The organism is Avibacterium volantium (assembly GCF_049366555.1).
Classification (GTDB): Bacteria; Pseudomonadota; Gammaproteobacteria; order Enterobacterales; family Pasteurellaceae; genus Avibacterium; species Avibacterium volantium_A.
The window spans coordinates 1-55,006 of record NZ_JBMMGT010000015.1; the positions used below are offsets into that span (position 1 = coordinate 1).

A 55,006-nucleotide genomic window follows, 5' to 3' on the forward strand; every position below is an offset into this window, starting at 1 on the left:
GGCCAATGCTCAAATTCAAGCGGGCCAAATTTGTCACGCTGATCCTGAAGTAACAGCGTATAACTATGCAGGCGTATGGGAAAAATTTGAAGATGGCTGGATTTGTAATTATTGGCAGTTTTTGCCAGAAGATGAATGGGAAGAGGTGATTATAGAAGAAGATGGCATTGAAACTGAAAAAGAGAAATAAAAATAAACCCCAATTGATTAAATTGGGGTCATCGCTTTTGCAAAGGGGGGTCCAGCTAATCAATGATTGCTATCTTCACAGTCCCTAAGTCTTCCTATATGCTATACTTCAATCACAGTGTTGTCAATGTATTAATTAATATGGTTTAACGTTATGGTGTCTAAAATTAGTGAGCTGTACTCTCTCTTATCCCAATCAAGAATAGAAACATATTTATCTTATTTTAAAGATGAGAATGACTCAGCAGTAAAAGAGAGATTGGCATACGAACTTTATATTTGGAACATACAAATAAGTGCCGCACTTTTGGAAGTGATTAGTCTATATGAAGTGGCATTACGAAATGCCATCATTAACGCGTTAGAACCTAGTTATAGAATACATAGCATTTTAAATGACAATTTTATTCGTGCATTAAAACCTGCAGCAAGAGAAGAATTGCTCCGTATTGTAAATAAGTTGTCTTCACACAAAACCTACGAATTTCATTTTATCAATGGACGCTTACAGCCGTTAAGGATAGATACAACTGAGATTTCGCCAGGAAAAGTTGTAGCAGAGCTTAACTTTATATTTTGGGAAAATATGTTATCAAGAACGCATCGGGTAAGATGGATAAATCATTTTAATAAAGCGTTTCCTAATACTTGTATCTCTACATCTAATGAGAGAGATTCAATTATCAATGATATACATAGTATAACGGGCAGAGTACGTTATTTAAGGAATAGAATTTGTCATCATGAGCCAATTTTTGATGAAAATAAAATTGATCTTATCAGCGTATTTAATGAGATAAAGCAGGTACTATGTTATATCTCGCCTAAAACAATAGAAATATTGGGACAACTTGAACGAATAAGCCAGACAATATTGCGAAAACCCCAAAAGGGAAAAGGCATAAGGGAAATCCCCTAAGGGATTTAAGGGTAACCTTTCCAAGGGGAAAGGTCTTACCCGAAAAGGCCAAAGGGCTAAATGGCCTTTTCTCGCGTTATTTATATTTTTTATGGGATATCTGAATGTTCAAATCACTGACACAACTTTTCAAATCAAAGCCAAATACGTCTAAAATTAAGAAAGAAAATGCAGTACAGAGGCAGGAAAAGCAAGATATAGAGGGTTGGATTACGCCTTATTCGGCAAAAACTTTGCTTAATACGGAATTACGGCAGCGTTATCTTGGTTTACTCTGGCAACAAGTTTCAATGACAAGGGAAATGTTTGAACATTTGTATCAAAAGCCCATTGAACGTTATGCCGAAATGGTCCAGCTATTACCTGCCTCAGAATCACATCACCACGCCCATTTAGGCGGTATGCTAGATCACGGTTTAGAAGTGATTTCGTTTGCGGCTAAGTTACGTCAAAACTATGTTTTACCTTTAAATGCTGCACCAGAAGAACAAGCAAAACAAAAAGATGCTTGGACTGCGGCAGTGATTTATTTAGCCTTAGTCCACGATGTTGGCAAATCTATTGTAGATATTGAAATACAGCTACAAGATGGGAAACGTTGGCTCGCTTGGGATGGCATACCAACATTGCCTTACAAATTTAGGTACATTAAGCAGAGAGATTATGAACTCCACCCTGTATTAGGAGGATTTATTGCAAATCAATTAATTGCAAAAGAAACTTTCGATTGGTTGGCAACCTACCCAGAGGTATTTTCTGCGTTAATGTACGCAATGGCAGGACATTACGATAAAGCCAGCGTATTAGCTGAAATTGTGCAAAAAGCCGATCAAAATAGTGTTGCATTGGCTTTAGGTGGCGATATTACTAAATTGGTTCAGAAACCTGTCATTTCTTTTGCGAAACAACTTGTTTTAGCGTTACGTTATTTAGTTTCACAAAAATTCAAAATTAGTGACAAAGGTCCGGGAGATGGCTGGCTTACGGAAGAGGGATTATGGCTAATGAGTAAAACCACCGCGGATCAAATCCGCGCTTACTTGATGGGGCAGGGGATTAGTGTGCCAAGTGATAATCGTAAGTTGTTCGACGAAATGCAGGCTCATCAGCTTATTGAAAGTACATCAGAGGGGACGGCGATCTGGTATTGTCAGCTAAGAGCAGATGTTGGTTGGAAACCCAAAGATAAGTTTAGTTTATTACGCATTAAACCTGAGGTAATTTGGGATAACATTGACGATCGCCCAGAATTATTTGCTGGAACAATCCGTGTTGTAGAAAAGGAAAATGAGGAAGAAGAAAATACATCGAATACAATAAATGCTGTTGCAGATACTGCACCTATAAATAAAAAAGGAAATACAGAGACTACCTCAAACTTACAAGAGAAAGATGCCGAACTTCAATCACATAATATTGATGCAACATTAGAAAATAATGATGAGAATAGTGTTGATTTTTTACTAAATATGTTCGCACCTAATAGCAATAATAAGCAAAAAGTTGAGAATATATCTTCTGAGAATTCTGAAACTGAGGCAACAATGACATTAAAATCTGAGTCAGAGGATTTAGATACTTGTATCACTGTTGAAACGGAGGCTGTTGTTGTATCTTCAACAGATAAAAATAAGCATTTAAAATCCGAAGGTCAGAAATTTGTGGATTGGCTAAAAGATAAACTGCTAAATAATAAACTCACTTTTAATGATCGTACGGCAAAAGTTCATATTGTTAATGATTGTTTATTTATTGTTAGCCCAAGTTCTTTTGAACTATATTTACAAGAAAAAGGGAAGCCTTATAATGAAGAATGTGTAAATAATTTACAATATGAATTTCAAGCATTAGGCTTACATAGAAAACGAATGAACAAGGATGATACGACTAATTTTTGGCGTTGTAAGGTGATTGGACCTAAAAAATCGTCATTCTTAACAGGTTATCTTGTCCCGAATACCAAATTATTTTTTGGTGATAAAATCTTAATAAATAATAGATACCTATTATTAGATGACTAGATACTTCTAGGTTTATCTAAAAAATATAATTTAATATGTATCTAAATCATTTAATATTTTGGTTGTCTTGACGTATTCTATAATAATATACTAATAAACCTATTAACTTTTCTTCAAGTGATGTTTGTAGCATATAATCTTGAGGCGTAAGACTGTACTGGTAAAGTTGTTGCTCAATCGGTGGATTTATATTTATAGTGCGCTCCATATCATAAAGTGCTGTTTTTAATTGAGAAATTGTTATTCCTTTTTTTTCTTGTTCTGCTGTAATTAGCTCTTTTTGTAATTGTGTTATTTTCTGTTTCAGTTGATTTTTTGCCAACTCTTTTTGAATGTATTCTACATATTTAACAATGTTTTCTTGTTGGTTTAATTGATACTGTAATTCAATATTCATTGAGTCAATTGTTAAGATACCTGGTGAACTATGTGGTATAGGTTGAAAGTTCTCACTTTTTTGTTGTAGATAAAAATAACTAACTAGAAAGGATAGTATAACACCTATGCAAAAACTACTTAGAAGGCTAATGTAGCGTCTATTATTTTTAGGTGGAGAAAAACTATGAGTTGCTTCTATCACTGGGGCATTGGGATGTTCATAGTTTATTATCTTTTGTGCTCTAGAGGGAGTTTTTTGAATTTCTTTTTTAACGTTTATGTTCTTCTTCTCTTCTATATGAAAATTATTATCCCGCTCTCTTTCTATTTTCAGTTTCTCTTGTAATAAGTTTAATGTATTAGTCAGATTACAAGATGTATTTGTATGTAGACTAATTTGATTTAGTATTTCTGTAAGGTGATTTTTTAGCCTGTAGAGCTCTTTTGAGGTTTTATCATCAATGTTTATACTTAAGATTAAAGGACTAATATGTTTATTTAACCAATTTAAGATATTTATCCTAGCCTGAATTCCATCAGGCCAGAATGTAGACCAGTGATTACTCATTAAAGTAGCCATAATGCTTAGATTTTGATTTATTTGTGTAATAGTGGGATCTAAATAAGATTTGGCAACGGTATAATAGCAAAGCGTTTGTAGATCCATACCATTTTGGTTAAATATACCATAGGATAAATTAGCAACTTTCCTCCAGTCAATACGTTTTTCTGGACGACTGAGAAAGTTGATTTGCTCCCTAATTTTTAAATAAGCATCTGTATTAGAAGGGTTTTTGCCTACTTGGATTTCCGTAATGTTTTTATCCATATTTTTCATATCTATTCTTTAAAATAAAGCATTTAAAAAGCATACTAATATAATGTTTCAGGTAATTTGAATAGTTTAAATAGTTCCTTAGAAAATGGGTTGTCTGAGGCATCAATATGTACTCTATAAGTAGCATATCCTCCATCAACATCATAGCGAATATCAAATGATCCTTCTTTTTCATTACTTATTTTTCCAGTAGTAAGTAATTTCATTTGTGCCCAAGGTCCTTTGAAGATTAAACTACGTGGAGCATTACTTGATGTTGGAACGAGTGTCAGCTTACTTTCTACATTCGCATTCATTGAATTTGGCCAGACAATATTTGTTTGTTTTTTTAAGCCATGTGAATAATCAATAATTTGACCATCAAGATTTAATACACTACGTCTTTTATTTGCTGAAATATTGATTGGCTCAATGGTAAATTGAATACCAATTCCATTTCCTGTATTAAAGAACGTATCTCTAATTTCTTGAGCCAGCATTAATTGCTCAACGACATCATTCCTAATTAATGGTGAGTGATCCTCTGATAATTCAGTTAGGTCGCTTTCGATAAATGGTTTTAAATTATGTTGATAAAATTCATCCAAAATCCCATTAGGGGCAAAAAAACGGGTGAATTCACTTAGTGGAACCTCTTGTGCGCTATCAGAAAAAGGATAACGCCCATCTATATAGGTTTTATATAGTTTTACCACTTTATTGTTCCATTCAACTTCTAATGAAACAATAGCTGATTTTAATACTGCACGCCAAGAATATTCCGCAAGTTGTCCTAACCAACGAGAAACTGGTTGAGGCTGTGTTTTTGCTAATTGCTGCAGTTCTAGAATAGGATCAGATGAGCGCTGATCTATTCTTAATTTTACTGCTTGTAATGCAGCTTTTCCAGAATCTGGTGCATTATGGATGGATAGAAGATAGCGATGTAGATCAGATAGCTTCTGATAAATATCTTGCAATGCACTATTTTTGTTTTCTGCATCGTTTAAGACTGATTTTTCTTCAGCAAAACTATGATCTATCTGCGACATTAATCGATACTCTAGCGTATTTATTGCTTCTTGCAATTCCTTTCCTTCTTTATCTGGTAATATAGGCGGTAGCGTATTTTCGCTTAAAATAACCAAGGCTCGCTTAATTGTTTGTTCTCCGCCTGTTATTTTTTCAATTGCACTTATTGCTTCTTCCAGGTTAGCAAAATCCCTAATATCTAAATTATTTAGCGCAGATCGCCAAGTGGAAATATAATCATTCACATATTGTTCTGAAATACGCTCGCTAATACGTTGTCGATCTGCGTCGCTGTATTCCATATTTTCTTTAAGATTTAATACCCAACTATCCATTGCTATTAAATCAATTAAATGCTCATTTTGTTTAACAAAATAATTTTTTAGTCCATGTTCTGTAAAGAATCTAGGGATCTTCAATAATTGCTCATTATTTGCCATATACACTGTATCAAAACCTGAGCCTATTTCATCCCTATAATTCAAAGGAGCCGCAAGCACAGTGTTTGCTTTTATTTTTAAGTTTTGGTAAACCCGATCGTAAATTGAGAGACGAGCTAATTCGATTTGAGCATCCTTTATGGATAAATCATAGGGTTTATAAGCCTCAATGAGAATCTCATCTCCGTTTAATCGACCGTTAAACCAGTTAGTATGTTGCAATGCATAATCTAGATGTAACATTAGATTATCTTGTAATCCTTTTTGTCCTGGAAATTCATTACTCCAGTAATTACGCATAAACTCTTTGACAAAACGGTTATCTCTACCTGTTTTATCATCAAGCATACGCATTACCCTTAGAATTTCTAATTTTTCTTCACTTTCTGCTGGCGCATTATTGAGTTCGATTAGTAAACCACTCATAATGGCTGGAATAAACCTTAATTGAAGAAGCCTTAAATAAGTGCTTTCTACATAGGGGCCAATATCGTTACCTTGATATAGTCCCATATCCTTAAAAATATAAGATTTATCGTGATAATTGCCGTAAGATAATGTGGCTTCTCGGATCGGGTTAAGTAGTGGTAATTGTTTATCGCCAAAATGATCTTGCTCAGAGGAAATAGGGATCGCTTTAAACTCTTTTACTTGTTCAAGTACATTGATACCAGCCTGATAGTTTTTATAATAGAAGTAATGCCAGCTTCCTAATAAAGCTAATGCAAGAATACCACTTGAGATACAAAATGTTTTTATGTAAGAGCGATATTGCTTTATCCAGCCTTGGCTTTCTTGTGCGAGATTTGGATAGCTAAAAATAACTTGCTCAAAGAGTTCATTACAAAAATAAGGTTGAGTATTTTTTACTCCCCATATTGGGTAGGTTTGTCTACCAAGGTGATATTGTTCCGATGCAGACTGTACAAAAATGTCATCTATTTTCCCTTTTTGAGTTGCAGATGTCAGATAAACCCCTTTTAGAAAATGAAATGAACGACTTTTATTCGTCATTAAACTTTCCAGAAAGGGAATGCATATATCCATTGCTGTTGCTAATTGTCTTACATAGCTAAAAAGTTGGCTACGTTTTTCAGAAGTCGTTTGATAGAGTAAGGAAGGGAGTAGAGCATTCATTTGAGAAATCCAGTGATTCCAAAAATGCTCTAACTCTATTTTCCAATTTTCACCGTGTTGACTAAAGCTAATACCTAATGCAGCATCTTTTTGTTCTTTATTTAATGTATGGTAAATACTATCAAAGCCGTGCAATATATCTAGTTTTGTCATAATCAGGTAGATGGGCAATGCTCCCTGAGTCATCTCAAAAATATCTTGCAAACGCTGAGATAATAGCTTTACATACATTTCTTTCTGAGCTTTGTCTGACACTAATAATCTATGTATATCGATAGTAAGAATGATGCCATTTAATGGTTGTCTTGCTCTTTGTTCGGCAATTTGGTGTAATAAATTACCCCACAATTTTTTATATAATTTGGGTTTTTCTTCAATATTATCGAGCTGTTCTATGAGATTGTGATTAGGGTTTATTACTACGGCTTGTTTATTAGTAAATATCGAGAAATTTACTCGCTGCTCACCCTCTTCATCATTATATAATTTAGTAAAATTTCCACCTTCTTGCAGTAATGTAGTTTTTCCGCTATCTTCAATTCCTAATATAAGATACCATGGCAGGAAATAGGCATAGTCTTGTTGGTTTATATGTCTTTTGAATTGATTAACCCAATGGTCAAAATATCGACGTTGTGCATCTATTTCAGGTTTTATAGATTGATACTTTTGTTGTTTATCTTCTTGTTGACGTGCTTCAAGTGTTCTTAATCTTTGGATTACTTTCCAAGTAATAAAACTTATTGCAATAATAATTAATATAGCTGTTGTTAGCCATCTAGAAGTTAAACTTGATAGTGGTTTATATTCACCTAAAGCAAAGTGTTCTCCTTTTAGCCAGATGAAGATTAATAATGCAAACCACCCTATAATACATAGCACAATTCCTGAACTTCTAATTTTCGTTAAAAGTGGTTTAAATGTTGTTAATGCTAATGGTAATTTCATTTTTATAAACCTTATATTTTTAATTTCTATCTAATTTTTGTTTAAGTGTACTATATAAACTATCTTCCCATTCTTTTACAGAAAGATTTTCTATGGATTTATAAATAGAAAAATAATGCTGTTTGGCTAGCTCATTGAAGCCTTTCTCTTCTAGTAGTTGAGCTAAGAAAATTTGATCATAAAACTTGTCTTTTAAATCTGTATGTTTCTTTCTATTCAAGGATCCAAGTGCAATTTCAATATCTTCATTAGATAAATCATCAGTAGATGTTCCATTAACCTGAAGTGCAGATGTATTATCATTTATATACAAATTATCCTCAGATAGCCATTGTAGCAAACGTTCAGAGCAGAAAGCTGTTCCATCGCTAAAATACAATTCTTTTAATTGAGGTAAACGTTCTAAAAATTCATTTACGGAATCTCTAATAGCATTTGCTACTTCATCATAGCCCAATGAAATAGCTATCATCGCAGATAAATAATGTCCTTCAAACCAGTAAGGCGAAACAGTGAGACTATGTTCGATATCTTTCCATAATGCAAGATCTGCATTTGCTATTGATGACTCATAATAGGCGATTCGATCTGCTGAAGGTGGAGATAAAGGCGTTTTATTTTCTTCAGCTAAAGGAATTGTAGTAATGTTATTCCAAATTGCATAGCGTCTGAGTAAATAACCTAAAGGTTGGGATATTTCACGATCTAATAAATATTCTACCACCTTAAACAAGGTATTTTTCCAAGCTCTCTCATTGCTTGCATCCACTTCTATAGGGTCAATAATAGAATGATTTGATGGCGTAGAGGAACTAAACGTTTGTTTTTGTGATTTCGGTGGTTGTTTCTGTTCGGGATCTTTAGGAGTAATGGTAATTTCTCGATCTACAGCGTAACGAGAAAGTAAATCCATCAATGTCGTAGCCAGTTTGTTATCTTGCCAATATTGATGAAGTTTATTTAATAGTTGAAGTGCAACTTCTTGTTCTATTCGGGAGGCAGATTGCTTGAAGTTGTTAGCAGCATTTTCAAAACGTTTACAGATTTGTACTGTTAAACGATATTTCTTTAGTTCAGAAGATGGCGGTGCGTTTTCCCAATATAGCTCGACATAATCACTCAATAATTGCAGAGCAAGTAATACTTCTAAAACACCACCAGAATGCTGTAGCGTTCGTAATAAATGGGCTAAGATTCTTAAATCTTTACTTTCGTTAGAGAGTAGAGAAAGGGCCGTTTTTTGAACGTTATCAATATCCAATAGTTCATGTTCTAGAGAGCCTAGCTTAACCATTTCGCCATCTAAATATTCCCAGTCTAGATTTTGTTCTGAGATTTCTTGCTCAATCGGCGAACTAATAGGAGAAGCTATTAACTGACGCCAAGGATGTTGTTCTAAGTAATCCATAGTGTTGCTCAACGTTATAAAATTTATTTACCAGTGACAAGCTGTTCGTAGTGGCTTAATTTCATTAGCCAATTCTTTGATATTGAAGATCAAATCAGAAAATTCTTTATGTTTAGCTTGTATTTTTAATGTATCTGCATTAAATAATTTTTGTATTTCTTTGATCCCATCTAAACCACGGCTAGACTCGAGTAAAAAATAGTCTTCACGAACAAACCATTGTGTTGAGAATGTCGAATTTTCTGTTGTCAATATCACTGAAATACTATTTCTTTTATTGATAGGAGCCGGTAGAGCTACTTGTAATCGCGTGATATTATCAATACAACTAAACATAAGAATTGGCCTATTTGAACGATGCCCTAAAGCGGGTGTTGTTAATAGTATTGTTGGATTAGTATCTCCGTGTTCAGTTAAGATAAAATGGGTAGTATTCGTTTCGCGTTTTGCTTCCTGCTGATTTGCTCGAGTCCACGCCTCTCCTTTGGGGGAGTTTGAGTTTTGCTCCCCAGTTTCTTGACCAATAGAGATAGAATCATAGCATTCTATTCGTTCTAACACAGATTGAACCGTACGGCATTTTTTTATGTCTTTTAATAGGGAAAGATCTAAATTTTCTCCCTTTTCACTGGCGTGTATAGAAAGAGGGAGAAACAGAATTCCGATCACGTATAAAATTAGCTTAAATTGCATTCTTTGTCTCCAATTTTTGCAATAAACGTATGGTTATCAACGATAAAGTGGATATGATCTATGTTTTCCTTATTTGCTAATGCCTGTAAAAGTAATAATGAAATTGGAGGTAATAGTTGGCCATCTATAATTGATTCAAGGACTCTAGCCCCATTTTCAGATCTACTTGCACGAGATAAAATTTCCTCTTTCACTTCTTCTGAGATAGTCACTTTTGCATTAAAACGTTCAGTGAGTAGGTTAACGAGCTTATTGAGTTTTCCATTTACAATGGTCAATAGCGTTTCTTTATTCAATGGTAAATAAGGAACGATTTCCATTCTTGCCAAAAGAGCTGGTTTGAAGAAATTTGCTAGTTCAGGATAAAGCTTATCCGCTATCACTTCAGGCGTTTCGGCATTCTCTACAATAGTTTGGTAGCCTAAATTTGATGTTAGAAAGAATACAATATTTTTACAATCAATTAATCTACCTTCTCCATCGGCAAGCTCCCCCTTATCAAAAGCTTGATAAAAAAGGTTTAGTACGTCTGGGTGCGCTTTCTCGACTTCATCTAGTAAGACAACGGAATAAGGTTTACGTCTAATTGCTTCGGTAAGTATTCCTCCCTCGCCATAACCAACATAGCCAGGAGGCGAGCCAATCAAGCGAGAAACAGTATGCTTTTCTTGAAATTCAGACATATTGATTGTCGTTAGATACTGTTTCCCTCCAAATAATAAATCTGCAATTTGTATTACTGTTTCTGTTTTACCTACACCACTTGGACCTACTAATAAGAATGAGCCTAGCGGGCGTCCTAATCTACGCAAATCAGCTCTTGCAGTAAGTAAATGTTTATATAGGTGGTGAATTGCAAGATCCTGACCTTTTATTTCTTGGGTTAAAAATTGAGGTAGATGGGTAATTGTATTCAATTCATCTTGTGATAATTTGTCTAATGGGACTCCGGTCCATTCTGCAATAACACTTTCAATCTGCTGTTTCGTCACTTGAGGTGCAACAAGAATTTGTGTTTCTTGTAATTTTGATAAACGAGAGGATAAATGTTTTAACTTATTGATATTTGATCTTTTATTCGCAACATCATTATTTAAAAGAGCCTCTCTTAATTTTATAATCTGGTTTACGCAATCTTTTTGCTTTTCCCATTGTTTAGATAAGGTATCCTTTTGCTTCTGTATATGATTGTATTGTTTATTTAATTGCGTTAAACGAACATTATTTTGGCTAAATCCTATTGAAATTTCACGCTCTAATAGCTCAATTTCTAATTTTATCTGTGATAATTGATTCTGAAATAAGGCTAGTTGTTTTGGCGGAGAAGTGAAATTAATAGCCACCCTAGCACAAGCTGTATCTAGTACATCAATGGCTTTGTCTGGTAATTGTCTGCCTGTTAGGTAACGTTCACTCAATTGAGCTGCGGCAATAAGCGCTTCCTCTTCAATCAATACATTATGGGCGGTTTCATAAATATTTTGTAACCCCCTTAAGATCACTATAGATTCTTCAACATTTGGCTCATCAACCTTGACTAATTGGAATCTACGAGAAAGTGCGGCATCTTTTTCAAAATATTTTTTGTATTCACTCCAGGTAGTTGCAGCAATAGTTTTTAATTCTCCTCGAGCAAGTGCGGGCTTCAATAAATTGGATACATCTAACCCACCTTGTTGATTACCTGCACCAATTAATGTATGAGCTTCATCTATAAAAAGAATTATTGGTTTTGGTGAATGACTAACTTCATACATAATACCTTTAAAACGTTTTTCGAACTCACCTTTTACAGATGCACCAGCTTGCATAGCTCCGAGATCTAATGTCATCAACTCGGTATCTTTCATATTTTCAGGGACATTTCCTTCCACAATACGTAAGGCAAGCCCCTCAACTAATGCGCTTTTACCAACGCCAGCTTCTCCAACGATGATCGGATTATTTTTTCTACGACGACAAAGTATATCAATCATTAAGTTAATTTCGTCATCTCGGCATAAGACAGGATCTAATTTATTTTCTCTTGCTAATGCGGTCACATTCTGTGCATATTTATTAAGAAGCTGATGTTCAGTTTCATAGTTATTTCTATTTTGCTCTCTTTCGAAAGTATCGCTTTCACTAGAGCCAAATGTAATTTGCTCAAATTGTTGCTTTAATAAATCACGATTGATATTAACTAAGATATTCGATACTTTGGGTAATAAGTAACGTTGTGGTGTTGCAAGTAAAGTTAATAAAATAGCGCCACTTCTAAGGACTTTTTGATTAAGTTCAGTGGTTGTTAGCAACCAGGCATCTTGTAATAAATCTACTAATAATGGTGAGAAACTAGGGTAGTTCCCCTCAACTAAAGATGGAGTTTGAGGTAATGTTTCTTGGAGCTGTTCTGACAGTGTATCTATGTCGATGTCAAAATGAGAAAGTATTTTTCTTATATCACAAAGTGGGGTTTTTATTGCTTGTAATAACAGATTAGGTACCAAAATTTCTGTTTGGTTTTCTGACATACATTGTGCAGCAGTACTTTCCATAATGGATTTAGTAACTGGAGAGAGTTTGGCAATAAGGCTGGATAATTCTACTTTCATACATTTTCCTAATTAAGTAAATTATTTAATTGCTCTAAAATTACATCACTTTGATGGTCTAGCATAAAGAAATAGACCGCATAAATACAAGTTAATACGATAATGAGATAGATAAGAATTCTTTTAATTGTGAGCTTTTTGGTTAATGAATAAGGTTGTTGTATTTGCTCATCATTATTTTGATATAAAACAAGATGTTCTGGTTTATTCTCTCTTAATGTGAGGAGCAAATCATATAAACGTTTAAAAATATCTTCAAACTCAGCATTATGATTGTTTATTTTGTAACGTCCTTTAAACCCCAAGGAGAAGCATAGATACATAAATTCAAGGAGATCTCTATAACGTTTAGGTTCAGACATTAGCTTATCGAGTAAGATATAAACTTTCTCACCACCCCAAGTCTCATTATGGAAATGAGTCAATAAGGATTTATTTAACCAGCTATTGCTGCTTCCCCATCCATGCGATAGCACAACCTCATCAATAAATGTGCATAAAATATATCGGAAAGAGACAATCATACCAGCTTCATAATGATTTTCTCTTAGTAACTGCTCCATAGACTGTATATCCGTCACCACTTGCGAATACAGTTTCTCTGGCATCATATCTGCATTTACTTCTTTTAGGCGTAAAATCATTCCGAGTAATGGCGTTGCAGCGTCAATCATCTTATTAATGTTATTTCCGCGCAAGGGAAGATGATAATATTCTTGTAATGATAAATCAGACTGATCGAACATAAATTAATTCCTTATCGCCCATAAATGCATATCTAAATCTGGAAATTCGCCTGATATATGGAAAGCAATAGTTCGATTACGTTTAATTTCTTGCCATTCATCTGAATTTGTATCTAGCTGAAAATAAACATAACCTGCATGGTAAGGTAGCTCTCTTGGGGCTGCACCTAATGATATAAGAGAAACACCGGGTACTTGTACACTTACCAGTTGCTGTAGGCGACCTTGAGAGGTAACTTTGGTTTGATGCATAAATTGATGAGTTAAATTTTCAACAGGTATTCTTGCAGACACAGCTAAAATAAATGTTGCAGTGTTGAGTAATTGTTCATCATTAATTGCTGCAGAACGAATGCCATGTTCGTTAATAGTAAGTTGGATTGATACTGCTCTAGGTGTTAGAACTGTACTTAATGCCATTCTAATTTCAGAACATAGTTGCTGAAAACTTTTTGTCAAATTAAGGTGATCATAAGGAGGGAATGGGCTTACTGTTCTCGAAGCATCAGTAAAAACCATCAATTCTCCACAAAATGAAGCAAGTTCTCGATAAAAATATTCAGGATGTAAATTAGGATGAATATTTAAATGACGATAAAATGGCAACTTACGGTTAAGTAATTGTAGCATTAAAAATTCAGAAACCTCAGCAACGCCTCGCTGTCCTGGAGAACCAATGCGGGATGCCAATGTTAATGTTCGTTGATCCAGTGTATTTTCCATTTCAACGACAAAATCTTTCAATACTGCAGAGGCAGATATCGTCATACAGGTTGGAATAAACTTTTCATCTAAAATAATTTGTCCGTTTTCCAACCGCTCTTTTATTTTAGCAATAGGGATATAGGTATAAGCACTCTTATCTTCCATTTCAAACATTAAGCGTGGTGATAATTGAGCTAAAAATATGGTTGAAGTATCTCCATGAGGTGTATGCAAATCTCTTATTTCTTCATGAACTTCTTTATAACGTACGATATGATTATTTTTTTGATTTTCTGATTGAATTTCATTAATAGTATTCGTTAAAGTAGGTAATGCTAAATAAATGCATTGTCCAACGACATTATCACCTTGTTTAACTTCAAGAATATTTGGGCTGGCATCTTGAGATGGTATATCAAAATAAGTACCATCAGAAAAATAACCTTTTGCAGCGATGAGAGAAATTCTACCTAAGTTCAAAAGCTCCGAATCAATTTCTACGTATTGTAATCCATAATTATACCCTGTCAGAGAAAGGAGCTGGTTCGACAGTAGATAATCTAAATGCCGTTGTTGTTGCTGGAAGTGCTGAGGTCTAACAAAAGTCCCTTCTCCCCAAATAACGCGATTTCTTGTTGCCATATTTATTCTTTATACTCCTTAATATCAAATGTCCATTTTTTTAAATAAACTAAAATATTATAATGGTATCCCTTACCTTTGATTGGAATGACTTTACGCCATTGTGCTTTTTCTGGATCTGAGTAATAGGCAATAACCCCTAAATAACGTGTATCTTTATCTAATGTAATATCAGAAATAACCTTGTACTGATCTGGTTGAACTGCATAATCTTGATGAGAAATATAGTTTTTTCCTAGTATATCTTTTAAGCTATCTCCTTCAAATTGTTCATAGTAAGAGGCGAGTAATTTTGAGTCTTCAGAAAGATAAATAACTTGTAATTCTAAAGGGGAAGGCTCACCATCATCATTAGGATTAACATTATTATCAGTTAATAAAGTTAATGCCATTGTAGATGGCCGATCTTCAATTGGTCCTACTGGGGTGCTAGGGTCACTAATTATCTGCCCAATTTTTGTCGCTGTTTCTAAAGTGCTACTGCACCCAATTAAGACTATGCTAATTGGTAAATAAATGGCAATTTTCAGGAAAAAACTAAATTTGCTAATCATACTGAATCCTATTACTTACCCTGTTCCCGTAATGCTTTATCGTAGGCTTGTTCGTATACTTCCCAAAACAGTTTCTCAAAGCCTTGCTGACGTGTTGAAGTCAATTCTCGATAGTAATTTTCATACATTCGCCAAGCCCAGGATGGATCCATGTCTTGCCGTTCATTACTGCGGCGATAATTTTCAAAACGAGCCAATAACATTTCGGGTGAGAATGCCTGTAAGATTGCAGATAACGCACTAATGATAGCCATTTTGTTTGCTTCATTATGAATGAGTAAATTATTTAAACATTCAGATACAGCAGCAGGCGCAGCTAAATGAACAGGGCTTTTTTGATTCCCAAATAAAATGTCCATTGTGGCTGGATAATCTAAGTTTAAACGTAAGGGATTATCCTCAATAGGGCGTAGGTGTTTATCTGATAAACTACTTTGAGCTTGCTGTAAACGTAATAGACCATCAACTGTTGCTTTTAATGTGCTTCCTATCTCACTTAGAATATCATTGATGTCTTGGCTATTGTTTAACGGTATTTTCGTATCCATTTCTCGTAGCAAAGGAGAAATAGTTACATATGCATTTTCAATATATTCGGATTTTTGATGTTGTTCAGGTTGTGGTAAATCAATAAAGTTTGATGAAGACATGGTAGCGCGTCCTATATTTGAAGAGGTAGCCGAAGAGTGAGTAAATGGACTTTCATTATTTAATAATCCTGTGGAGGAAACTGTTGGATCATCATTAGATAAGGCTGATAAAGGATCTAGACTTTTATCCTCTTTGAGGAAATTATTTGTTTTATTCTGAGGGGAGGAGAATTGTTTTTTATCTCCGATTAGGTGTTTTAAATGATCTTGCGTACCGATAATTTCTACTGGTTCTAGAGCGAGAGATTTAAGATCCACATCTTTTTCATTTTCAATATAAACTTTAATCTCTATATTACCAATGGTGATGATGTCACTTTTATTTAATCTAATAAAACCAGAACGAGAATTTATCATACTTCCATTGATCGAAACCTCATTCTTACCGGTGACTTGGAAGCAATAATGGTTATCTCGCCATTCAACTCTAGCCTGGTCGGGCTGAATGTTATTCTTGGTATCTTGAATAACCCACAGATTATTCTTACTGCTACCTAGCGTTCCTCCATTGTAATCAAAAATAAAATAAGCCTGACAGCCACTCTCTATATTTGCAGAGTTTGTTACTTTCAGGATTAGAGTCTTATTGTCTCCGCTTATCATTTTATTGCTCCATACCAATTTGTGTTAGTTTTTTTACTGATAATAATAAAAAAACTAAAAATAGATTTAACAACTAAAGAAGAGGCTGCCTATAGGAAAAGCAAAATACAGACACCCTGCTTAAACCTCGGACGTAAAACATTATATAACTAAATATGTTTTTGTGGAATCTTTCATCTTAATGAATAAATACAAAGTCGAGCATCGTTTAGCTTGCATTGCATATATAAACTATGCTGAAATAATGTTCAATCTATATAAGCATAAGGAACGCCATTATGCAACACTCAAATTTAATTTCTTCTCCAAAACGTTGGTCTATTACGCCGAAAGGCAAAAATCCTGCTCATATTGGTGCCTCTGTGCTACACCCTGATGGTTCAGTTGGCCAGGTTGTGGGAGGGCAATCTACTGTTACCTTTGGTGGCAAAGCGGCGGCTTGTATTGGTGATAAGGTAGAATGCCCAGGACATAGTGGTGTAATTATCGCTGGAGCAAAAACCGTCTCAATTGGTGGTAAGGCCTTAGCCCGAGAAGGGGATAAAACCAGTTGTGGCGGGGTGATTATCAATGCCTTTCCAACCATAACCGTTTATGATACAAGCAAAATTGTTCATGGGAAAACTACAGAAGAGGGAAATGTTGAGCTAAAAATCTCGCTATACCAATCTTCACATGCCGAGCAAGCCGCTTATGCAGGAGTACCTTACCTTGCAAAAGTGGACAATGTTGAAATTGGCCGTGGCATTATTGATGACAAAGGAGATATTTATCTCGAGATAAAGAAACAAGCACAAGTGATTGAAATACAGCTATCAAATGGTCTTGCCTTTCTATTAAATCGAGAAGATAACCCACATAATGGCAAACCGCTTGCTCACCCTACCAGCCACTTTCCCCATTCAACGGAGTTTCACGATGATTATCGACATTCTTATCAGACATTGATTGAGGAGGATTGAAATGAGCGAATTATCACCTTGTCGCATTACGCTATCAATTGATGCACGACAGGTTAATGCCGCTGACAATTGGTTTTTGAAAGAGCCTCAAGATGCTCAAGCCATACCTGTGGATGCTACCATTCAGCCTTTAATTAATGGACAAGAAGCATTTGAATGTTTATTTCAACGGATTAATGCAGCAAAACACTCTGTTGAGATTGCGATTTGGGGCTTTCAACCTTCAATGTTTTTTCAACGTGATGGCACATCCCCTTGCATTGGCGATTTACTCATTCAGAAAGCTTTGGATAACGTGAAAGTCAAGGTGTTGGTTTGGAGTATGAAGAAATATTTTCAAACCTTTAGCGATGCAAATTTAGGCAATCTGCCTTATTTAGCGCCGATACAAAAGAAAGGGGAGCCAGAAGTTACAGAGGCACAAAAGTATTATGATTTTTACTGGTATATGGCGGTGCAAGGGAATGGTATTCAGCGACCAGCGACTATTCCTGATTATTTCCGCCAAGCCTATGATAATTTAGAGCAGTTTTGTCGAGAGAAAAAATATGCCTATTTACAATATAAAAACCGCCTTGTTCGACAAGCCTCTTCCATTAAGTATTTAGATGAAGCACTTTCACCACCGACTAAAATAGCACTTTCTTTTTTTCCGAGTCATCATCAAAAACAAGTATTAATTGATTATGAACACCCTACGCAGGCGGTTGGGTTTGTGCTAGAGCATAATATGGTGGATAACTATTGGGATACTCACACACACCAATTTATGCGAGCAACGGCAACGCCTGACCCAGCCTATGAGTATCCGCCTTTAGACGCGCCCAACTTAGGCAAAAATGTTCAAACGCCGTTACAGGATGTTTCCGCCCTTGTCACAGGGCAAGTGTTGTGGAATCTCAATGAAAATTTTCTGCAATCGTGGAATCGCAATCAAGATAATTTTACGCTGAATTACTATAACAACGCACGGTCTGAACAAAGCCAACAGGTTGATGAAGCGACATTGGCCACATTTACGCGAGAGAAGACACTTGTAGCGAAAGATTTCCCCTGCCGTAGTGAATTAGGGGCAAAAGTAAAAGCACAAATTTTACGCACTTACGACACGCCCAAAGTGGAAGATATTAAGCAAATGTATTTGCAGAATATCAAAAAGGCGACCAGTTACATTTACACAGAAAATCAATATTTTCGTTTTCCGCCGTTGGTCGATAGTTTTATAGAAATGTGGCGAAAGCAGAAACAAGATGGGCGAACGCCTCAACATCCTATTCATTGGTTTGTGGTGACTAATTCAACAAAAGCAGGCTTAGGGAGTGGCATGGAAAGCACCCAGCGAATGTTCCAGTATTTAGGACGCGGTGAGCAACTGCCTAAAATGATGAAAGTGTTTGGTGAGGTGAGTGAAAAAGACATCAAGCAAGCTTATCAAAAAGAGCTGGCACGCCAGCGACGCTTAGATACTACCAAACAGTGCCTACTGGAGAAGAATTATACCAATTCGCAGCAGTATAAAGCGGATGAAATCCGTTTTTTCCGCTTACATCAGCAACAACAAGCGCAACAAGCACAGGATGATGCAATGACTGCAGAGCAAGCTTATGAACAATTCGCTGCAGAAGTTGGGATTAAAACCCATATTTGCACCCTAGTGGCGATGAATTCCAACCCTAAACAATGGCAGGAGGTTTATGTTCACTCAAAAGTCACCTTGATTAATGATGTCTTTTTATGCATTAGTTCTGCGAATCTGAATACCCGCAGCATGCAGGTGGATACGGAATTAGGCATTATCACCGAATGTCGTGCGGTGGCTACCCAATTACGCACGGCATTATGGGCAATGCACACGGGGGGCGAGCCAGAGGCGAATCCAGCGGATTTAGTGCATTATCGTGATGCGGCGAAAGCATATAAAAAGTGGGGTAGTATGCTAGATACAAATCAAAAGTTAGAACAGGAAGAACAACTGCCAGAGTATCCTTTACGTCGCTTTTTAAACACACAATTTAGCTTATGGAGTTTTGATTAATGAACCGAAATATTACACGCGGGCTTATCCCGATTATCTGTTTTTTACTCAGTGCCTGTGCCAAAGGAGGAAGTATGTTTTCACAAGCTGAACTACAACAACGTCTTGATGTGGACTGCATTCATGAAGTTTTACCGCCCATTCCATCTGACACCGAAAGCCTGTATCAATACGCGCGTTATCATGATTTACACCGCTTATGGAAAGGAAAAATCGGTGGTTGGAATGATTTAGCAAAATACTACCGCATTGCTGCTGCAAACGGGAACTACAAGGCCAATAAACGTTTGCAATACTTGCTCTATTCTAATCGGATTATCACAGAAAATAATAAAAAAGAGGTTATCAACCTCAATGAACAGTTAGAAAAACTGGCACCCGCTTCCGCCTATTATGGCTACTTTGTGTATTTAAGCAAAGGCTATGGTGTGAAAGTATTCTCATCTGGAGAGTATAGCTATTTACGCAAAGCGGTAGATTTAGGCAACAAAGAGGCGCAATATGCGATGGCTGAAATTTTAGGTCAAATCAAAGATGATAAAAGCTTTCAGTTGCGCAGCCAGCTTTGGAGAAAACTTTATCAATGCGCTTCTGATCAAAGAATGGGGAAAGCATCTCTGTCACTTGGTATTATTTCTCAGATTTACGGAATGTATGATAAAGCGCTCAATGTTTATCAGCAAGGAGTAAGAAGTGGCAGCGCACAATCTGCTTTGAGACTCTATTATGGATTTAGGGATGCAGTTCCTCCTGAGAAAAAATATGATTATTTACCTATTTCTCGAGATCCGGAGCGAGCGAAACGCTATGAAATGATTGAGAATTATCTTGATGTTTATAGTTACTTGCAACCCACCGTCCCTGACCTTGATGAGATCGTTCCCTTACCCCCAGCCAAACTTCCACCTTGGGACGGTAAAATCGCTTTCCAACGTTGGTTTGAAGGCCCATCACCACAAAAACCAAGCGATGAGTTAATGCAAAAACTCGCTGAAAAAGCAGGGCTTGATTGGCAAACTGGATTGCCGTTGAAAAAATAAGGGAAAAACCACCGCACTTTTAACTTAGGGCAGAAAAAAGTGCGGTGGAAAATTAAGGCGGATTTATGGTTTTTGTTTAAGCATCACTGTTCTATTTTTATCCTAATGTAGCGAGGTATGACTAATGAAGCACGCTTGTTTAAAAATATTTTGGTTTATTGCCATTGCTGTTCCCGTAAGTTTTGTCTTATTGATTAAGTATTTAGAATGTAACCCTATTTTTATGGGCGGAGGGCCGAGTTATCGGCCAGAACGTTGTACCGCCAAAGAAAAAGCACAACAAAAGGAAAATGCTATGCAGAAAATGGAACAACTTGCCGCTTTAGAGTTTAGCTGTGTTCACGAAGAGAGACCACCAATCCCCGAAGAAATCCAACAGCTTTACAACTATGCCCTTTATCAAGATTTACACAAAATGTGGACAGGGAAAGCAGGGGATTGGAATGAACTTTTGCCTTATTACCGAATTGCTGCTGCCAATGGGGATTATAAGGCTAATGTAAGGTTGCAATATTTATTAGAAACCAACCGAGCCTTAACCTCAAAGAGCTATGATGAGGTACATAGTTTGAATAAGTTATTAGCGAAATCACTTCCGGCGACAGCATATTATAAGCTTTATGGACATCTAGATATTGGTTTTGGTGTCACCACCAAAGAAAAAGACGGTAAATATGCCTATTTAAGAAAAGCAGCGGATTTAGGTAGTCGAGAAGCGCAATATGTGGTAGCAGAAATGCTTGAAAATATTGAAGATGAGAATGAGTCTAAAGAGGTATTCCAATACAGGTTAAAACTGGCAGAACAATTATTGCAATGCGCCTCAGAACAAGGCCTAGGTGCTGCCTCTAAATCATTAGCTCTTGGTTTTAAAATTGATAAAAGATATTCTGAAGCGGTGAGAGCATTCCATCAAGGGGTAAAAAATGGTTCTTCATCCTCAGCTCATCGATTAGCTTATGGATTTGATGGTAAGCGAAAGAATGATGGTGAAGATATTGATTTTCTAAATCTGCCAGAGGATATAGAGCGTTCAGTAAGATATAAAATGATACAGAATTATTTGTCAACGAAAGACTATCTCCAACCTAAAGTCCCCGATCTTGATGAAATCGTCCCCTTGCCTCCAGCTAAACTCCCACCTTGGGACGGTAAAATCGCTTTCCAACGTTGGTTTGAAGGCCCTTCCCCAGAAAAACCAAGCGATGAATTAATGCAAAAACTCGCTGAAAAAGCAGGGCTTGATTGGCAAACTGGATTGTCGTTGAAAAAATAAGGGAAAACCACCGCACTTTAAATTATCATCGTTAATTATAAGGAAACCCATTATGCAACACTCAAAATCAACTTCCTCTCCACAACGTTGGTCTATTATGCCGAAAGGAAAAAAAACTGCTCATATTGGTGCCTCTGTGCTACACCCTGATGGTTCAGTTGGCCAGGTTGTGGGAGGGCAATCTACTGTCACCTTTGGCGGCAAAGCGGCGGCTTGTATTGGTGATAAGGTAGAATGCCCAGGACATAGTGGCGTGATTATCGCTGGTGCGAAAAGCGTTTCCATTGGCGGTAAGGCCTTAGCCCGAGAAGGGGATAAAACCAGCTGTGGTGGGGTGATTATCAATGCCTTTCCAACGATTACTGTGTATGACAGCACAAAAACCGTGCATGGCAAAAGTGTCGCTGGTGTTAAAGAGATTCGATTAAATTTAATGGAATCGGCACATTCTAAGCAGAGTGCTTATGCTGGAATGCCTTATAAAGTGATGATTGAACAGCAAGAGATTGGGCAAGGTGTTATTGATGAAACCGGCTCGCTTTATTTTGAAGTGAAAGACACAGACAAAGAAGGCGAAATTGAGCTAGGCAATGGGCAACGGTTTCATTTGCAATTAATTGAGGAAATAGACCTTGCTAGTACATTAGATAAACAAGGGTATCCGACAGAGCAAGCTCAAGATAACGAGCTTGCTGATTATCACCAAGTATTAAAGGATAACTAAGATGTCAAAAAACCGCTATCCAACCATTGTTATTTCAAAGGCCACAGGCCAAGGGTCGTTAAACCAAAGTTGGTTTTTACGGCAAGATGTCTGTAACGAGATGGGGGCGGAAAGGCCGGTGATTGTTCAGCCACCACCTGCAACACCGGCGACGTTTCAGCCATTGATTAATGGTCAAACAACTTTTGAAACTCTGTATGATTTTATCGCTAAGGCAAAACATTCTATCGACATTGCAATTTGGGGTTTTCAACCTTCTATGCTTTTTAAGCGAGATGGGGAATCTCCTTGCATTGGCCGATTATTGATACAAAAAGCCGTAGAAGGCAGAGAGGTTAAGGTTTTAGTATGGAGTATGTGGATAGACTTCCAAACCGTAAAAGGATTGGGAGAGGCCAATTTAGGAAATGCACCGGGGTTAATGCCTTTCCAGCAAAAAGGCAAAGCATATCAGAGCGAGGCTCAGCGCGCTTATGATTATTGGTGGTATCGTGCAGTGGCGGGCAAGATAGGAGAAAAGGATTTAGCCGAGTTAAACCGATTAAATGAAGTTTATTCGGAAACGGTGTTTAGAGGGGCTTTTACAGAACTTTATGGCTTTAGTTTCAGTGAGTATCGTGTGAAATTGCAAGTGAAAAAACGCAGTGTGAAAAGCCATTTTAATCATTATCCTGAGGCCAGTGCGTTGCCTGTTATGAACCGGTTCGTATTATATGTTTCCCCCTCTCATCATCAAAAGACCGTGCTGATTGATTATATTGACCCACCTAATGCAGTGGGATTCGTATTAGAGCATAATATGCTTGATGAGTATTGGGATGAAAGTACTCATTACAGCCGCCCCTCTGCACCACATACACAACGTAATGCTCCGATACCGTTACAGGATGTCTCTTCTTTAGTAACCGGAAAGGTATTGTGGGATATCAACCATAATTTTTGCCAATCTTGGGATAGAAGTGATAGCCGTAATTTGGTGGGATGGGTTGACCGAGAGGCAAGGGAAGCCTACAACACCTCTTTGGCCTCAGATAGACGAAGAAGTGTGCTAACGCGAGATTCGTTTGCCCCACGTCCTGAGCTGGGTGAATTAATTATGGCGCAAATCTTACGCACTTATGATAATCCGAAAGAAGAACATATCCGAGCGATGTATTTGGAGAATATCAAAAAGGCGAGCCATTTTATTTATACGGAAAACCAATATTTTCGCTGGACAGAATTGGTGCGTGCGTATCAATCCCATTGGCAGCGATTGAAAGACAATGGGCGAGAGGTCAACCAACCGTTATATTGGTTTGTGGTGACCAATTCCAGTGATGCGGGAATTGGTAGTGGAACCTATAACACCTATCAAATGCTCAAGCTATTGGGGCGAGAGGATGTGTTACCGGGGGTAAGCACCCAATTGGATAGTGACAACTTAAATGATGGCGATTATACCAAATATGATGATTATCGAAAGAAAAGGCAAGAGCTAGAAGAGCAGCTTGAAACCTTAACTGCACAAGAGGAACGTGGGCAAGGCGGAGAGGCGGTTGCCCAGAAAAAAGCAGCAGTTTTAGAGGAATTATCGGCATTAACTGAACAGGAACAACAGGCGATTCAGGCACAATATGAAGAGATGAAACAACTCAAACGCGAAGTCAGTGATGAAGTGGGGATTCGGACGCATATTTGCACGCTAACCTCAATGGATGCGTGGCAAGAGGTGTATATTCATTCGAAAGTTACGATTATTGATGATGTGTTTACCTTTATTGGCTCAGCCAATCTGAATACCCGCAGTATGCAGGTGGATACGGAGTTGGGGATTATTTCGGAGTGTCAGGCTGTAGCAAGGGCATTGCGTTATGATTTATGGAATTTACATACTAATCATAATCCTAAAGCAAATCCACATGAAATGAATCGCTTTAATACTACAGAGGCAGTCTTTCAGATTTGGGAGGATTTAATGAGGAAGAATTTTAATGCTAAAGTGAGAGATGAACTACCTCACCAACCCTTATGTGAATTTTTACGTTTAACCACAGAAATTTCGAGGTCAGACTAATGAAACCAATCAAAAAACTTGTATTACTCAGTCTTATTGCCAGCTTGTGTGCGTGCCACACAGTGGCCTCAACCAGTAAGGATAAGCCGATGCAAAAAACCAACAGTATTTTAGATAATCTCACCTTTGAGTGTAAACATGAAGTGCGTCCATCTATTGATAAAGAAGTACATAGCCTCTATGACTATGCCCTTTATCATGATTTACACAATATGTGGCGGGGCAAGAAAGGTGATGAGGTCTGGCAAAATATGGCGGTGTATTACCGTATTGCTGCTTACAATGGTGATTATCAGGCGAACTTACGCTTGCAATGGTTATTGGAAACCAAACGTGTGGTGGTGAAAAAACCACAAACAGAAGTGTATCACTTAAATAAAGAACTGGAAAAAACCTTACCTGCCACAGCAATGTATAAACTTTACTACCATCTTGATAGCAACTATGGGGTAAAAACTACCCCAGGGGGGAAGTTTGCGTATTTACGAAGAGCTGCTGATATGGGGAGTCGAGATGCACAATATGATATAGGACAGCTTTTAGCGTTGCTTAATGATAAAAATACCTTGCGATTTAGGTTAGAACTGCGGGAACAATTACTAAAATGTGCAGCGACGCAAGGGCAGGCAGAAGCAGCTGGATGGCTAGGAATATACTATGAATCAGATAAAAAGTATCAAGAGGCTATTAAGATATATCATCAAGGCGTCAAAGTGGGTAGTTATCAATCAGCTCTTAGCTTAGCAGAAGGATTTAAAGTAGGTGCTCCGGGAGAATATATGTATCTGGGGGGAAATGTAGATCTTGAGCGTTCAACACGTTATCAAATGATCAACAGTTATTTATTTAGATACTACTTCTTAAAACCCACTGTCCCTGACCTTGATGAAATCGTTCCCTTACCCCCAGCCAAACTTCCGCCTTGGGACGGTAAAATCGCTTTTCAACGTTGGTTTGAAGGCCCTTCACCGCAAAAACCAAGTGATGAGTTAATGCAGAAACTGGCTGAAAAAGCAGGGCTTGATTGGCAGACAGGTCTTCCGTTGAAAAAATAAGGGAAAAACCACCGCACTTTTAACTTATGGCAGAAAAAAGTGCGGTGGAAAATTAAGGCGGATTTATGGTTTTTGTTTAAACATCACTGTTCTATTTTTATCCTCATGTAGCGAGGTCAGACTAATGAAATCAATCAAAAAACTTGTATTATTCAGTCTTATTGCCAGCTTGTGTGCGTGTCACACAGTGGCCTCAACCAGTAAGGATAAGCCGATGCAAAAAAACAACAGCATTTTAGATAATCTCACTTTTGAATGTAAACATGAAGTGCGTCCACCTATTAATAAAGAAGTACATAGCCTCTATGACTATGCCCTTTATCATGATTTACACAATATGTGGCGGGGCAAAAAAGGTGATGAGGTCTGGCAAAATATGGCGGCGTATTACCGCATTGCTGCCTACAATGGTGATTATCAGGCGAACTTACGCTTGCAATGGTTATTGGAAACCAAACGTGTGGTGGTGAAAAAACCACAAACAGAAGTGTATCACTTAAATAAAGAACTGGAAAAAACTTTACCTGCCACGGCGATGTATAAACTTTACTATCATCTTGATAGCAATTATGGGGTAAAAACTACCCCTGGGGGGAAGTTTGCGTATTTACGAAGAGCAGCTGATATGGGGAGCCGAGATGCACAATACGAGATTGGGCAAATATTATTTAGGCTTCAAGATCCAGGCACTTTACGATTTCGATTAGATTTGAGGGAGCAGTTATTAGAATGTGCGTCTAATCAAGGTCAAGGAGATGCGGCAGAATGGTTAGGTATTTATTATAATTCTGATAAAAAATATAACAAGGCTATAGGATCTTATCATACAGGAGTCAAAGCGGGCAATCAACCATCTACATTCCGTCTATCTCTTGGATTTAGAGAAACTAATCCTAAAGATTCGTATTATCTAGGCGGTAAAATAGATCTAGAACGCGCCACACGCTATAAGATGATCGATGATTATTTATTTAAATACTACTTTTTAAAACCCACCGTCCCCGATCTTGATGAGATCGTTCCCTTACCCCCAGCCAAACTTCCATCTTGGGACGGAAAAATTGCGTTTCAGCGTTGGTTTGAAGGCCCTTCGCCGCAAAAACCAAGTGATGAGTTAATGCAAAAACTGGCTGAAAAAGCAGGGCTTGATTGGCAGACTGGATTGCCGTTGAAAAAATAAGGGAAAAACCACCGCACTTTTAACTTAGGGCAGAAATAAAGTGCGGTGGAAAATTAAGGCGGATTTATGGTTTTTGTTTAAGCATCATTGTTCTATTTTTATCCTAATGTAGCGAGGTCAGACTAATGAAACCAATCAAAAAACTTGTATTATTCAGTCTTATTGCCAGCTTGTGTGCGTGTCACACAGTGGCCTCAACCAATAAGGATAAGCCGATGCAAAAAACCAACAGTATTTTAGATAATCTCACCTTTGAGTGTAAACATGAAGTGCGTCCATCTATTGATAAAGAAGTACATAGCCTCTATGACTATGCCCTTTATCATGATTTACACAATATGTGGCGGGGCAAGAAAGGTGATGAGGTCTGGCAAAATATGGCGGTGTATTACCGTATTGCTGCTTACAATGGTGATTACCAAGCGAATTTACGCCTACAGTGGCTGTTGGAAACCAAACGTGTGGTGGTGAAAAAACCACAAACAGAAGTGTATCACTTAAATAAAGAGTTAGAAAAAACTTTACCTGCCACAGCAATGTATAAACTTTATTACCACCTTGATAGCAACTATGGGGTAAAAACTACCCCAGGGGGGAAGTTTGCGTATTTACGAAAAGCAGCGGATATGGGAAGTCGAGATGCACAATATGATATAGGACAGCTTTTAGCGTTGCTTAATGATAAAAATACCTTGCGATTTAGGTTAGATCTGCGGGAACAATTACTAAAATGTGCCGCAACGCAGGGACAAGGAGATGCCGCAAAGTGGTTAGGGATTTATTATGAATCAGATAAAAAATATCACAAAGCAATTAAAGCCTATCATCAAGGTGTAAAAGCGGGTAATCAGCAATCCGCATTTAAGCTATATCAAGGATTTGATAAAAGCGAGAAGCATCCATTAAATGAGGGGGGGGCTCAAGATCTTGAGCGTTCTGTAAGATATAAAATGGTTAAAAGTTATCTTTCTAAATATTATTTCCTCAAACCCACCGTCCCCGATCTTGATGAAATCGTTCCCTTACCGCCAGCCAAGCTTCCCCCTTGGGATGGTAAAATCGCTTTTCAACGTTGGTTTGAAGGCCCTTCACCGCAAAAGCCAAGCGATGAGTTAATGCAAAAACTGGCTGAAAAAGCAGGGTTAGATTGGCAAACTGGATTGCCGTTGAAAAAATAAGGGAAAAACCACCGCACTTTTAATTTAGAGCAGAAAAAAGTGCGGTGGAAAATTAAGGCGGATTTATGGTTTTTGTTTAAGCATCACTGTTCTATTTTTATCCTAATGTAGCGAGGTCAGACTAATGAAATCAACCAAAAAACTTGTATTACTCAGTCTTATTGCCAGCTTGTGTGCGTGTCACACAGTGGCCTCAACCAATAAGGATAAGCCGATGCAAAAAACCAACAGTATTTTAGATAATCTCACCTTTGAGTGTATTGGAAACCAAACGTGTGGTGGTGAAAAAACCACAAACAGAAGTGTATCACTTAAATAAAGAGTTAGAAAAAACTTTACCTGCCACAGCAATGTATAAACTTTATTACCACCTTGATAGCAACTATGGGGTAAAAACTACCCCAGGGGGGAAGTTTGTCTATTTGCGTAAAGCAGCGGATATGGGGAGTAGGGAGGCGCAACTTAATCTAGGACAGACATTAGCATTAATTAAAGATGATGCCACACTAAAATTTCGTCTAGATTTAAGAGAGCAATTACTGAAATGTGCAACAACGCAGGGGCAAGGTGAGGCCGCAAAGTGGTTAGGAATTTATTATGAATCTGATAAAAAATATCAAGAAGCAATTCAAGCCTATCATCAAGGTGTAAAATCGGGCAATCAGCAATCTGCATTTAAACTATACCAAGGATTTGATAAAAGCAAGAAGCATCGCCTAAATGCGGGAATTATCCAAGATCTTGAACGATCAAAACGCTATGAAATGATTGGCGATTATTTATTTGATTATGATTTTCTAAAACCCACCGTTCCCGATCTTGATGAAATTGTGCCTTTACCCCCTGCCAAACTTCCCCCTTGGGACGGCAAAATTGCCTTTCAACGTTGGTTTGAAGGCCCATCACCACAAAAACCCAGTGATGAGCTAATGCAAAAACTGGCTGAAAAAGCAGGGCTTGATTGGCAAACTGGATTGCCGTTGAAAAAATAAGGAAACCATTATTTTATCTGCACCCCAAAAGTTGAACTAAGAGGCAACTTATTAAGGTGCAGATTTTTGTTAAAAGATTGTGCTAGTTTTTATTCATTCTTAATTGAATTAGATTTTCTCTAACTTGATTAATATTATCTGGGGTAAAAAATCCTTCGATGTTTTTCCAAATTGAGTGGAAGCCATACGGCCCTTCGATCATTTCTCGTTTTGCTTCGTTAGGCTCCCAATTTTGATATATGATTCGATACATAGCAGAAATTAGACCTGTACGATCTGCGCCATGATAACAATGCACTAATACCGCACCTTGATTTTGTGCTTGTTCAATTTCCCATAGTACATTAGCGACTTCTTTAGGCGTTATTGCCCAAGAAAGTAATGGTGTATTGATAAGTTTTAAATTGGTATGCTGAAAAGCGTTCCTGTCTTCATTACGATCAAAAAAACGTAAATTGACAATGGTTTTTATATTGTGTTTTTGAATTAAATCATAGTTTTCTGAGGTGAGTTGCTCACTACGAAATAATTTATTATCTATGTTATAAAGGTTTGTTTCTTGGTTCTGCAATACGGCCCAATGCTGTGTATTCTGCGGTGTTTCCGTGGGCGTTGTTGTACAGGAAGAAATAAGTAACATTGGAATAATTATATAAATTTTTTTCATAGATATACTTTAGCGCCTAATTTAGTTAGTTTGTTTTTTACCTTAGTTAAAGGTAGCTTATATAGAAGTTTTAACTTCTACAATATTGTTTAATACTCAACAAATCATATTGATAATTCTTATTTCCCCCAATTCGGCAGCGTTGTTGATTTATATGGTACAACTTTGTAACGTGATTTGTCTGGAGCTGGATCATCTACCCGTATTATGGCTAGATTTCCCCACTTATTAGGATAAGGTGCGTGTTCATCGTAATTCTCACGATTTACACAAAAATAAAAGTGGTATTCCTCCTTTCCAATAACACGTTCAAAACGATAAATCGCGTAGCATTTATCTTTACCAATATATTCTTCAGTATTTCCTGCATATTTAACTTGATCTCTTGACGATAAATCGAGAAAGAAGAATTTTTCTTTAAACGTTAAATTAAATTCTTTAAAATCACGGTCTAAAAATTGGGTTGCTTGTCCATAGTCATCTACGCCAAGACGTATTAGAGCAAAATCCCAATATTTTTCATTGAAGCGTTTTCTAATTTGACTACTGTATATGCCTTCAACAAAAATTTCTTTATTACCTTCACGTCTTTTTTCAAAAGTATGATAGTTAAAGATTCCTCCATCTCGAATGGGTGAAAAGAATTTTTTAGGCAGAATTTCCCCACCTTCAAAAGGTTTACCTAGCTTAGAAATCTCTTCTGCTATGCTAGATTTTTGACCGAGAACATTTAAGCTACTCCAAATTAATTTTTTAACAATAGCAATATCTTGTGGTGTAAATTGGTAGGCATGTTTGGCGGTAAGCTCATTGATATCAATATATTGTTTTTCGATAGTCTCCTGATTAGTTGTTTCTGCAAAACAGGTAATATAAGCAAAACAGAAGCATAGACTGGTTAGTATTTTGTATAATCGGTTCTTCGTTGTCATTGGGTTGTCTCCGGTTATAAAAAAACATCGCGTGGTTGTTTTTTATCTCGAATTGCCTTAATAAACTTATTCCAGAAAAGTTCTGTATCATCTTTGCTTCCTTTATCGATTACTTTTCGTCCAATAAGTTCATTCTGTGCTTCATATTCCTGCATTTGGTCATAAAACGCATAAGGATTAATTGCTTGGATATGCCCTGTCATCACAGCACTTCTTCCCCAAGGTAAATCAGGCAAAATATTTCCAATAGCATCATACCTTACCACTTTTGCACAGGTATAATTGTTTGCAATATTATAATATTGCTCTCGTTGTTCTATTACGTTTCTGATTCGCACCACATTTTTATAAATGGCTTCATACTGCGCTTCGGTAATTTTTAATTGAAACAAGGTGACTTTTTCGGATATTCGGTAGTCAGCAGTCGCTATTCCATAAGCACGATTGAAGTCCTTTCCGAGCTCATAGCCGACCTGATCGGCAGGATATGGGTCTAACATCTGATTAATTTGATAATATTCAAAGGCTCTAATAAGAAATTTATCATTTTAAAATCTTGTAAAATAAGATCATTAGCAAGCTCAGATAAATATATCCCATAACTATATAGCATAGGATAAAATGTATTAAAAAAAATATAAAGCCAGAATTAAAATAATAAAAAGACATAATAAAGCAGGATAGAAATAGACAAATTATTGGGCAAACTATGAAAAATAAATATTTCTTAGTGTGGAAAAATGTTCTTATCAAAAACCATAAGGTAAAAGAAAGAATGTAATATAAATATATTCCTTGATAGTCTACAACCTTAGAATATCTAAATCTTCCTGTGCATATATATAACAAAAAGAAAGTAATTATAGCAAACCATTCAGCATTTTTTTTAATAAAGATATTTTTCATTTATCTCTCCCCACTATAGTTTTATAGTTATATCTGATAATTTTCTTAATTGGTTTCCTAGTTGATTGGGACGGCTAGTTATTTCTAAGTTCTTAAATTTACCAGTTCCACCTTTAAGTACTTCACTTGAACATTCAGTGCATCCCATAGGACCACAACGTCTATCTGCTTCTATATTATTTTTGATTCTTTCTCCTTCTTCATCAGAAAGATAAAATATATGTGCATAAACATCTTCACCATCTTCTTTTTGATAATTAATGTAGCCTTCAAATGAAAAATCATCTCCTGATAATGTATAGCCACTACCTGGGTAGATAATTTCGCCACTTTCTCTTTTGAAAAAATAACTTCCACTTGGGTCATATAATAAAGATTCACTCTTGTTTTGAGTATTTTCAAGAATCATTCCTGTATGTGTACCAATACCCCAAACATTATAGAGATGAAATGAATCTTCCCATGTATTCTCATTTGTTATTACATAGAGAATATATTTGGGTCTTGATATTTTAATTGTTTCCATATAGTCATTTATTTTGAAATTTGCTTTTGATGTTTTATTATCTACCATGTCCAACTTCTCTCATCTAATTTATTAATATGTAACCGAATTTCAGCTTCAGCAGATTGTTCACTAAAATAGACAGGTGTCAATCCATTTTCATCTGTTATACCTTTCTGTTCACCTTCTGGTAATTTAATTGAAAAAGGGGTATTTTGGTAAGGTCTTCCTTCATCATCTAATAGATGGAACTGAAGCCTATAGAGCGGTTTTAATTCCCCTGTATTATCCGGCACTTGCAACTCCTTCTCCTGCATTCCAATATGCACGCCATCCAACCAAATGCCTTCTTCATTCATCAAAATCGTGTTTTTACCAAAGCGAAGGAGAATCTTTTCATTGTCCATCGTCAGGCTGGTTTGTTTGCCCACTTCAAGTTCAATGCGGTCGTGTGTCGCGTTGAAAATCTCTTATTGATAATGGTTTTTATATTGTGTTTTGAATTAAATCATAGTTTTCCGAGGTGAGTTGCTCACAATGAAATAATTTATTATCTATGTTATAAAAGTTTGTTTTTTTACCTTAGTTAAAGGTAGCTTATATAGAAGTTTTAACTTCTACAATATTTATTTAATTTTTGGATTTTTATTATCGCTATTACATATTTTTATTAATCTTTTTGTTTCTATTTTGATTATGAGTAATACATAACACATATCTGAATACAATATTGCACAATTTCCTATAATTGCAGTTTGGAGAACATAGTAAAGTCCATTTTCTGCGTGCCGACTCCGAGTAGATTGGAACATACTGATTATAAAAATGGTTAAGATAATATAAAGGGCATACTTTAAAATTTTACTCTTTGCCAAGTTATCTAAACTTACGATCTCTTTAGAAGATTTTTTACCAGAAAAAATAGAAAGGCTATCTGTAATTAACTTTTCTTCATTGATTCTAATGACGTGAATTATTGCTACAAACAGAAGGAAAGAGAGTATAAGAATAAGATTTAAGTATAATTCAGGGTATAGAAAATAACTTAAAACATAAGCTGGAAAAAAGAGCAATACAATACTCATGCATCCCATACCAAAGATGGTAGAATGAAGATACATTAATGCAATAATATTATTCTTTTTTGAAAGGAATTGTGTTATGAGATAGAATAAAAATAGATAGGTAAGCTCTCCTATCAAAAACAACACTATTAACTTATTTTTCTTTTCTATTGGGATATTAAGGTCTGTAAAGAAGAGGATTGCATATTGTATGATTAAAAAAATAAAAAAGACTGTTAATATAAATTTATAAGATCCTACACCTGTTTTATATTTATTAAAAATAAATCTACTATTTTCGTTTAAATATTTTAGTTCCATGTTTCATCCTTTATGTAATCAATGGCTTGGTTAATAGCATAACCTATACTGACAATAACAATGCCACTAAGTAAGAAGATTAATATTACAGGGAAAGCGGGCATAAATCCGGAAATAGATAATATTAAAGAAGTCAATATAGAACTTATCGCCACAGTAGCTATTCCGCCCAAGAAAGATAATCCAATTCTTCCTAATAACTCTACAATATCTCGACTTCCTGCTTCATCCAACATCACTGTATCATAATCCAAAATGACATCAATCACGAATCCTGTTGCGGCTAATGGGCCGGAGAAATTTGCTTTAGCTAATGATTTGATGGATAGTACTTCTTTTGCGGATAGCCAAATCCGTTTAATATTTTTACTAATATGAATTCCTCCGGTTACACCTTTTAATTTTTCATGCGCTAATCCAGCATATCTAAATCCAAAAGCAGGAGTTTTTCCTTTAAATACAATGGCTAAATATCCGTTTATCCATTTTACTTCGACTTTATGACTCATTGCTTTTATCCAATGTTTATTTTCTAATGTGTAATCAATTGTATCTTTAACTAAAGCCATGTCATCGTTAGAGTAATATTGGAGAATCTCTATAAGCTCCTTATATTCTTTATCTTCAAGGATATGTTCTAATTCCCTTACTTCAACTGTTTGTGCTGTTTTATAGCGTTCGACTGGTGTTCCAAAAGGATAGTATTGTAAGGGAATTTTTGAGAGATTAGATTCTTTTTTGACTTTAAATAACGCAACCACACCAACTTCCTCAGGCTCATTTTTGATGCAAGCATAACCATTATCTTTCCATAATTCATCAAAAGCCTGAAGAATGCGTTCAGGTTGATAGAGGGGTTTAAATACTTCTTGATGATTAAATTGATCAAGCGTTTTTACCCATTTATAAGCACTTTGTTGATGCTCCTTATGAATGCCATGTAGTTGATTAATATCTGGCACATCTGAAAATCCAATATACATAGGCTCTAGCCATAAATCTGGTTTTTCTATTTCTTCGGTCTGAATGCCTATTCTTGTGGTTTTGTATCGTCCCAGTTCTTTATCTTTTGAGCGAACAATAAATGTGCCATCAAAAAATCGGCTCACTTGGACACGGTAGGGAATGCCTTGATTTGAAATAGAGAAGTTACCATGTATTAATTTTTTGGTTTGTTTATCATAAACGGCATTGAGTCTAAAATTGTTGCTATCTTTTTCACTTGGGAGAATTTCAACGGTTAAATCCGTAAATAGTTTCGTTTGGAAGTTGAACACAACTTCTTGTACAGTGCCTAATAAAATAGTGTAATCACAAGAACGAGCGAGCTTTTCAACAGGTTCTCCAGGTAAGAAAATATAGCGAACTTCTTTTCTTCTTATTGAAGTTTCATTGTGATGCGCTGCTGATGACATCTACTTTTTCTCCCTTGTTGACTGAGTTGCAGTAAAAAAGTTGAGACTCGTGTCTTCTATCTCTATTTTTCCTTGGCTATCTGCAGTAAGTTGAAGCGACTGACCCGATTTAGAGGGTGTGAGAGTGATTTCTTCTCCTTGTGGGGATTTTCCATAGATATCAGCATATTGTAAAGTCATTTTTTTATCTTCATATTGCGATTGGTTTGAGGCTAATTCGACTTCTGTCTCCTGCATTCCAATATGCACGCCATCCAACCAAATCCCTTCTTCATTCATCAAAATCGTGTTTTTACCAAAGCGAAGGAGAATCTTTTCATTGTCCATCGTCAGGCTAGTTTGTTTACCCACTTCAATCTCAATACGGTCGTGCGCCGCGTTGAAAATCTCTTTCGCTTGGACAACTTTAAGGTGGTTGTACAATTACTATCTAGCTTTATTATTGCTGAATGAGTTATATTGGTATATGAAACTTCCATATGAATCTTTTTTAATTATATTCCTTTATTAATTTACACCAAGTTCTATAATTAAATTTATCAAAGTTTTGACATTTATTATTTTTAGGCGTGAAAAAATATGACTTGTTTTCATTCCAGTTAAAATAATAATAGTTGGTGAAATCTTCGCCATACAACCAAAATCTATCAGAACCGCTATCAATAGATGTTGGATGAAATGTAAATATATTACTCTTTCTGGGGATAAAATTTTCAGAATCTATTAATAGAGAGTATAGATTTAAAGAAAAATTATAAAATAACAGAAATAAAATGAATAAATAGTATGAATGTTATAGCTTTATTTTTCATAGAAATAAAATTAGCCCTTATTTAACAATGCATTTTTTAGATTTCTAATGGCCTGATCTGCAAAAAGTAAAAAGAAAGTGAGTTGACAGAATATGATTGCAAGAATAAAAAAATATCCCCTTGTAAAGGGTGTGATCCATAGTTTCATCAACGAATATGCTATATTTTATATTTAGGTTGATGTCGATTTTTATTAATACAAAAATAGCAAGAATTATAAATAGTATGCGCCTCATATTTATAAATTTACTTTAAAAATTTATAGGGTAATATCATCAATAGACTAAGATAAAAATAACCCATTAATAAATATAATAGAAGGGTTTTAATAAAAAACTACTCTAAATCATATCCATAATAATAAAATGATGTTATAAAATGGGAGCAAAGTAAGCTTAATGCAGGTAAAAGTATAAAAAATAAACCCTTTCTTTTTTGTTTATTATTTTATTTCTTATGAAAAGAAAAATAAAAAATGAAAATATATAATGGATATAGAATTCTGTGTCATCTACAACTTTAGAGTATCTAAAATTTCCTGTACAGACATATAACAGAAATAAAGTAATTATAGCGAACCATTCAGCATTTTGTTTAAGAAAGATATTGTTCATTTTTCTTTTATTCTTTTGGAAGCCCATCTAAAAACCTATGTACGTCTAATTTTCCTCTATTGATATAGTCTAGCATATTTTCTCTTATAGTTTTTTCATCCTCATATTCAGAAGAATCAGGATCTTCATCTATATAGTTAATCTTTTTAGAGATAAAGTTTAAGTATTGTTTTTTTATGTTAGATGATGAATATAATTTTAAACAGAAATTAAGGTCATTGTGGAAATATTTATCCAGCATAACTCCTTTTTTTGTAAAGATAACATCTTTTTCAATAATAATATATTTTTCCAGTAATTTATTACTTTTAAATAATCTAGGGAGGGGATAAAGGTTATTATAAAGATGTATATATTCATTAGTAAATAATGAGTTCTTTCCCATTCCTATTCTTACATCAAGACAATGTAATGCTCCTAAATATTGGAATTGCTCCAAAGCTAACTTATCATTAGAAAGTTTCTCTTTTACTTTTGTAAGCAAGTTGGATGCATTGCTATTATTAATTATAAAAAATAAAAGTATTAATAAAAACTTTTTATTTGGCATATCATTTTAACTCTAAAAATAAAATGTATTCTTTAATGTTTTACTAATGGATATACGATATAAATCATTATTTTTCTAATTTTTCAATAAAATCAGAAAGTTCTTTTGATTTATAAAAATTAATGCATTGCAAAAATATATCATTAGCTATAACATCTTTTCTTTCCTCCATGTGTATTATATATTTTTTTATGAAATTCATTTGTTTTTTGAGTTACAAAATTCATTAAATCATATATTTCCTCTACAGAGTGATTTTCAGATAATTTAGAGGCGTCATTTAATTCAATGCCAAGCTCTTTGTAGTTTATAGTTAAACATAGTTTTAAAGCATAATCTCTAAAGTCTAAAAACACCTCTTTTTTTCTTTAGCAAAGCAGGGTACGCTTAAAAACAAAAATAATAGAATAAGTCTCATTTTAACTCCTTTCTATAATATTACTCCTTTAGGAATCTGAGAATAGACTTTATGCATATATGTTGTTTATATAGTTTCAATTTTTTATTTTAATATAAGTCTTCGATATAAATAACAAAACAGAGATAAAAAATAATAAAAAATATTCAAGGTATATCGAAATAACCTCTTTTCCTATGTTCGATTTAAATGAGTTAGTGGCATTTATAAAAGCCCATCCGCCAATTAATAGAGAGAGCGTGATTAAAGATAAGAAAATAAAATATTTTCTTCTTTTTGAAAAAAAACTAAAAAGAAAGTGAATTGACAGAATATGATTGCAAGAATAAAAAAAAGAAAATATCCTCTTGTAAAGGGTGTGATCCATAGTTTCATCAACGAATATACTATATTTTATATTTAGGTTGATATCGATTATTATTAATGCAAAAAAAATGGCAAGGATTGTAAATAGTATGTATTTCATATTTCATCTCTTTTTAGTTGAAGTAGGACTTTATTTGTGATGTGAAGTCACTAATGTTAGTTGAGGATGTTTTTCTAGTCTCCATAAAGTTTCCTAATTCTAATGGTGCAATGATTCCTTCTATTTTGTATCTATATTCTATATTATCGGAAGAGTCTTTTAATTCAATGTTAAATATGTTTGTGCCAGCATACTTTAATGAGTCAATAGTAACTGTTGTGCAGTTTCTATAAAATAAATTATATTTACTAATAACCTTTCCATATTTTTTCCATATCTCTTTTTTGTTAGAGTTATTAGGTGTTTCATTACTATTATTCCACAAGTCCTCAAAGAAAGTTATGTTTTTATCTAATGAGACATCATTGATTTTATATATTTTATAATTTTTTGCGTCTAACTCAGATCTTATGAAGCTTATAGCGCTATCATTTTTAAAATTCCCCAGAACTCCTTCTCCACTAATAGGGATTTTATCAACATCATCATATCTGCCGTAAGAATATACATAAATATTTTTTGCTTTATGTATACTAATAAATGTATGCCCAAATCCATCTGTTTCAATCCAAACATAAACCCCATCAGGAATTCTTCTCGTGATTTGAACTTTAACAATACTCTTAGTCGGGTCTTGTGTAAATGTTCCGACGGTTGTCTTTTTCTCTTTTTCCATTATTTCCAACTCCAATGATGATTTTCTGCTTCATCAATATGTAACCGAATTTCAGCTTCAGCAAATTGTTCACTAAAATAGACAGGTGTCAATCCATTTTCATCCGTTATTCCTTTTTGTTCGCCTTCTGGTAATTTAATTGAAAAAGGGGTATTTTGGTAAGGTCTTCCTTCATCATCTAATAGATGGAACTGGAGCCTATAGAGCGGTTTTAATTCCCCTGTATTATCCGGCACTTGCAACTCCTTCTCCTGCATTCCAATATGCACGCCATCCAACCAAATCCCTTCTTCATTCATCAAAATCGTGTTTTTACCAAAGCGAAGGAGAATCTTTTCATTGTCCATCGTCAGGCTGGTTTGTTTGCCCACTTCAAGCTCAATGCGGTCGTGTGCCGCGTTGAAAATCTCTTTCGCTTGGATAGCTTTAAGTAAGCTGATGGTTTCAAGATTATTTCCCGTTAAGACGGTTTTGATGTCATTACCGGTGGTGATTTGGGTGGTTCTGCCTTGGTCAATTTGAGTACGTTGGCTACCGTTAACTGTTAAAGTGCGGTGGTTTTTGATGTGATTTTTTTGGTCATGCTCAACCAAGGTGGTCATATCCCGCTGGGCATGCATTTCAAATAATTCTCGGTTCGCGGCATCCTCAAAGAGAATGCTGTTGTAACCCTCTCCTTTGTAGGTTTTCGATTTAATGTGCATTTGAGTATAGGTGGCAGGCAGATTACCCGGAGGGATTTGTAGCTCATTATACACGCGTCCAATAATCAGCGGTTGGTCAGGGTCGCCTTCTAAAAAACTCACCACCACTTCTTGCCCAACACGCGGAATGGCGAGCATTCCCCAGTTTTGCCCCGCCCAAGGTTGGGCAATACGTACCCAGCAAGAACTTCTGGAATCGTTGAATTCCCCTTTATCCCAATGAAATTTCACTTTCACTCGGCCTTGGTAATCCGTGAAGATTTCTTCCCCTTTGGGGCCCGTGACTACCGCAGTTTGTGTGCCACAGATTTGTGGTTTTTGAGGGAAATTACTACGGAAAGTTTTCTCCGGAGAAAGACATTCAAAACGATTAGTGATAAAGGTGGTGTTTTCACGTTGGCTAAAATGGCTTTCCTCTTCTAAGGCTTGCGGTTGTTCGCCATGATGTTGAATGTAAGTTAATTGCCAAGGCTGATTAAATTCCGAACGAGGATGGCGATGAATGTGTAAGAGTTGACCTATCCTTAAGGCAAAGTGATTGCTTTCTCCCTCGCCCGTATGGGCATCACGGCGTAAACTGTCGAGACGATATTGGGCAAAGCGTTCGCCACTGTCATTTTTATAGCGGCCAGGGTAGTCGTAGTAAGGGTAGTCTCCTTGGAATTGAATCTCTTCTTGTGTGGCTTGTAAGCCATATTCCGCATTCCAGTTCGGTTTTTTGAAGGTGTAATCTTTTAACAACACTTCAGAAGGACGAATTTGTTCGGTCCATTGGAAGGTACGGAGATGAGGGGCTTGGCGTAATACGGTAGGATTGGCATTATAGTCAAGGGAGAGGGTATCTTCCTTGGATAAACGATGGGCATCATCGTAAATAAAGAGCCGGTCAATTTGATTATGTTCATCTTCCGTACAAAAGAAAAACAAGCCTTCTTCACCGATAATCCGTTGGAAAAATTCATAATCGGTTTCGCGGTATTGCACACAATATTCCCGTCTTGTGCGGTAGGCGATATCAATGGTGTGAAAAAGCACATCGGAATCGCTTAGCAGGGTTTTTAAGATAGCTTCAATACTGGTATGCTGGAAAATGCGAGAGCGTCTTTTTTGGGTTAATCGCCAGAGATGCGGGGAGAGGGTAAAGTGATAAAAGGTATAGCGTTCACCGGTTTTACCGAGTTTGATTTGTGTGACGATACCGGAGATATTACGTTGTCGCTCACCATCTTGCCAGATGGAAAGGGTTGCGGCGCAGTCGAGTAGTGAACCAAATGGAAGCTGGTTATGTTGTGTTGCCGCGACAATGGAGAGTTTAAAGAGGGAATTATAGCCTTCTTCGAAATCGAATTTGACAACACGGAAGGTGTCAGGCGGCAGTTGTGCCACTTCGAGGGTTAAGTGGAGGCCTTTGGAAACAGAAAAATCGGGGAATTTTAGTGTGTTCATTGTTTATCCCTTATTAAAATTTTTTATCTGGCGTGACATATACATACTGTATTTCCAAAACACAATAAGTTCGTAACCACTCTTCTATAAGACAGCGGTACATAATAGAAGCTTTGTCAGCCTATTTTTGTGGTGTGTAAATTTGTCATCCGTCTTTTAGTCTTATTTGCTATACTCATCTACTTCCTTACCAAAATAGGCGTCCCAATCAATTTTTATATCAATATTATCTTCATCTTCATCTTCATCTGCAACATAAACCTCCTCTGTTTCTCCGTTCTCATTGGTAATTCCTTTTACGGTTTCTCCATCAAAATGCATAATATAGGGTATATTTCTATATGGCTCACTTTCTCCTAATAACCTAAAACGGTGAGGACTTTTGATTTTTTCAGGGATCTCTACTCTTTTTATTGCCTTTCTTCTTTTTACTTCCTTAATAAAATGAGGGCCACAATCCGCCTTATACCAATAATTATCCTCATTCAATGCAGCACAATATTCAGATAATTCATTAAAATCCTCATCAGATAGTCGGTCTAAGTTTCGTTCACCAACTGGGTCAATATAGAAGATTCTGTGCATATTTTTTTTCTTATAAAAAAAACCATAGCCCGGACCAAATTCACCACTCACTTTAACAAATCCTATTTCACTATTAAAAAATATAACAACTCCAATCAATATAAGATTAGAAAGACATAATAAGATTGTTGTGCATTTATAAAATTTTTTATTCATTAATTTTTCCTTTTTCTGGTGCGTCTAGTTGAAAATGCTGTCTTAAATAGGTAACAAATTGCATTCCTACATTTCCTGGACAAGTGCGGCGATCATTTGATAAAGCGAACTCTCGATGCCCTCCTAGTTGTTTAATACAGAACACTGATAGCAATGCCTCAATTAAAATAATACAAGCATATTTTTGAGATTGAGGAATGCTAGAGGAGTAGAAAAAGTCTAGGTGGTCTATAAGATAGTCTTTTTTATCTTTTTTCTTCTCCCAATCAACTTCACCTCTTTCTGAATAATCTCCAGTTAATAATATTCCTACTTTATGAAAATTGTTCTCATTAATATGGGAGCCTTGGAATCTAATATCTCTCCCCTCAGCTATTTGACCATCACAGGCAACAATGTAGTGATATCCTATATCATCGAACTTACCACTCATGTGTTCGTTTTGTATACTATGCGCTACTTCAAATACTGGTACACATTCTGTTCCAAATGATGAATTTCCCTGATGATGGATAACAATATCCGTATAATTCCAATCATCCGATAATTCTTTCTTGGGTTTTCTAGCATTCCATTCTGAGCGTTCAATAAATTTATTTGAAATTCCTAGTATGAGATTTTTTTCAATGTAATTGATAATAGCTTGCCTTGTTGCAGCTTTGTCATTAAGCTGAATGTTTTTAATCTCACAGATATCTTTTTTAGTTTCACTTTAGTTGTTTTATTTTTATTCATTTTTCAATAACCTTATTAGCGTGTAGTATATTTTTTATTGTTTTTTCTCTGCTTCCAAAGGAATATTTTCTGGCTTTTTATTATCTTGGGTTTTCATCTGTTTTTTATAAGCTTCCCAATCAATTTCTATATGTACATCATTTTTATCGCTAACGTAAACGGTTTCTGTCTCTCCTTTATCATTTGTTATACCCTCTATAGTTTTTTTATCATATTGCATAATATAAGGACTATTTCTATATATTTCACCGTTATATGTTAAAATAAAAGAATGAGGACGTAGAGAGGCTCTTCTTTTTACTTCCTTAGTAAAATAAGAATCACAAGAAGTTTTATAGAGACGACCATCTTCTTTTGCCGCTGCACAAAATTCTGATAGCTCATTAAATGCTTCATCTGAAAGCTGATCTAAATCTCGTTCTCCAACAGGTTCAATATAAAAGATTCTGTGCATATCTTTTTTCTTATAAAAAAAATCATACCCTGTACCAAATTCTGTTGTTACTCTGACAAGTCCTATTTCATTATGAAAAAAGAAAATAATCCCTATTAATATAATATTGATAATGCATAATAATGTTACAAGATGTTTATAAAAATTTTTTTTACTCATTGCGTTTTCCTTTTTCTGGTGCAGATAGTTGAAAATGTTGTCTTAAATAGGTAACAAATTGCATTCCTACATTTCCTGGACACGTTCGATGATCACCTGGTAAAGCAAATTCTCGATGTCCTCCTAGTTGTTTAATAAAGAACACTGATAGCAATGCTTCAATTAAAGTGATACAAGCATATCCCTGAATCTCAGGGACACTGAGTGAATAGAATAGGTCTAAATTATCTATAAGATAATCTCTTATACTTCCTCTTTTATCCCAGCTAAGTTCTCCTATTTCGGAATAATCACCCAGTAATAATATTCCTATTTTATTGGAATTATTCTCATTTACATGAGAACCTTGAAATCTAATATCTCTTCCCTCTAAAATATTTCCTTCACAGCTTACAATATAGTGGTAACCGATATCATCGAAATTTTGAGATCCTTTCATTTCAGATTGTTGAATTTTCTGTGTTTCGTTGATTGGGTCTCCACAACAGAAACCGAAATTTGAATTTCCTTGATGGTGAATGACGATTGCATTATAGTTCCAGCCTTCGGTGAGTTTTTTCTTAGGCGGTTTAGCTTTCCAACCGGAGCGTTCAATAAATTGTGTTCCGAACCTTTCCTTTAGGTTATTATTCACTCTATTAATAATAGTCTGCCTTGTTGCTGCTTTGTCATTCGTTTTTATAACATGCTCTTTAACTTCATATTCTTTTTCCAATCCTATCGTTGTAGTTATTTGTTGATTCATTCTTCAATAACCTCATTAGCTTGTAAGAGTCTTTTTGGTGATTTAAACAGCACATGAATATTTACAGTTTCTTTTTGGTTGCTTTGAATATATAAATAGCCATTTTGATCTGTTTCTTGTTTAATTCGTTTTCCTGATGAAAATTCAATTTCACAAGGTCGATGAGCTAAAATTTCTCCAGTAGCTTTATCTGTTACGAGAACCTTCGCGATGTAATGAGATTCTTTTTTAGGCTCTCCAGTATTATCCGGCACTTGCAACTCCTTCTCCTGCATCCCAATATGCACACCATCCAACCAAATGCCTTCTTCATTCATCAAAATCGTGTTTTTACCAAAGCGAAGGAGAATCTTTTCATTGTCCATCGTCAGGCTGGTTTGTTTGCCCACTTCAAGCTCAATACGGTCGTGTGCCGCGTTGAAAATCTCTTTCGCTTGGATAGCTTTAAGTAAGCTGATGGTTTCAAGATTGTTTCCCGCTAAGACGGTTTTGATGTCATTACCGGTGGTGATTTGGGTGGTTCTGCCTTGGTCAATTTGAGTACGTTGGCTACCGTTAACTGTTAAAGTGCGGTGGTTTTTGATGTGATTTTTTTGGTCATATTCAACCTGTGTGGTCATATCCCGCTGGGCATGCATTTCAAATAATTCTCGGTTCGCGGCATCCTCAAAGAGAATGCTGTTGTAACCTTCCCCTTTGTAGGTTTTTGATTTAATGTGCATTTGGGTATAGGTGGCAGGCAGATTACCCGGAGGAATTTGTAGCTCATTATACACGCGTCCAATAATCAGCGGTTGGTCAGGGTCACCTTCTAAAAAACTCACCACCACTTCTTGCCCAACACGCGGAATGGCGAGCATTCCCCAGTTTTGCCCCGCCCAAGGTTGAGCAACACGCACCCAGCAAGAACTTCTGGAATCGTTGAATTCCCCTTTATCCCAATGAAATTTCACTTTCACTCGGCCTTGGTAATCCGTGAAGATTTCTTCCCCTTTGGGGCCAGTGACTACCGCAGTTTGTGTGCCACAGATTTGTGGTTTTTGAGGGAAATTACTACGGAAAGTTTTCTCCGGAGAAAGACATTCAAAACGATTAGTGATAAAGGTAGTGTTTTCACGTTGACTAAAATGGCTTTCCTCTTCCAAAGCTTGCGGTTGTTCTCCATGATGTTGAATGTAAGTTAATTGCCAAGGCTGATTGAAGTCAGCACGAGGATGGCGATGAATGTGTAAGAGTTGGCCTATTCTTAAAGCTGGGTGATTACTTTCTCCCTCGCCCGTATGGGCATCACGGCGTAAACTGTCGAGACGATATTGGGCAAAGCGTTCGCCACTGTCATTTTTATAGCGGCCAGGGTAGTCGTAGTAAGGATAGTCTCCTTGAAATTGAATCTCTTCTTGTGTGCCTTGTAAGCCATATTCCGCATTCCAGTTCGGTTTTTTGAAGGTGTAATCCTTTAACAACACTTCAGAAGGACGAATTTGCTCGGTCCATTGGAAGGTACGGAGATGAGGGGCTTGGCGTAATACGGTAGGATTGGCATTATAGTCAAGGGAGAGGGTATCTTCCTTGGATAAACGATGGGCATCATCGTAAATAAAGAGCCGGTCAATTTGATTATGTTCATCTTCCGTACAAAAGAAAAACAAGCCTTCTTCACCGATAATCCGTTGGAAAAATTCATAATCGGTTTCGCGGTATTGCACACAATATTCCCGTCTTGTGCGGTAGGCGATATCAATGGTGTGAAAAAGCACATCGGAATCGCTTAGCAGGGTTTTTAAGATAGCTTCAATACTGGTATGTTGGAAAATGCGAGAGCGTCTTTTTTGGGTTAATCGCCAGAGATGAGGGGAGAGGGTAAAGTGATAAAAGGTATAGCGTTCACCGGTTTTACCGAGTTTGATTTGTGTGACGATACCGGAGATATTACGTTGTCGCTCACCATCTTGCCAGATGGAAAGGGTTGCAGCGCAGTCGAGTAGTGAGCCAAATGGAAGCTGATTATGTTGTGTTGCTGCGACAATGGAGAGTTTAAAGAGGGAATTATAGCCTTCTTCGAAATCGAATTTGACAACACGGAAGGTCTCAGGCGGCAGTTGTGCTACTTCAAGGGTGAAGTGGAGGCCTTTAGAGGTGAATAAGTCGAACATAATTTCTCCTTGTTAAATTCGTATTAATTTTTACTCTCTAATTGTCAATAACACATCGGGTTCTTGCACTGGATGACCTATAAAACTTGTCCAGCCAAGTAAACTATCTTGCTCGGTTCCTAAAACCATACCTGATACTTGCTCTTTTGCTAATCCTAATCTCAAATCCCAGGCAAATTGATCTTTTAATATAAAAGAGACAAAGGTAACGAGGGGGAGATAATTTTCTCCATTTGGTAAAAATGACAAAAATTCTTGCCGAGAAAGGTTGTTGAGCTGTAATTCAAATTTGCTTCCTCTGTTTGGCTTTCTGCTACCTAAGGTGAAATTTTCACCTAAACAAGAACGGCCTTTTGGTGGTTTTCCCGCTTCTTTTTTCATTAATCCTAATCGGTTTTGTTCATCTTCGATGATTTCAACATAACGAAAACACCAACTTTCTAGTGAGACGAACTCTAAATCAAAACAATGGGAAACTAAGTTACAAATGATTTCAGGGGAGCGAGCAGGACTAGATAAAATACCAGCATAAGCTAACATTTTGGAATGATTGACAGAGAGTTTGTTTCTGATACTTTTATAGCCAAGTCCAGCTAAGGCAAACATTCTGTTAGAATATTCGTCAGTTCCATTTGTTTGGTAATTTATGTAGTAGCGATATTTTCGCCAAATCTGATGTAGTAATAACGATAGTCTATGGTTGAATAAGTCCATAAAATCAACTAATTTTGTCTCTTTATGAAGATATTCAGTGGCTAGACTATCTAGGTAATAGCCAGGTAGGGGCGATTGGCTACCATGCAAACCTAAAAAAGAAACTTGAAGTTCAAATGTTCCATCCGGTAATTCTTTTAAGTTAGCGATGTCTCTAATTGGGAAGCCTAATCCGGCTAGTGATGTTAGGCGAATAATTTCATCTTTAGGTAATAAACTTAAGCTTTCACTTGGGTCAACCCCTTTGATTTTACATAATAGCTCCATTAGCCGATAGAAATTGTATCGGCTAATGTCTAGTTTTTGGGAGGCGGTGTTTACATCAATTGATGCTGTCCGATTTGAATAGGCCATTCATAGCTCGCTTGATTATCTAAATTTATTACTTTCAGTTTGTGAAATGAATTTACACTTGCGTAGAGAGAGAAGAATTGGGATAGCACAGTGCAAAATAAAAACATTTCACCTTCAGAGTTAAATTCGCTTTGTTTGATATATAAGGTAGATTGTAGTCCTCTAATAGAAACACTTTTAAATAATCGATCTATAGGCTTGGTATCTATTGACTTAATCGCATCAAGTTTCTTTTGGGACATTTTGGCATTTCTCCTACTATGCCAGCTGGGCAGATCATAGGTTCTAATAATCTCTTTTAATGCCTCAATTTCGAGTAACGATAAGTAGTTTAGTGAAGAATTGGAAATTAATTTCCAAGCGAGTGTTCCATCTAGTAATGGATGCAGTGGCATAGATGGGCGAGTGATATTTTTAAATTCAACAATTGCTGGGTTTGTTTCTGTGCCGATGCAAATATCACCAACTTTTAAGTTGGTTGGTATTTCACGGTTAGTGCAAGTCACATTGATCGAAATGGATTCGGTTTTTCCTAAACTTATTACCTCATCGCCTCTTATAAAAGAAATATAATGATCAAATCCTTTTTCAAATAAGGCATCTTTAGCCCTTACTTTATAATAAAGCTCGGTTCGTCCTTTAGCATATTCAATTTGATGCTCAAAGCTTTCAAAAGGTAAGTAATGACGTGTGGAAGAATGACGAGGCCCTCTAGCTTTATTGTTCCTATTTTCAACATGGCTTGATACTTGATCTACTGAGAATATTTCATACCATTCAGGATGAGAATAACTTCCTTTTAGCAAATATTCATCTTTATCTCCATCGAATCTGAGCGGTTCACAACTATGCTTAAATAAATTTATTGCAGGTGTGCAATGTAGTCTAAAGGTTGATTTTCTGATTTGAACATCTGAAGACAATGGCTCAGAGAAATAGAGGTTTAATATAAATTGATTTGATTCATCAAGAGTATTTGGTAGTGGAGCGATACCATTTACGTCAAAGAACATGAAGCTTTCGGGAAAGCAGAAATATTCTTGTAAGATCCGATAACCGCTGTAAGCATTTTTAGGGTAAGGTAAGAGTGCGTCTTCTTTATTAAATCCAGCAGGTGAAAAATTAAACTCAGGTAATGTTATTTTCTGGTCGTTGACAACAATCTCTGCATCTGTCAAGTAATAGCTAAACCATAGATATAGTTGCTGATTAGTGTAATCATCTGCTCCAAGATAAAAACGCAACTTATTTAAATCTAGTTCAGAGAACTTTAGTGGCGATTCACTAGAAAATACTAAACTAATAATAGCTTGCTCGTTACTATTTAATACACTTGCATCCGAAAGAGAGAAAGGATTGAGCCAAACATCACGGCAAGTCTGAAATTGACATTGTAGTTTTTTGTCGGAGTTACCAGATGCTATAGGACGGCTTAATAACGTGGTGCCTTTATTTACGACATCAAAACCTTTTGCAACTTTAGGGTTGGGAAAAAATTCAACGATAGTCATACTTGGTGTTGGGCGTAGATAATTTGGCCAGAGCATATTAATTAAACTATGAGTGAACTCTGGAAATTGATCTTCAATTTTGGCTCTTAAACTACCAGATAAAAAGGCAAAGCCTTCTAGTAATCGTTCAACATCGGGATCGGCACTTTTTTCAGATAAAAAATTAGCCAAATGAGGTTTTTCATTAGCAATTTCTTTACCTAATTCACGCAGATAATCTAATTCTTGTCTAAAATATTTTTCAAGAGACATAATCACATCTTAAGTAATGTTGCTCATATCTAGATAATAACGATGATCGTTATCTAGGTGTAAATTAAAGGCAATGTCTTTGGTGTAGTCTTCAAAGGATACTGTTGCCGTGACGTAAAAAAATAGGGTTAGAGGTTGCTCTTCATTAGGAAATGGTGTCACATTTACCGCGATGATTCGAGGCTCAAAATTCAAAATGCATTCTTGAATGATTTGGGATATTTTTTGATAGATATCTCCTGTATTACTCGTGGCATCATTTAAGTCCATAATACCTAATTGGACCGCACTTTGTGATGTGCCTGGATGGGTATTAAGGATATTGTTAAGATTATGTTTTATTGACTCAATAAAAGTTTTGAGACCAGAATGGGAGAGAGGAGAAGGATTTACCTCCTTCCCCTGTATACGCTCAAATAAGCTAGCTGTACTATCTCGTTGCCAACTTAATAATGCCATTTTTCTATTCCTTGTCTAGACGACCAACAAGCGATAGTTCAAAGTTAGATCCCATATATTTAAAGTGTGGTCTTAATTTGATGGAAGACAAGAACCAACCTGGATCTCCCTCTACATCTGATACAGAAATAGATGCCGCTCTGAATGGACGACGACTACGAACATCTGCAGGTGGGTTTTCTTGATCAGCGACATATTGCTTGAGCCATTTATTTAACTCGGTTTGTAAATCAGTTGCTTCTTTCCAGCTACCAATTTGCTCACGTTGTAACACTTTTAAGAAATGAGCTACTCGAGTGATCATAAATGTATATGGTAATTGAGTACCTAATTTGTAGTTGGTTTCTGCTATTTTACCCTCTTTTGTATTTGGGAAAATTTTTGGTTTTTGAACAGAATTAGCAGAAAAGAATGCAGCATTATCACTACCTTTACGCATAGTTAATGCGATAAATCCTTCTTCCGCTAATTCAAATTCTCTTCTATCTGTAATAAGCACTTCTGTTGGGATCTTTGACTGAATTTGTCCCATCGCTTCATAAATATGAACTGGTAAATCATAGACCGCACCGCCACTTTGTGGGCCAATAATATTTGCACACCAACGATATTTAGCAAAACTATCCGTCAAGCAAGAAGCTAGTAAAAATGCGCTATTACCCCATAGATAGTGTTCGTGGTCTTTACTTACATCCTCTTCATAGCCAAAAGTTTTTACCGGATTGTCTGACACAGAGTAAGGTAAACGAACTAAGAAACGAGAGGCAGTTAATCCTAAACTACGAGAGTCTTCAGATTCTCGTAATGAACGCCACTTAGCATACATTGGTCCTTCAAACACTGATTTTAGATCTTTAATTGCAGGTAATTCAGTATAACTTTGAATACCAAAGAAAGCGGGGGATACGGAAGATATAAATGGGGCGTGAGCCATAGAACCTACAGCGCTCACATATTGCAAGAGTTTCATATCTGGGGATTTAGGGGTAAATTCATAGTTCCCAATCACGGCACCAATAGGTTCTCCACCAAATTGACCATAGCCAGAAGAATAAACGTGTTTATAAAAACCAGATTGAACAATTTCAGGTGCAAATTCGAAGTCATCGAGTAATTCTTCTTTTGTTGCATGAAAAACGTTAATCTTAATATTTTCTCTAAAGTCTGTTTTATCAACTAATAATTTTAATGAGCGCCAAGATGATTCTAAATTACGAAATTCATTGTGATGTAGAATCTCATCTACTTGGGCGCTTAATTTCCGATCAATCTCATTGATCATTTTATCTATTAATAACTTGTTTACTGGCTCTTCTTTAGAGCCTGTTTCTAAAATGTTACTAATAAAAGCAGCGACACCTTGTTTAGCAATATCATAGCCTTCACTATCTTCAGAAAGCCTTGTTTGAGCCATGATTTCATCAAGTAATGAGCCCGAGGTAGTGGTATTTTGTTCGATTTGTTCTGTTTGGATTTTATCAGCCATATCTAAAGTCCTCTGGTATGATCAACTATTTTTTATCAACTAAATTTAATTCTGCAAGTAATTGAGCTCGGGATTGCTCATCTTCGAGTAGTTCTGCGATTCTAGCTCGAAAAGCCGGAACATTCCCAAGTGGTCCTTTGACGGCAGTTAATGCTTCTCTTAATTCAAGCAATTTACGTAATTCTGGAACGGATTTAACAATGTTATCTGGAGAGAAGTCATTAAGAGATTTGATGTCTAATTGCACATTAATTTCATCATCTGGTGATGCGTTATCGGATAATTTGTTTGCAACATTAATATTCAAACCAATTTCCATTTCTTCCATAACTGAAGAAAAATTGTTTTTATCAATAGAAATCATTGATCGCTCTTCTATAGATGAGTCTTCTGCTTTTCCCTTCATATCACCAACAACTAAGAGATTTAATGGTAATTCAACTTCGGCAGTTTCACCGCCTGTTGCTGGGACGTATTTAATATTGATTCGCTCTTTAGGTGCAACAGAACCTTCTTTTTTACTCATAGCATTATCCTTCTTTAATTGTATAGAATGAAAAGGGGGTATACATGGTATATAGACCATCTACAAATTTAGTATATCAAAATTCTGGTTCTTTAATAGAGTGTTTTTTAAGCTTTTTGTTGTTTTTTTAGATAAAAAACGACATACTAATATACAAGAAATCATCTTTTTTGATTTCTGACGTCAATAATTATTTATTACATTATTACATTAGTGAGGACAACTACTATGCCAACTCCATGTTACGTTTCAATTACAGGAAAAACCCAAGGTAATATCACAGCTGGTGCGTTTACGGCTGATTCTGTGGGAAATATTTTTGTTGAAGGTCATGAAGATCAAATGTTGGTTCAGCAGGTTAAACACCAAGTGACCGTACCAACGGATCCACAATCAGGTCAACCATCAGGTCAACGTGCACATAAACCATTAATTTTAACGGTAGCCCTAAATAAAGCAGTTCCATTACTTTATAATGCGTTAGCTTCAGGAGAAATGCTACCGAAAGTAGAATTAAAATGGTATCGCACATCAGTTGAAGGCAAACAAGAGCATTACTTCACAACTACATTAGAAGATGCAACTATTGTTAATATGGATCTTTTAATGCCACATGCACAGGATCCTTCTCAAAAAGAGTTTACTCAATTACTTGATGTCTTTTTAGCTTACCGAAAAATCACTTGGGAGCATACTGTAGCAGGTACATCAGGTTCAGATGACTGGCGTACACCAATTGAAGCTTAATTAACTAGATTAGCTACGAGTATGGTGTGTCAAGCACACCATACTTTATTATAGCTACTATATTAAAGGTCCATCACCTAACTTAATTTAAATACTCAATGTTTGGGATTGAGTATAAGGATGGCTTTTATCGACCTTTGCATGATTTTATGCCACACGATAATCTAAAGTTTTCTGTTCAGCTTCTTTTATTAAGGCCTCATTCAATTATTTAATTCGAGTGGGAAGTCTCTTTCTTTTATAATTCTATTTGATCTTAAAGTTCCTGCGTCAATATTGATTTTTTCTTTGTCATTGATTATTCTTACTTTTAAGCTGTAAAAGATAAGAAAATGTAGCAGAGATGAATAGATTAAATCTTTTTCAAATGCTATATAATATTACGAATATCTATTTACTATTTTTTTTCTTGTTTGCTTTGTCTTTTATAATACATGGTTCCTGAAATATCAAATAATGTATATAGGTGTTATTTATAACTAATTGGAATCCTACCTATAGCCATGTAATGAGTTACTCCCTTAAAGATCGAGTATGCTCTCGCATTTATTATCTGAAAAAATGAAATAAAAATTGATTGCTTAGTATATTTTGGATAGATATATTACGAGCTAGTCAACGTTTTATCTAGAATAGGGATGTATATGTATATTGGTCATCGTTTAAAAGAAGAAAGACAGAGAATGGGGTTAACTCAAAGAGCATTTGCAAAATTAGGAGGTGTTAGATCACAAGCTCAGTTCAAATATGAGCATAATCGAATTATGCCTAGAGTCGACTATTTAATGAAGCTAGGATTAGAGGGTGTTGATATTAATTATATACTTTTTGGTGAGAGGGGGGTTATAGCAATAAATAAAGAAGAGAAGTGTTTGCTGGATTTATTACGAAACTCAAAGGATATAAGAGATTTTATCCTGCATGGAGTAAATTATTTTAAATCGATAGAAATTTAGTATATTAGAAATTTTTTAATTAGAATATTAAAGGAACCTTAATTATGGCGGTAGGTAATATTTCATTTGAAGAGTTATTACAAAATTTTTTTATATAAGTATCTCCGAGGAGATACAATTAAGAGTTATCAGAAAGCTATTAGACTCTTACAGAGAAATTGCAATGTTATGTATCCAAATGAAATCTCTAGTTTATTGCTTTTAGATTGGAGAAGAACCGCGGTTGGGAGTAATATTAAACCAATCACATGGAATAGCTATTTGCGCCACATCAAAGCAATCTATAAATTTGGAATTGAACAAAATTTATTAGATTATCAAGATAATCCTTGTAATAAATTATTTTTAAGAGAGGGAAAAGCTAAGCGGAAAATTTTGTCTAGTACAGAACTAGCAAAGTTAGATTTTTTTCTGCAAGGTGCACATAATTTGCCAGGTATCTTGAATCCTGTATGGTTTGTTGAAACGTTAATAAAGACATTCAGATATACAGCAATTCGCCGAGCTCAATTAATAAAATTAAAGGTTGGTGATATAGATTTAGTGAGTAGAATTATTCATATATCTCCCGAAATAAATAAAAATCATCATTCACACACAATTCCTATTTCAGATAAGTTGTTTCCTTATCTTCAGAACCTTATCCTTGAATTAAAGCGAGCAAATCAAACTAATGATTGTCAGTTATTTAACTTTAATCTCTTTTGCCCTTTGTCCAGGAATAGAGCTAAAAATACCAGTGAACATCAAATAAGCCATATATTTAAAGTTATATCTCGTTCTGTTGGGTTCAATGTATCTCCACATAGATTTAGGCACACAGTTGCAACAAATTTAATGAAGAATCCTAATAATCTTTACGTAGCCAAGCAGTTATTGGGGCACAGGGATATTAAGGTAACACTAACTTACATAGAAGACGATGTGGAAATGATTAGAGACACTGTAAATTCAGCATTATTATAAAAAGTTAATGTCCAGCCTTTACAAGCCTTGGAATTTGTGTAAGATCAAGTTATCTATTTAGCAATAGATCTTGTGGTAGTATTGGCTGGATCTTCCACTTGAAGAGCTATTAGAGTTAATGGGCTATACAAGGGATTTAAAATCCCTCGACTTTCGAGTCGTGGCGGTTCAAGTCCGCCCTCGGGCACCATTAAGAATTTCATATTAAGTCGTAAGTTTACTCTTGAAATCAATAACTTACGGTTTTTTTTCTAGTTCCCCGTCCAAAATATCATTCTCAGCATCAAATTTTGTTGTGTCTAAAAGGCATTTTTGATGTGATTTCGTAGGAAATGATTTTTCGAGGGGTATCTCTAACACTTCTTTTTTAAATGTAATAATTTACGTGTTCTAATAAGAAATAGAAATAAATATTAATACAAGTTTAATGTCTATTTGTATCGCTTATATTTTGGTTCTTTATAATAGATAAAATTGTCAAAAGTCTTGTGATCTGAGTCACTTTAAAATTATTCTGCTCTTGATATAATTAGAGTACATTTTTGTTTAATATTTTAAAGAGGTAATTTTATGAACTTATTCAAAGTTAGCGTTTTAACTCTTAGTATTGGTCTATTGGCTGCTTGTAGTTCTGGGGGCGGAAGTGGTGATAGTGATGCATCAACATCAACAGCGAATAGGGAATCTGTTGTATCATCAATTAATACCTTAGATAAGGATACAATGAAATCTATAGATTTAGTTCCTGAACGATATAGAGAACAGGTAAAAGAGGCGAAACGAATTCGATTTCCTGATGGTACAATATTGGATCTCGCTGATTATCCGATAGGAATTATCCAAGAAAAAACAAATAGTAGAACTGCAAAGGGAATCAATTTACCTTATTCTGTTATTGGGGCGTGGTTGCCAAATAATGTAAAAGTGGATAAAGAAGGTAGAGTAATTGATCCTAGAGTAATAGAAGATGATTTAGACGCATTTGGATTGTACACAAGACGAGATCAAATTCCTACCAGTGGTGTTGCTCAATATAATGGATATTCATTAGGGGCAGTTACATCAGGTAAATTGCAGTTGAATGTTGATTTCGCAGATAAAACAGTTGATGGTAAGTTATATGATCGCAAGTTTGATAGTAATGGTAAAAGATTGTCTGATATTGTTTTAAATAAAGGGGTCATCACAGAAGTTTCTACAGGTGAAGAAGATATTGTGGCATTTACAGGAATGGCTACATATAAAGGGGAAGTTGGCGCTTATGTCGGGGCGTTTATGGGACCGAATGCTGAAGAGGTTATAGGCGTGGTTATTGATTCAGAAAATCAGGAAACTTATGAAAGCTTTGCTGGGCAAAGAAAGTAATATTAAGCATTAACTAAAATTTAATAGACCCTATTTTATTGAAATAGGGCTTTTTTATATTTAAGGGAAGATTATATTTAATAACTTATGATTACTCTCTATGACAGTTTTTTGACCTTATATTTTTAATTAAGAGAATAAAAACAGGGCAAAGTTTTTAGCTTTTATTTTCAGATTGAAAGATAAAAAACCTTTTCTTACGAAAAGGTTTTT

47 protein-coding genes and 1 pseudogene are annotated in these 55,006 nt (G+C 35.8%); 17 read left to right on the plus strand and 31 right to left on the minus strand.

The window, feature by feature from the left end; all coding sequences use genetic code 11:
- The 3 genes and pseudogenes from ACLS0A_RS06285 to mobH all read left to right on the plus strand — a co-directional run.
- Positions 1-190 (plus strand): annotated as a pseudogene (locus ACLS0A_RS06285) (hypothetical protein); the annotation flags it as partial.
- A 153-nt stretch (positions 191-343) separates the two neighbouring features.
- Positions 344-1,108, plus strand: coding sequence for an Abi family protein (locus ACLS0A_RS06290; protein WP_416083143.1), 765 nt, complete (start codon positions 344-346; stop codon positions 1,106-1,108).
- A 104-nt stretch (positions 1,109-1,212) separates the two neighbouring features.
- A complete protein-coding gene (mobH, locus tag ACLS0A_RS06295) occupies positions 1,213-3,129 on the plus strand; it encodes a MobH family relaxase (RefSeq protein ID WP_416083144.1) in 1,917 nt (638 codons plus the stop codon).
- A 46-nt stretch (positions 3,130-3,175) separates the two neighbouring features.
- On the opposite strand, the gene ACLS0A_RS06300 is transcribed toward mobH, so the two are convergent.
- The 9 genes from ACLS0A_RS06300 to tagH are packed head-to-tail and all read right to left on the minus strand — an operon-like array spanning position 3,176 to position 16,476.
- Positions 3,176-4,345, minus strand: a complete 1,170-nt coding sequence (locus ACLS0A_RS06300; protein WP_250349941.1) for a type VI secretion system ImpA family N-terminal domain-containing protein — start codon at positions 4,343-4,345, stop codon at positions 3,176-3,178.
- 35 nt (positions 4,346-4,380) lie between these two features.
- Positions 4,381-7,881 carry a type VI secretion system membrane subunit TssM gene (gene tssM / locus ACLS0A_RS06305; protein ID WP_250349942.1) on the minus strand — a complete coding sequence of 1,167 codons (3,501 nt, stop codon included), beginning with the start codon at positions 7,879-7,881 and terminating at the stop codon, positions 4,381-4,383.
- A gap of 19 nt (positions 7,882-7,900) precedes the next feature.
- Positions 7,901-9,289, minus strand: a complete 1,389-nt coding sequence (gene tssA / locus ACLS0A_RS06310; RefSeq protein WP_250349943.1) for a type VI secretion system protein TssA — start codon at positions 9,287-9,289, stop codon at positions 7,901-7,903.
- Between the two features lie 27 nt (positions 9,290-9,316).
- Positions 9,317-9,982, minus strand: a complete 666-nt coding sequence (gene vasI / locus ACLS0A_RS06315) for a type VI secretion system-associated protein VasI (protein ID WP_250349944.1) — start codon at positions 9,980-9,982, stop codon at positions 9,317-9,319.
- Positions 9,967-12,576: a type VI secretion system ATPase TssH gene (gene tssH / locus ACLS0A_RS06320; RefSeq protein WP_416083145.1), complete on the minus strand. Its 2,610-nt coding sequence runs from the start codon at positions 12,574-12,576 to the stop codon at positions 9,967-9,969. Before tssH ends, vasI begins: the two co-directional genes overlap by 16 nt.
- 8 nt (positions 12,577-12,584) lie before the next feature.
- Positions 12,585-13,322, minus strand: coding sequence for a type IVB secretion system protein IcmH/DotU (gene icmH / locus ACLS0A_RS06325; RefSeq protein WP_250349946.1), 738 nt, complete (start codon positions 13,320-13,322; stop codon positions 12,585-12,587).
- A gap of 3 nt (positions 13,323-13,325) precedes the next feature.
- Positions 13,326-14,669 (minus strand): type VI secretion system baseplate subunit TssK, encoded by a 1,344-nt coding sequence (tssK, locus tag ACLS0A_RS06330; RefSeq protein ID WP_416083146.1) that lies wholly within the window; start codon positions 14,667-14,669, stop codon positions 13,326-13,328.
- Between the two features lie 2 nt (positions 14,670-14,671).
- On the minus strand, positions 14,672-15,223 hold the full coding sequence (gene tssJ, locus ACLS0A_RS06335) for a type VI secretion system lipoprotein TssJ (protein WP_250349948.1): 552 nt from the start codon (positions 15,221-15,223) through the stop codon (positions 14,672-14,674).
- Positions 15,224-15,234: 11 nt separating this feature from the next.
- On the minus strand, positions 15,235-16,476 hold the full coding sequence (gene tagH, locus ACLS0A_RS06340; RefSeq protein ID WP_250349949.1) for a type VI secretion system-associated FHA domain protein TagH: 1,242 nt from the start codon (positions 16,474-16,476) through the stop codon (positions 15,235-15,237).
- Between the two features lie 278 nt (positions 16,477-16,754).
- On the opposite strand from tagH, the gene ACLS0A_RS06345 reads away from it, so the two are divergent.
- From ACLS0A_RS06345 to ACLS0A_RS06390, 10 genes are all read left to right on the plus strand, one after another.
- Entirely contained in the window at positions 16,755-17,438 is a 684-nt protein-coding gene (locus ACLS0A_RS06345; protein WP_416083147.1) for a PAAR domain-containing protein, read from the plus strand.
- A 1-nt stretch (position 17,439) separates the two neighbouring features.
- Positions 17,440-19,473 carry a phospholipase D-like domain-containing protein gene (locus ACLS0A_RS06350; protein WP_416083148.1) on the plus strand — a complete coding sequence of 678 codons (2,034 nt, stop codon included), beginning with the start codon at positions 17,440-17,442 and terminating at the stop codon, positions 19,471-19,473.
- A 74-nt stretch (positions 19,474-19,547) separates the two neighbouring features.
- Positions 19,548-20,513: a DUF6396 domain-containing protein gene (locus ACLS0A_RS06355; RefSeq protein WP_416083149.1), complete on the plus strand. Its 966-nt coding sequence runs from the start codon at positions 19,548-19,550 to the stop codon at positions 20,511-20,513.
- 124 nt (positions 20,514-20,637) lie between these two features.
- On the plus strand, positions 20,638-21,789 hold the full coding sequence (locus ACLS0A_RS06360; RefSeq protein WP_416083150.1) for an SEL1-like repeat protein: 1,152 nt from the start codon (positions 20,638-20,640) through the stop codon (positions 21,787-21,789).
- 52 nt (positions 21,790-21,841) lie between these two features.
- Complete coding sequence (locus ACLS0A_RS06365; RefSeq protein ID WP_416083151.1) at positions 21,842-22,513, plus strand: PAAR domain-containing protein; 672 nt, start codon at positions 21,842-21,844, stop codon at positions 22,511-22,513.
- Position 22,514: 1 nt separating this feature from the next.
- Positions 22,515-24,569 carry a phospholipase D-like domain-containing protein gene (locus ACLS0A_RS06370; protein ID WP_416083152.1) on the plus strand — a complete coding sequence of 685 codons (2,055 nt, stop codon included), beginning with the start codon at positions 22,515-22,517 and terminating at the stop codon, positions 24,567-24,569.
- A complete protein-coding gene (locus tag ACLS0A_RS06375) occupies positions 24,569-25,624 on the plus strand; it encodes an SEL1-like repeat protein (protein ID WP_416083153.1) in 1,056 nt (351 codons plus the stop codon). The genes ACLS0A_RS06370 and ACLS0A_RS06375 overlap by 1 nt, the downstream gene beginning before the upstream one ends.
- A gap of 124 nt (positions 25,625-25,748) precedes the next feature.
- Complete coding sequence (locus tag ACLS0A_RS06380; protein ID WP_416083154.1) at positions 25,749-26,804, plus strand: SEL1-like repeat protein; 1,056 nt, start codon at positions 25,749-25,751, stop codon at positions 26,802-26,804.
- Positions 26,805-27,019: 215 nt separating this feature from the next.
- On the plus strand, positions 27,020-27,982 hold the full coding sequence (locus tag ACLS0A_RS06385; protein ID WP_416083155.1) for an SEL1-like repeat protein: 963 nt from the start codon (positions 27,020-27,022) through the stop codon (positions 27,980-27,982).
- A 260-nt stretch (positions 27,983-28,242) separates the two neighbouring features.
- Entirely contained in the window at positions 28,243-28,974 is a 732-nt protein-coding gene (locus ACLS0A_RS06390) for a DUF6396 domain-containing protein (RefSeq protein WP_416083156.1), read from the plus strand.
- An 82-nt stretch (positions 28,975-29,056) separates the two neighbouring features.
- On the opposite strand, the gene ACLS0A_RS06395 is transcribed toward ACLS0A_RS06390, so the two are convergent.
- The 22 genes from ACLS0A_RS06395 to tssB form a co-directional block, all read right to left on the minus strand.
- Positions 29,057-29,641 carry a tyrosine-protein phosphatase gene (locus tag ACLS0A_RS06395; protein WP_416083157.1) on the minus strand — a complete coding sequence of 195 codons (585 nt, stop codon included), beginning with the start codon at positions 29,639-29,641 and terminating at the stop codon, positions 29,057-29,059.
- Positions 29,642-29,760: 119 nt separating this feature from the next.
- Positions 29,761-30,573, minus strand: coding sequence for a hypothetical protein (locus ACLS0A_RS06400; RefSeq protein WP_416083158.1), 813 nt, complete (start codon positions 30,571-30,573; stop codon positions 29,761-29,763).
- Positions 30,574-30,587: 14 nt separating this feature from the next.
- On the minus strand, positions 30,588-31,073 hold the full coding sequence (locus ACLS0A_RS06405; protein ID WP_416083159.1) for a hypothetical protein: 486 nt from the start codon (positions 31,071-31,073) through the stop codon (positions 30,588-30,590).
- Positions 31,074-31,492: 419 nt separating this feature from the next.
- On the minus strand, positions 31,493-32,053 hold the full coding sequence (locus ACLS0A_RS06410) for a hypothetical protein (protein WP_416083160.1): 561 nt from the start codon (positions 32,051-32,053) through the stop codon (positions 31,493-31,495).
- Positions 32,047-32,415 (minus strand): hypothetical protein, encoded by a 369-nt coding sequence (locus ACLS0A_RS06415; protein WP_416083161.1) that lies wholly within the window; start codon positions 32,413-32,415, stop codon positions 32,047-32,049. Before ACLS0A_RS06415 ends, ACLS0A_RS06410 begins: the two co-directional genes overlap by 7 nt.
- 195 nt (positions 32,416-32,610) lie before the next feature.
- Positions 32,611-33,369 carry a hypothetical protein gene (locus ACLS0A_RS06420; protein WP_416083162.1) on the minus strand — a complete coding sequence of 253 codons (759 nt, stop codon included), beginning with the start codon at positions 33,367-33,369 and terminating at the stop codon, positions 32,611-32,613.
- Positions 33,360-34,784: a hypothetical protein gene (locus ACLS0A_RS06425; RefSeq protein ID WP_416083163.1), complete on the minus strand. Its 1,425-nt coding sequence runs from the start codon at positions 34,782-34,784 to the stop codon at positions 33,360-33,362. Before ACLS0A_RS06425 ends, ACLS0A_RS06420 begins: the two co-directional genes overlap by 10 nt.
- Entirely contained in the window at positions 34,785-35,207 is a 423-nt protein-coding gene (locus ACLS0A_RS06430; RefSeq protein ID WP_416083164.1) for a hypothetical protein, read from the minus strand.
- A 1,010-nt stretch (positions 35,208-36,217) separates the two neighbouring features.
- Positions 36,218-36,760 carry a hypothetical protein gene (locus ACLS0A_RS06435; protein WP_423106816.1) on the minus strand — a complete coding sequence of 181 codons (543 nt, stop codon included), beginning with the start codon at positions 36,758-36,760 and terminating at the stop codon, positions 36,218-36,220.
- Between the two features lie 143 nt (positions 36,761-36,903).
- Complete coding sequence (locus ACLS0A_RS06440; protein WP_416083482.1) at positions 36,904-37,116, minus strand: hypothetical protein; 213 nt, start codon at positions 37,114-37,116, stop codon at positions 36,904-36,906.
- Between the two features lie 541 nt (positions 37,117-37,657).
- Complete coding sequence (locus ACLS0A_RS06445) at positions 37,658-38,320, minus strand: hypothetical protein (protein ID WP_416083481.1); 663 nt, start codon at positions 38,318-38,320, stop codon at positions 37,658-37,660.
- The gene (locus tag ACLS0A_RS06450) at positions 38,320-40,470 is read right to left on the minus strand and encodes a type VI secretion system Vgr family protein (protein WP_423105290.1); all 2,151 of its coding nucleotides are present in this window, start codon (positions 40,468-40,470) and stop codon (positions 38,320-38,322) included. Before ACLS0A_RS06450 ends, ACLS0A_RS06445 begins: the two co-directional genes overlap by 1 nt.
- Before the next feature lie 162 nt (positions 40,471-40,632).
- Positions 40,633-41,211, minus strand: coding sequence for a hypothetical protein (locus ACLS0A_RS06455; RefSeq protein ID WP_416083469.1), 579 nt, complete (start codon positions 41,209-41,211; stop codon positions 40,633-40,635).
- Positions 41,204-41,905: an N-acetylmuramoyl-L-alanine amidase gene (locus ACLS0A_RS06460; protein WP_423105292.1), complete on the minus strand. Its 702-nt coding sequence runs from the start codon at positions 41,903-41,905 to the stop codon at positions 41,204-41,206. The genes ACLS0A_RS06455 and ACLS0A_RS06460 overlap by 8 nt, the downstream gene beginning before the upstream one ends.
- A gap of 75 nt (positions 41,906-41,980) precedes the next feature.
- Complete coding sequence (locus tag ACLS0A_RS06465; RefSeq protein ID WP_416083468.1) at positions 41,981-42,559, minus strand: hypothetical protein; 579 nt, start codon at positions 42,557-42,559, stop codon at positions 41,981-41,983.
- Entirely contained in the window at positions 42,552-43,304 is a 753-nt protein-coding gene (locus tag ACLS0A_RS06470) for an N-acetylmuramoyl-L-alanine amidase (protein ID WP_416083467.1), read from the minus strand. Before ACLS0A_RS06470 ends, ACLS0A_RS06465 begins: the two co-directional genes overlap by 8 nt.
- A complete protein-coding gene (locus tag ACLS0A_RS06475) occupies positions 43,301-45,457 on the minus strand; it encodes a type VI secretion system Vgr family protein (protein ID WP_423105291.1) in 2,157 nt (718 codons plus the stop codon). Before ACLS0A_RS06475 ends, ACLS0A_RS06470 begins: the two co-directional genes overlap by 4 nt.
- Positions 45,458-45,487: 30 nt before the next feature.
- On the minus strand, positions 45,488-46,525 hold the full coding sequence (gene tssG / locus ACLS0A_RS06480; protein WP_416083435.1) for a type VI secretion system baseplate subunit TssG: 1,038 nt from the start codon (positions 46,523-46,525) through the stop codon (positions 45,488-45,490).
- Positions 46,489-48,288, minus strand: a complete 1,800-nt coding sequence (tssF, locus tag ACLS0A_RS06485) for a type VI secretion system baseplate subunit TssF (RefSeq protein WP_416083436.1) — start codon at positions 48,286-48,288, stop codon at positions 46,489-46,491. Before tssF ends, tssG begins: the two co-directional genes overlap by 37 nt.
- A 9-nt stretch (positions 48,289-48,297) precedes the next feature.
- Positions 48,298-48,747, minus strand: a complete 450-nt coding sequence (tssE, locus tag ACLS0A_RS06490; RefSeq protein WP_250350007.1) for a type VI secretion system baseplate subunit TssE — start codon at positions 48,745-48,747, stop codon at positions 48,298-48,300.
- Between the two features lie 4 nt (positions 48,748-48,751).
- A complete protein-coding gene (tssC, locus tag ACLS0A_RS06495; protein ID WP_250350008.1) occupies positions 48,752-50,233 on the minus strand; it encodes a type VI secretion system contractile sheath large subunit in 1,482 nt (493 codons plus the stop codon).
- 25 nt (positions 50,234-50,258) lie between these two features.
- Positions 50,259-50,759 (minus strand): type VI secretion system contractile sheath small subunit, encoded by a 501-nt coding sequence (gene tssB, locus ACLS0A_RS06500; RefSeq protein ID WP_250350009.1) that lies wholly within the window; start codon positions 50,757-50,759, stop codon positions 50,259-50,261.
- Positions 50,760-50,987: 228 nt separating this feature from the next.
- On the opposite strand from tssB, the gene ACLS0A_RS06505 reads away from it, so the two are divergent.
- The 4 genes from ACLS0A_RS06505 (at position 50,988) to ACLS0A_RS06520 (ending at position 54,793) form a co-directional block, all read left to right on the plus strand.
- Entirely contained in the window at positions 50,988-51,506 is a 519-nt protein-coding gene (locus ACLS0A_RS06505; protein WP_250350010.1) for an Hcp family type VI secretion system effector, read from the plus strand.
- Between the two features lie 644 nt (positions 51,507-52,150).
- The gene (locus tag ACLS0A_RS06510) at positions 52,151-52,462 is read left to right on the plus strand and encodes a helix-turn-helix domain-containing protein (RefSeq protein WP_250350011.1); all 312 of its coding nucleotides are present in this window, start codon (positions 52,151-52,153) and stop codon (positions 52,460-52,462) included.
- A 66-nt stretch (positions 52,463-52,528) separates the two neighbouring features.
- Complete coding sequence (locus ACLS0A_RS06515) at positions 52,529-53,428, plus strand: tyrosine-type recombinase/integrase (protein WP_103855534.1); 900 nt, start codon at positions 52,529-52,531, stop codon at positions 53,426-53,428.
- Between the two features lie 570 nt (positions 53,429-53,998).
- A complete protein-coding gene (locus ACLS0A_RS06520) occupies positions 53,999-54,793 on the plus strand; it encodes a factor H binding protein domain-containing protein (protein WP_416083437.1) in 795 nt (264 codons plus the stop codon).
- The last annotated feature ends 213 nt before the right edge of the window (positions 54,794-55,006 follow it).

What these genes read in the sequence shown, in the direction of transcription:
- ACLS0A_RS06425 (WP_416083163.1), bottom strand. Translation starts at nt 34,784, where the DNA reads ATGTCATCAGCAGCGCATCACAATGAAACTTCAATAAGAAGAAAAGAA.
- mobH (WP_416083144.1), top strand. Translation starts at nt 1,213, where the DNA reads ATGTTCAAATCACTGACACAACTTTTCAAATCAAAGCCAAATACGTCT.
- ACLS0A_RS06395 (WP_416083157.1), bottom strand. Translation starts at nt 29,641, where the DNA reads ATGAAAAAAATTTATATAATTATTCCAATGTTACTTATTTCTTCCTGT.
- ACLS0A_RS06350 (WP_416083148.1), top strand. Translation starts at nt 17,440, where the DNA reads ATGAGCGAATTATCACCTTGTCGCATTACGCTATCAATTGATGCACGA.
- tagH (WP_250349949.1), bottom strand. Translation starts at nt 16,476, where the DNA reads ATGATAAGCGGAGACAATAAGACTCTAATCCTGAAAGTAACAAACTCT.
- ACLS0A_RS06355 (WP_416083149.1), top strand. Translation starts at nt 19,548, where the DNA reads ATGTTTTCACAAGCTGAACTACAACAACGTCTTGATGTGGACTGCATT.
- ACLS0A_RS06445 (WP_416083481.1), bottom strand. Translation starts at nt 38,320, where the DNA reads ATGGAAAAAGAGAAAAAGACAACCGTCGGAACATTTACACAAGACCCG.
- vasI (WP_250349944.1), bottom strand. Translation starts at nt 9,982, where the DNA reads ATGCAATTTAAGCTAATTTTATACGTGATCGGAATTCTGTTTCTCCCT.
- tssH (WP_416083145.1), bottom strand. Translation starts at nt 12,576, where the DNA reads ATGAAAGTAGAATTATCCAGCCTTATTGCCAAACTCTCTCCAGTTACT.
- ACLS0A_RS06380 (WP_416083154.1), top strand. Translation starts at nt 25,749, where the DNA reads ATGAAATCAATCAAAAAACTTGTATTATTCAGTCTTATTGCCAGCTTG.
- ACLS0A_RS06435 (WP_423106816.1), bottom strand. Translation starts at nt 36,760, where the DNA reads ATGCCAAATAAAAAGTTTTTATTAATACTTTTATTTTTTATAATTAAT.
- ACLS0A_RS06455 (WP_416083469.1), bottom strand. Translation starts at nt 41,211, where the DNA reads ATGAATAAAAAATTTTATAAATGCACAACAATCTTATTATGTCTTTCT.
- ACLS0A_RS06465 (WP_416083468.1), bottom strand. Translation starts at nt 42,559, where the DNA reads ATGAGTAAAAAAAATTTTTATAAACATCTTGTAACATTATTATGCATT.
- ACLS0A_RS06370 (WP_416083152.1), top strand. Translation starts at nt 22,515, where the DNA reads ATGTCAAAAAACCGCTATCCAACCATTGTTATTTCAAAGGCCACAGGC.
- tssB (WP_250350009.1), bottom strand. Translation starts at nt 50,759, where the DNA reads ATGAGTAAAAAAGAAGGTTCTGTTGCACCTAAAGAGCGAATCAATATT.
- tssE (WP_250350007.1), bottom strand. Translation starts at nt 48,747, where the DNA reads ATGGCATTATTAAGTTGGCAACGAGATAGTACAGCTAGCTTATTTGAG.
- tssJ (WP_250349948.1), bottom strand. Translation starts at nt 15,223, where the DNA reads ATGATTAGCAAATTTAGTTTTTTCCTGAAAATTGCCATTTATTTACCA.
- ACLS0A_RS06505 (WP_250350010.1), top strand. Translation starts at nt 50,988, where the DNA reads ATGCCAACTCCATGTTACGTTTCAATTACAGGAAAAACCCAAGGTAAT.
- ACLS0A_RS06420 (WP_416083162.1), bottom strand. Translation starts at nt 33,369, where the DNA reads ATGGAACTAAAATATTTAAACGAAAATAGTAGATTTATTTTTAATAAA.
- ACLS0A_RS06410 (WP_416083160.1), bottom strand. Translation starts at nt 32,053, where the DNA reads ATGGTAGATAATAAAACATCAAAAGCAAATTTCAAAATAAATGACTAT.
- tssC (WP_250350008.1), bottom strand. Translation starts at nt 50,233, where the DNA reads ATGGCTGATAAAATCCAAACAGAACAAATCGAACAAAATACCACTACC.
- ACLS0A_RS06510 (WP_250350011.1), top strand. Translation starts at nt 52,151, where the DNA reads ATGTATATTGGTCATCGTTTAAAAGAAGAAAGACAGAGAATGGGGTTA.
- icmH (WP_250349946.1), bottom strand. Translation starts at nt 13,322, where the DNA reads ATGTTCGATCAGTCTGATTTATCATTACAAGAATATTATCATCTTCCC.
- tssG (WP_416083435.1), bottom strand. Translation starts at nt 46,525, where the DNA reads ATGGCCTATTCAAATCGGACAGCATCAATTGATGTAAACACCGCCTCC.
- tssF (WP_416083436.1), bottom strand. Translation starts at nt 48,288, where the DNA reads ATGTCTCTTGAAAAATATTTTAGACAAGAATTAGATTATCTGCGTGAA.
- ACLS0A_RS06470 (WP_416083467.1), bottom strand. Translation starts at nt 43,304, where the DNA reads ATGAATCAACAAATAACTACAACGATAGGATTGGAAAAAGAATATGAA.
- ACLS0A_RS06405 (WP_416083159.1), bottom strand. Translation starts at nt 31,073, where the DNA reads ATGTTAGACCCATATCCTGCCGATCAGGTCGGCTATGAGCTCGGAAAG.
- ACLS0A_RS06360 (WP_416083150.1), top strand. Translation starts at nt 20,638, where the DNA reads ATGAAGCACGCTTGTTTAAAAATATTTTGGTTTATTGCCATTGCTGTT.
- tssM (WP_250349942.1), bottom strand. Translation starts at nt 7,881, where the DNA reads ATGAAATTACCATTAGCATTAACAACATTTAAACCACTTTTAACGAAA.
- ACLS0A_RS06375 (WP_416083153.1), top strand. Translation starts at nt 24,569, where the DNA reads ATGAAACCAATCAAAAAACTTGTATTACTCAGTCTTATTGCCAGCTTG.
- tssK (WP_416083146.1), bottom strand. Translation starts at nt 14,669, where the DNA reads ATGGCAACAAGAAATCGCGTTATTTGGGGAGAAGGGACTTTTGTTAGA.
- ACLS0A_RS06290 (WP_416083143.1), top strand. Translation starts at nt 344, where the DNA reads ATGGTGTCTAAAATTAGTGAGCTGTACTCTCTCTTATCCCAATCAAGA.
- ACLS0A_RS06300 (WP_250349941.1), bottom strand. Translation starts at nt 4,345, where the DNA reads ATGAAAAATATGGATAAAAACATTACGGAAATCCAAGTAGGCAAAAAC.
- ACLS0A_RS06475 (WP_423105291.1), bottom strand. Translation starts at nt 45,457, where the DNA reads ATGTTCGACTTATTCACCTCTAAAGGCCTCCACTTCACCCTTGAAGTA.
- ACLS0A_RS06385 (WP_416083155.1), top strand. Translation starts at nt 27,020, where the DNA reads ATGCAAAAAACCAACAGTATTTTAGATAATCTCACCTTTGAGTGTAAA.
- ACLS0A_RS06345 (WP_416083147.1), top strand. Translation starts at nt 16,755, where the DNA reads ATGCAACACTCAAATTTAATTTCTTCTCCAAAACGTTGGTCTATTACG.
- ACLS0A_RS06520 (WP_416083437.1), top strand. Translation starts at nt 53,999, where the DNA reads ATGAACTTATTCAAAGTTAGCGTTTTAACTCTTAGTATTGGTCTATTG.
- ACLS0A_RS06400 (WP_416083158.1), bottom strand. Translation starts at nt 30,573, where the DNA reads ATGACAACGAAGAACCGATTATACAAAATACTAACCAGTCTATGCTTC.
- tssA (WP_250349943.1), bottom strand. Translation starts at nt 9,289, where the DNA reads ATGGATTACTTAGAACAACATCCTTGGCGTCAGTTAATAGCTTCTCCT.
- ACLS0A_RS06365 (WP_416083151.1), top strand. Translation starts at nt 21,842, where the DNA reads ATGCAACACTCAAAATCAACTTCCTCTCCACAACGTTGGTCTATTATG.
- ACLS0A_RS06450 (WP_423105290.1), bottom strand. Translation starts at nt 40,470, where the DNA reads ATGAACACACTAAAATTCCCCGATTTTTCTGTTTCCAAAGGCCTCCAC.